The 55,289-nt window shown below is 73.0% G+C and carries 54 protein-coding genes (2 of these 54 cut by a window edge); 29 read left to right on the forward strand and 25 right to left on the reverse strand.

All coding sequences use genetic code 11. The features are described from left to right. The 3 genes from ACZ4UB_RS05870 to ACZ4UB_RS05880 form a co-directional block, all read left to right on the forward strand. Nucleotides 1-379 carry the 3' portion of a S8 family serine peptidase gene (locus ACZ4UB_RS05870; RefSeq protein WP_468068506.1) on the forward strand. Its footprint begins 3,851 nt before the window's first position, so the window shows 379 of its 4,230 coding nt (coding positions 3,852-4,230); the start codon falls outside the window, past its left edge; its stop codon occupies nt 377-379. 228 nt (nt 380-607) lie between these two features. Next, entirely contained in the window at nt 608-1,045 is a 438-nt protein-coding gene (locus ACZ4UB_RS05875) for a hypothetical protein (protein WP_468068507.1), read from the forward strand. Between the two features lie 81 nt (nt 1,046-1,126). Continuing rightward, on the forward strand, nt 1,127-1,570 hold the full coding sequence (locus tag ACZ4UB_RS05880) for an RICIN domain-containing protein (RefSeq protein WP_468068508.1): 444 nt from the start codon (nt 1,127-1,129) through the stop codon (nt 1,568-1,570). Nucleotides 1,571-1,633: 63 nt separating this feature from the next. On the opposite strand, the gene ACZ4UB_RS05885 is transcribed toward ACZ4UB_RS05880, so the two are convergent. Both ACZ4UB_RS05885 and ACZ4UB_RS05890 read right to left on the reverse strand, forming a co-directional pair. Then, nucleotides 1,634-1,813 (reverse strand): hypothetical protein, encoded by a 180-nt coding sequence (locus tag ACZ4UB_RS05885; RefSeq protein ID WP_468068509.1) that lies wholly within the window; start codon nt 1,811-1,813, stop codon nt 1,634-1,636. 302 nt (nt 1,814-2,115) lie between these two features. Then, complete coding sequence (locus ACZ4UB_RS05890; protein ID WP_468068510.1) at nt 2,116-2,835, reverse strand: TetR/AcrR family transcriptional regulator; 720 nt, start codon at nt 2,833-2,835, stop codon at nt 2,116-2,118. A gap of 114 nt (nt 2,836-2,949) precedes the next feature. On the opposite strand from ACZ4UB_RS05890, the gene ACZ4UB_RS05895 reads away from it, so the two are divergent. After that, complete coding sequence (locus tag ACZ4UB_RS05895; protein ID WP_468068512.1) at nt 2,950-3,651, forward strand: NAD(P)-dependent oxidoreductase; 702 nt, start codon at nt 2,950-2,952, stop codon at nt 3,649-3,651. Nucleotides 3,652-3,762: 111 nt separating this feature from the next. Here the strand turns inward: ACZ4UB_RS05895 and ACZ4UB_RS05900 are convergent, their stop codons facing one another. The 7 genes from ACZ4UB_RS05900 to ACZ4UB_RS05930 form a co-directional block, all read right to left on the reverse strand. Further along, entirely contained in the window at nt 3,763-4,359 is a 597-nt protein-coding gene (locus ACZ4UB_RS05900; protein WP_468068513.1) for a dihydrofolate reductase family protein, read from the reverse strand. Nucleotides 4,360-4,645: 286 nt separating this feature from the next. Further along, nucleotides 4,646-4,855 carry a DUF4287 domain-containing protein gene (locus ACZ4UB_RS05905; RefSeq protein WP_453599523.1) on the reverse strand — a complete coding sequence of 70 codons (210 nt, stop codon included), beginning with the start codon at nt 4,853-4,855 and terminating at the stop codon, nt 4,646-4,648. Nucleotides 4,856-4,935: 80 nt separating this feature from the next. Further along, the gene (locus tag ACZ4UB_RS05910; protein WP_468068515.1) at nt 4,936-5,619 is read right to left on the reverse strand and encodes a DUF998 domain-containing protein; all 684 of its coding nucleotides are present in this window, start codon (nt 5,617-5,619) and stop codon (nt 4,936-4,938) included. Between the two features lie 156 nt (nt 5,620-5,775). Further along, nucleotides 5,776-8,052: a S9 family peptidase gene (locus ACZ4UB_RS05915; RefSeq protein ID WP_468068516.1), complete on the reverse strand. Its 2,277-nt coding sequence runs from the start codon at nt 8,050-8,052 to the stop codon at nt 5,776-5,778. 272 nt (nt 8,053-8,324) lie between these two features. Further along, on the reverse strand, nt 8,325-8,996 hold the full coding sequence (locus tag ACZ4UB_RS05920) for a DUF4097 family beta strand repeat-containing protein (protein ID WP_468068517.1): 672 nt from the start codon (nt 8,994-8,996) through the stop codon (nt 8,325-8,327). A 114-nt stretch (nt 8,997-9,110) separates the two neighbouring features. After that, nucleotides 9,111-9,857: a hypothetical protein gene (locus tag ACZ4UB_RS05925; protein WP_468068518.1), complete on the reverse strand. Its 747-nt coding sequence runs from the start codon at nt 9,855-9,857 to the stop codon at nt 9,111-9,113. 199 nt (nt 9,858-10,056) lie between these two features. Continuing rightward, on the reverse strand, nt 10,057-10,458 hold the full coding sequence (locus ACZ4UB_RS05930; protein WP_468068519.1) for a VOC family protein: 402 nt from the start codon (nt 10,456-10,458) through the stop codon (nt 10,057-10,059). Nucleotides 10,459-10,555: 97 nt separating this feature from the next. On the opposite strand from ACZ4UB_RS05930, the gene ACZ4UB_RS05935 reads away from it, so the two are divergent. From ACZ4UB_RS05935 to ACZ4UB_RS05955, 5 genes are all read left to right on the forward strand, one after another. Beyond that, complete coding sequence (locus tag ACZ4UB_RS05935) at nt 10,556-11,446, forward strand: LysR family transcriptional regulator (protein WP_468068521.1); 891 nt, start codon at nt 10,556-10,558, stop codon at nt 11,444-11,446. 84 nt (nt 11,447-11,530) lie between these two features. After that, nucleotides 11,531-12,424 (forward strand): LysR family transcriptional regulator, encoded by an 894-nt coding sequence (locus ACZ4UB_RS05940; RefSeq protein ID WP_468068522.1) that lies wholly within the window; start codon nt 11,531-11,533, stop codon nt 12,422-12,424. A gap of 308 nt (nt 12,425-12,732) precedes the next feature. Further along, nucleotides 12,733-13,737 (forward strand): dihydroxyacetone kinase subunit DhaK, encoded by a 1,005-nt coding sequence (dhaK, locus tag ACZ4UB_RS05945; RefSeq protein ID WP_468068523.1) that lies wholly within the window; start codon nt 12,733-12,735, stop codon nt 13,735-13,737. A gap of 72 nt (nt 13,738-13,809) precedes the next feature. Continuing rightward, entirely contained in the window at nt 13,810-14,436 is a 627-nt protein-coding gene (gene dhaL, locus ACZ4UB_RS05950) for a dihydroxyacetone kinase subunit DhaL (protein WP_468068602.1), read from the forward strand. After that, a complete protein-coding gene (locus ACZ4UB_RS05955) occupies nt 14,433-14,861 on the forward strand; it encodes a PTS-dependent dihydroxyacetone kinase phosphotransferase subunit DhaM (RefSeq protein ID WP_468068524.1) in 429 nt (142 codons plus the stop codon). The genes dhaL and ACZ4UB_RS05955 overlap by 4 nt, the downstream gene beginning before the upstream one ends. 49 nt (nt 14,862-14,910) lie before the next feature. Here ACZ4UB_RS05955 and ACZ4UB_RS05960 read toward each other — a convergent pair whose 3' ends face one another. After that, a complete protein-coding gene (locus tag ACZ4UB_RS05960; RefSeq protein WP_385775649.1) occupies nt 14,911-15,294 on the reverse strand; it encodes an RNA-binding S4 domain-containing protein in 384 nt (127 codons plus the stop codon). Between the two features lie 128 nt (nt 15,295-15,422). On the opposite strand from ACZ4UB_RS05960, the gene ACZ4UB_RS05965 reads away from it, so the two are divergent. From ACZ4UB_RS05965 to ACZ4UB_RS05975, 3 genes are all read left to right on the forward strand, one after another. After that, nucleotides 15,423-15,818: a TOBE domain-containing protein gene (locus ACZ4UB_RS05965; RefSeq protein ID WP_354379466.1), complete on the forward strand. Its 396-nt coding sequence runs from the start codon at nt 15,423-15,425 to the stop codon at nt 15,816-15,818. A gap of 154 nt (nt 15,819-15,972) precedes the next feature. After that, nucleotides 15,973-16,800, forward strand: coding sequence for a molybdate ABC transporter substrate-binding protein (modA, locus tag ACZ4UB_RS05970; protein ID WP_468068525.1), 828 nt, complete (start codon nt 15,973-15,975; stop codon nt 16,798-16,800). A gap of 166 nt (nt 16,801-16,966) precedes the next feature. Next, on the forward strand, nt 16,967-19,042 hold the full coding sequence (locus tag ACZ4UB_RS05975; RefSeq protein WP_468068526.1) for an ABC transporter permease: 2,076 nt from the start codon (nt 16,967-16,969) through the stop codon (nt 19,040-19,042). Here ACZ4UB_RS05975 and ACZ4UB_RS05980 read toward each other — a convergent pair. Then, nucleotides 19,023-21,893: a phosphodiester glycosidase family protein gene (locus tag ACZ4UB_RS05980; RefSeq protein WP_468068527.1), complete on the reverse strand. Its 2,871-nt coding sequence runs from the start codon at nt 21,891-21,893 to the stop codon at nt 19,023-19,025. The two genes, ACZ4UB_RS05975 and ACZ4UB_RS05980, sit on opposite strands and share 20 nt — an antisense overlap. A gap of 191 nt (nt 21,894-22,084) precedes the next feature. Between ACZ4UB_RS05980 and ACZ4UB_RS05985 the strand changes: the two genes are divergently transcribed. Both ACZ4UB_RS05985 and ACZ4UB_RS05990 read left to right on the forward strand, forming a co-directional pair. Then, nucleotides 22,085-22,726, forward strand: a complete 642-nt coding sequence (locus ACZ4UB_RS05985; protein WP_468068528.1) for a DUF4328 domain-containing protein — start codon at nt 22,085-22,087, stop codon at nt 22,724-22,726. A gap of 46 nt (nt 22,727-22,772) precedes the next feature. After that, a complete protein-coding gene (locus tag ACZ4UB_RS05990) occupies nt 22,773-23,564 on the forward strand; it encodes a DUF4328 domain-containing protein (protein ID WP_468068529.1) in 792 nt (263 codons plus the stop codon). 71 nt (nt 23,565-23,635) lie between these two features. Here the strand turns inward: ACZ4UB_RS05990 and ACZ4UB_RS05995 are convergent, their stop codons facing one another. Beyond that, on the reverse strand, nt 23,636-25,744 hold the full coding sequence (locus ACZ4UB_RS05995) for a SpoIIE family protein phosphatase (protein WP_468068530.1): 2,109 nt from the start codon (nt 25,742-25,744) through the stop codon (nt 23,636-23,638). A 129-nt stretch (nt 25,745-25,873) separates the two neighbouring features. Further along, nucleotides 25,874-26,242 carry a peptidase inhibitor family I36 protein gene (locus ACZ4UB_RS06000; RefSeq protein ID WP_468068531.1) on the reverse strand — a complete coding sequence of 123 codons (369 nt, stop codon included), beginning with the start codon at nt 26,240-26,242 and terminating at the stop codon, nt 25,874-25,876. Nucleotides 26,243-26,499: 257 nt separating this feature from the next. Here ACZ4UB_RS06000 and ACZ4UB_RS06005 point away from each other — a divergent pair, with 257 nt between their 5' ends. Then, on the forward strand, nt 26,500-27,252 hold the full coding sequence (locus ACZ4UB_RS06005; protein ID WP_468068532.1) for an ASCH domain-containing protein: 753 nt from the start codon (nt 26,500-26,502) through the stop codon (nt 27,250-27,252). Between the two features lie 120 nt (nt 27,253-27,372). Here the strand turns inward: ACZ4UB_RS06005 and ACZ4UB_RS06010 are convergent, their stop codons facing one another. From ACZ4UB_RS06010 to ACZ4UB_RS06020, 3 genes are all read right to left on the reverse strand, one after another. Then, entirely contained in the window at nt 27,373-27,726 is a 354-nt protein-coding gene (locus ACZ4UB_RS06010; RefSeq protein ID WP_468068533.1) for an MmyB family transcriptional regulator, read from the reverse strand. After that, nucleotides 27,686-28,180 carry a hypothetical protein gene (locus ACZ4UB_RS06015; protein WP_468068534.1) on the reverse strand — a complete coding sequence of 165 codons (495 nt, stop codon included), beginning with the start codon at nt 28,178-28,180 and terminating at the stop codon, nt 27,686-27,688. Before ACZ4UB_RS06015 ends, ACZ4UB_RS06010 begins: the two co-directional genes overlap by 41 nt. 253 nt (nt 28,181-28,433) lie before the next feature. Further along, nucleotides 28,434-29,897, reverse strand: a complete 1,464-nt coding sequence (locus tag ACZ4UB_RS06020) for a DUF6777 domain-containing protein (protein ID WP_468068535.1) — start codon at nt 29,895-29,897, stop codon at nt 28,434-28,436. Nucleotides 29,898-30,306: 409 nt separating this feature from the next. On the opposite strand from ACZ4UB_RS06020, the gene ACZ4UB_RS06025 reads away from it, so the two are divergent. Next, nucleotides 30,307-31,587, forward strand: a complete 1,281-nt coding sequence (locus ACZ4UB_RS06025; RefSeq protein ID WP_468068537.1) for a streptophobe family protein — start codon at nt 30,307-30,309, stop codon at nt 31,585-31,587. A 39-nt stretch (nt 31,588-31,626) separates the two neighbouring features. Here ACZ4UB_RS06025 and ACZ4UB_RS06030 read toward each other — a convergent pair whose 3' ends face one another. Genes ACZ4UB_RS06030 through ACZ4UB_RS06040 form a run of 3 tightly spaced genes read right to left on the reverse strand, consistent with a single transcriptional unit; the run spans nt 31,627 to nt 35,800 of the window. Beyond that, complete coding sequence (locus tag ACZ4UB_RS06030; protein ID WP_468068538.1) at nt 31,627-32,682, reverse strand: serine/threonine-protein kinase; 1,056 nt, start codon at nt 32,680-32,682, stop codon at nt 31,627-31,629. After that, nucleotides 32,679-33,377, reverse strand: coding sequence for a hypothetical protein (locus tag ACZ4UB_RS06035; protein WP_468068539.1), 699 nt, complete (start codon nt 33,375-33,377; stop codon nt 32,679-32,681). Before ACZ4UB_RS06035 ends, ACZ4UB_RS06030 begins: the two co-directional genes overlap by 4 nt. 14 nt (nt 33,378-33,391) lie before the next feature. After that, nucleotides 33,392-35,800 (reverse strand): ABC transporter ATP-binding protein/permease, encoded by a 2,409-nt coding sequence (locus tag ACZ4UB_RS06040; RefSeq protein WP_468068541.1) that lies wholly within the window; start codon nt 35,798-35,800, stop codon nt 33,392-33,394. 231 nt (nt 35,801-36,031) lie between these two features. Between ACZ4UB_RS06040 and ACZ4UB_RS06045 the strand changes: the two genes are divergently transcribed. From ACZ4UB_RS06045 to ACZ4UB_RS06065, 5 genes are all read left to right on the forward strand, one after another. Next, entirely contained in the window at nt 36,032-37,072 is a 1,041-nt protein-coding gene (locus tag ACZ4UB_RS06045) for a cation diffusion facilitator family transporter (RefSeq protein ID WP_468068543.1), read from the forward strand. Between the two features lie 29 nt (nt 37,073-37,101). Then, nucleotides 37,102-37,587: an NUDIX hydrolase gene (locus ACZ4UB_RS06050; protein WP_468068544.1), complete on the forward strand. Its 486-nt coding sequence runs from the start codon at nt 37,102-37,104 to the stop codon at nt 37,585-37,587. Nucleotides 37,588-37,635: 48 nt separating this feature from the next. Then, nucleotides 37,636-38,889: a Tm-1-like ATP-binding domain-containing protein gene (locus ACZ4UB_RS06055; protein ID WP_468068546.1), complete on the forward strand. Its 1,254-nt coding sequence runs from the start codon at nt 37,636-37,638 to the stop codon at nt 38,887-38,889. Between the two features lie 216 nt (nt 38,890-39,105). Beyond that, nucleotides 39,106-40,704: a serine/threonine-protein kinase gene (locus ACZ4UB_RS06060; protein ID WP_468068547.1), complete on the forward strand. Its 1,599-nt coding sequence runs from the start codon at nt 39,106-39,108 to the stop codon at nt 40,702-40,704. Continuing rightward, nucleotides 40,701-41,342, forward strand: coding sequence for a hypothetical protein (locus ACZ4UB_RS06065; RefSeq protein ID WP_468068549.1), 642 nt, complete (start codon nt 40,701-40,703; stop codon nt 41,340-41,342). The genes ACZ4UB_RS06060 and ACZ4UB_RS06065 overlap by 4 nt, the downstream gene beginning before the upstream one ends. On the opposite strand, the gene ACZ4UB_RS06070 is transcribed toward ACZ4UB_RS06065, so the two are convergent. Both ACZ4UB_RS06070 and ACZ4UB_RS06075 read right to left on the reverse strand, forming a co-directional pair. Further along, complete coding sequence (locus ACZ4UB_RS06070) at nt 41,320-41,676, reverse strand: DUF6191 domain-containing protein (RefSeq protein ID WP_468068550.1); 357 nt, start codon at nt 41,674-41,676, stop codon at nt 41,320-41,322. The two genes, ACZ4UB_RS06065 and ACZ4UB_RS06070, sit on opposite strands and share 23 nt — an antisense overlap. 381 nt (nt 41,677-42,057) lie before the next feature. Then, nucleotides 42,058-43,347, reverse strand: coding sequence for an ATP-binding protein (locus ACZ4UB_RS06075; RefSeq protein ID WP_354379442.1), 1,290 nt, complete (start codon nt 43,345-43,347; stop codon nt 42,058-42,060). A gap of 175 nt (nt 43,348-43,522) precedes the next feature. On the opposite strand from ACZ4UB_RS06075, the gene ACZ4UB_RS06080 reads away from it, so the two are divergent. Together ACZ4UB_RS06080 and ACZ4UB_RS06085 are read left to right on the forward strand one after the other, a co-directional pair. Further along, nucleotides 43,523-45,073, forward strand: coding sequence for a glycosyltransferase family 39 protein (locus ACZ4UB_RS06080; protein WP_468068551.1), 1,551 nt, complete (start codon nt 43,523-43,525; stop codon nt 45,071-45,073). Between the two features lie 93 nt (nt 45,074-45,166). Then, nucleotides 45,167-45,973 (forward strand): trypsin-like serine peptidase, encoded by an 807-nt coding sequence (locus tag ACZ4UB_RS06085; protein WP_468068552.1) that lies wholly within the window; start codon nt 45,167-45,169, stop codon nt 45,971-45,973. A gap of 43 nt (nt 45,974-46,016) precedes the next feature. Here the strand turns inward: ACZ4UB_RS06085 and ACZ4UB_RS06090 are convergent, their stop codons facing one another. The 3 genes from ACZ4UB_RS06090 to ACZ4UB_RS06100 all read right to left on the reverse strand — a co-directional run bounded on the left by ACZ4UB_RS06090 (nt 46,017) and on the right by ACZ4UB_RS06100 (nt 48,938). Beyond that, complete coding sequence (locus tag ACZ4UB_RS06090) at nt 46,017-46,517, reverse strand: NUDIX hydrolase (protein ID WP_468068553.1); 501 nt, start codon at nt 46,515-46,517, stop codon at nt 46,017-46,019. Between the two features lie 9 nt (nt 46,518-46,526). Further along, a complete protein-coding gene (gene lnt, locus ACZ4UB_RS06095; protein WP_468068555.1) occupies nt 46,527-48,347 on the reverse strand; it encodes an apolipoprotein N-acyltransferase in 1,821 nt (606 codons plus the stop codon). Nucleotides 48,348-48,422: 75 nt separating this feature from the next. Continuing rightward, nucleotides 48,423-48,938, reverse strand: coding sequence for a hypothetical protein (locus tag ACZ4UB_RS06100; protein ID WP_468068556.1), 516 nt, complete (start codon nt 48,936-48,938; stop codon nt 48,423-48,425). A 195-nt stretch (nt 48,939-49,133) separates the two neighbouring features. Between ACZ4UB_RS06100 and ACZ4UB_RS06105 the strand changes: the two genes are divergently transcribed. Together ACZ4UB_RS06105 and ACZ4UB_RS06110 are read left to right on the forward strand one after the other, a co-directional pair. Continuing rightward, the gene (locus tag ACZ4UB_RS06105; RefSeq protein WP_468068557.1) at nt 49,134-49,730 is read left to right on the forward strand and encodes a TetR/AcrR family transcriptional regulator; all 597 of its coding nucleotides are present in this window, start codon (nt 49,134-49,136) and stop codon (nt 49,728-49,730) included. Then, nucleotides 49,727-50,683 carry an ADP-ribosylglycohydrolase family protein gene (locus ACZ4UB_RS06110; RefSeq protein WP_468068558.1) on the forward strand — a complete coding sequence of 319 codons (957 nt, stop codon included), beginning with the start codon at nt 49,727-49,729 and terminating at the stop codon, nt 50,681-50,683. Before ACZ4UB_RS06105 ends, ACZ4UB_RS06110 begins: the two co-directional genes overlap by 4 nt. Here ACZ4UB_RS06110 and ACZ4UB_RS06115 read toward each other — a convergent pair. Next, nucleotides 50,680-51,471, reverse strand: a complete 792-nt coding sequence (locus ACZ4UB_RS06115) for a glutamate racemase (protein WP_468068560.1) — start codon at nt 51,469-51,471, stop codon at nt 50,680-50,682. The two genes, ACZ4UB_RS06110 and ACZ4UB_RS06115, sit on opposite strands and share 4 nt — an antisense overlap. A 141-nt stretch (nt 51,472-51,612) precedes the next feature. Here ACZ4UB_RS06115 and ACZ4UB_RS06120 point away from each other — a divergent pair, with 141 nt between their 5' ends. The 4 genes from ACZ4UB_RS06120 to ACZ4UB_RS06135 form a co-directional block, all read left to right on the forward strand. After that, nucleotides 51,613-52,785 carry a glycosyltransferase gene (locus ACZ4UB_RS06120; protein ID WP_468068561.1) on the forward strand — a complete coding sequence of 391 codons (1,173 nt, stop codon included), beginning with the start codon at nt 51,613-51,615 and terminating at the stop codon, nt 52,783-52,785. Nucleotides 52,786-53,022: 237 nt separating this feature from the next. Then, the gene (locus tag ACZ4UB_RS06125; protein ID WP_354379432.1) at nt 53,023-53,565 is read left to right on the forward strand and encodes a DUF6643 family protein; all 543 of its coding nucleotides are present in this window, start codon (nt 53,023-53,025) and stop codon (nt 53,563-53,565) included. A 59-nt stretch (nt 53,566-53,624) separates the two neighbouring features. Further along, nucleotides 53,625-54,449 carry an MOSC domain-containing protein gene (locus ACZ4UB_RS06130; RefSeq protein WP_468068562.1) on the forward strand — a complete coding sequence of 275 codons (825 nt, stop codon included), beginning with the start codon at nt 53,625-53,627 and terminating at the stop codon, nt 54,447-54,449. 316 nt (nt 54,450-54,765) lie between these two features. Then, nucleotides 54,766-55,289, forward strand: partial view of an Rv1733c family protein gene (locus tag ACZ4UB_RS06135; RefSeq protein WP_468068563.1) — the 5' portion only. The gene runs 76 nt beyond the window's last position; only the first 524 of its 600 coding nucleotides appear in the window; it begins with the start codon at nt 54,766-54,768; its stop codon lies off the right edge, out of view.

Consider the following 55,289-nt stretch of genomic DNA (forward strand, 5'->3'; position numbering starts at 1 on the left):
CAAGGTCGCCGAGGGCCCCGTCTCCGCGATCGAGATGGACGGCCGACGCCTGCTCGTCGGCGGCTCGTCCGTCCGGATCAGCACCGATGACGGCAGGACCTTCCGCACCGCCGACACCGGCCCGCTCGCGGTCCACGTCTCGGACCTGCTGCGGGTCGGCGGAGCGCTCTACGCGGCCACCACCGGCTCGACCGCTTCCGGACTCGTCCAGGGCGGCCGGGGCGTCCTGCGCAGCACCGACAACGGCCTCACCTGGGAGAACGTATCGAACGGCCTCCAGAACACCGACACCACCAAGCTGGCCGCCGCCCCCGACGGCCGCACGCTGTACGTCGGCACGGTCGACGGCGGGGTCCACCGCCTGACCCTGCGCCGCTGACCCGTCCCGCGCGTGGCCGGCGGGAGACCCTCCCGCCGGCCACGGCGGCCGTTGACCTTCCGTCGCGTGCGCTGAGCGTCAACGAGTCCCGCACCGCGCGTTCAGGGTGGCGATCGATCCCGGTCTAGATTTCGTGACGTCCAAGTGGACGAGGCAGCCCGATCAACTCGAGCACCGACAACGGGGGAAATGATGTCAAGCAGGCATGTACGCACGACAGTTGGGACCATGCTCGTCTCCGCGGCCCTGGTCCTCGCGAGTGCGACCGGCGCGCAGGCCGACGGCAAGCACATGTGGCGGCACAAGACGAGCGATGACTGCCTGTTCTTCGCCTACGACGGCAACCCGGCGCCCGTCGACGTGGGCATCCACGGGTGTGGCTTCAACGACCTCTGGGACGAGCAGTACAACGCCAACGACGACACCTATCTGATGCACCCGGGAAACAAGTCGGGCAGCTGCCTGGCGGCGTACTCCAACGATGACGTCTATGTGGAGCCCTGCACCCCGAACAACGACTGGCAGCGCTGGTACCAGCGCTGGACCGGAACGCATTGGAAGCTCCAGCACAAGCAGACCGGCCGCTACCTCGACAGCAACGACTCCAGCGTCTACCTCGGCCCCGGCGGCTGGAACAACGACAACAAGTACCAGCTCTGGTACTGAGGCTCCCTGACCCGGGGCCGACCGGGTCTCCCTCCGCTTTCCGACCGAACAGACGGGGAATCAGACGTGAACATCAAGCGCATGGCACAGGTGGCAGGAACGGCGGCGCTCGCCCCGCTCCTCGTCCTCGCGATGAGCCCCGTGGCCCACGCCGACGGATTCGTCCACTGGAACCACAAACCGACGAACAAGTGCCTGCAAGTCCACCGGGACTGGAAGGGCAACCCGGACGACGTCTACGTCCAGGAATGCTCCTACGAGCCCTTCTACGACGTGCACCTGGGCGACGGGAGCTGGTTGGAGAAGGACCGGTCCAAGCAGGACTACTGCATGACGGCCTACACCGACCACGACGTCTACATGGAGCCGTGCAGCGGCAACAATTACCAGCGCTGGGACGAGATCGACACTGGCGCGGGCTGGAAGCTGCGCAACCGTCAGACACAGGAATGCCTCGACAGCAACGGAACCTCCGTCTACATGCACGAGTGCAATGACGGCAACCAGTGGCAGCTCTGGGTCTGACCCGCTCCCCCCTCGCACCACGCCTCCGCCCGTAGGCGAGTACTGCTCGGCGTGGCTCCCCCGTCAGCGCCGCTTCGCGCCGGGCACGATCCGTACCGTGATCCGGCTGCTCGACAACCACCTGTCGCCCAGCCTGGAGTCCCGCCGGGTCAACGCCTTCTCACCGACCGTGGTCGACGACTTCATCCGGGCCGTGGAGGAGCGGAGCACGGGCCTCGCCACACAGCAGAACGCCTTCGACACGCTCAAGAAGGTGCCTCCGGCACATCCTGGCAACACCCGTCTACGCGGCTGGAGGCGGCGACGGGCCCGTCCCAGGCGAGCGCACCCGGTGGGTGCGGCACCACAGCTAAGGCGGTCGAGGCCCTCATGACCCCGAGCTCCTTGGAGCACGTTGCGGGCCTGACCGGCAAACCGGCCTTCGACAACCTCCCGGAGCCGCTGCAGGGACGGGCTCTCGCCGTGCGGTGATCCGTTTCACCAGTTCGGGATCCAGTATCCGCTGGATCGTAGAAGCCGTTCAGCCGACTGCTCGCGCAGGGCCGTCAGCTCGATGACGTGATACCCAAGGACCGGATCAGCTGAGCGAGTTCTTCACGGAAGAGCTTTTCCGGGCTGAGGGTCTGACTCCGCAGATGGCCGTAAATCTCCAGTGACACCAGGCCGTGCAGGTGGCTCCAGATGCGCAGGGCAAGGGCCACGCCGGCCGGGGGCAGGTCGGGGAAGGCCGGGCGGACTTTGTCCAGCAGACCGGGGTCGAAGTCGGACCACTCAAAGTCACTGTGCGAGTAATCGAACTCGGCGTGCGGCCAGGCCGCGGCGGCGAGTGCCGCGATGCCGGTGCAGACACGGTGGGCGGCTTCGGGCGCGGCGCCGCCCTCGGGGGGCAGGTAGCCGGGGACGGGGTCGCCGTAGATGAGGCGGAAACCCTCGGGGTTGGCCAGTGCCCAGTCCCTGAAGGCGCGGGCCCATGCCCGGATCCGGACGGCGGGGTCCTGGGCAGGGGCGGCGCCCCAGGCGGCGTCCACGGTGTCGGCCAGTGAGGTGTAGACCTTGTCGATCAGCGTGGTGACCAGGTCGTCGCGCGTAGCGAAGTAGCCGTAGATGGCGTTGGCCGTCATGCCCATCTCGCGAGCGATGGCCCGAAGCGTGATCGCGTCTGGCCCCCCCGAGGCCATCAGCCCCAGTGCGACCTTCTTGATCTCGGCGGTCGTCTCAGCCCTCAGCCGCTCACGGCGCCCGCTGGTGTTTCCCACGGTTCCCATGGCCACCCACTCTACAGCGTCACAATATTGAGCCCCATATCTAAACTTCACGCCGTATAGTTTCTGCGTGCCGTGAAAAACGGTGGCGGTGCACACGACTACCCAGGGAGAGCCATGCACATCGGAGTCATCGGGGCCACGGGCGGAATCGGCAGTCGCGTCGTCGCCGAGGCCCTCGACCGGGGGCATCACGTCACGGCATTCAGCCGCGACGCCACGCGGATCGACGAGGACCGGAAGAACATCACCTGGAACAGCGTCGACGTCCTCGACGCCGACGGCATCGCCGCCGTCATACCCGGCCTCGACGTACTGATCAGCGGATTCCAGCCCGGAAACGCCGCCAGGGACACCGCCGACACCGTGGCCCGCTCGATCGCCGACCCCACGGTGTACGCCAGGGCCGCGCGAGCACTCCTCAAGGCGCTGGAGAGTCATCCGCGGATCAGGCTCATCGTCATCGGCGGCGCCGGCAGTCTGGAGATCGCGCCCGGAGTCGTACGGGCCGACTCCGACGCACTCCTACACGAGACCCTCGACGCGATCGGCCTGCCGAGGGAGTACTCCGCCGCGGTGCGCGGCCACCGCGATGCCCTGAACGTCCTGCGCACCTCCAACCGGCTGTGGACCTACTTCAGCCCTGCCGAGGACATCGCACCCGGCGAACGTACGGGCCGGTTCCGGATCGGCGGCGACCAGGCAGTTCGCGACTCGGACGGGCGCAGCCGCATCTCCATGGAGGACGCCGCCGTCGCCCTCGTCGACGAGGCGGAGCTGCCGCGCTTCGTCCAACGCCGCTTCACCATCGGCTACTGACCCGGCTGCCGGATGGCCCTGACAGTGCGCCACCGCGCCGGCGGGACCGGATGCCCACGGAGGCGAGGGCCCGAACGTCTCCCGCCTGGTCGGCCTTGGCCCACTTGCCGACTACGCCCCGACCTTCGGCCGGTAGGTGCACACATGCACTCCGGTGCCGCTGACGACCGAGGAGACCAGTTCGAACGTGCGGAGGTGACCGTCGGCCGGGTAGATCGTCTTACCGCCGCCGACGAGCACCGGCAGGATCATGAGCCGAAGCTCGTCGACCAGCCCCTCGGCCAGCAGGGTTCGGGTGAGGGACGCGCTGCCCATGACCACCAGGTCACGGCCTTCGGCTTCGCGCAGCTTCTTGATCTGGTCCAGCGCTTGGCCGCCGGGGATGCGTGTGGTGTTGTTCCACGTCAGCTCGTCTTCGCCGAGGGTGCTGGACACGACGTACTTGGTGACGCTGTTCATGTGGTCGGCGAACGGGTCGCCGGCCCGGCCCGGCCACGCCGCCGCCATCGTCTGCCAGGTGCGGCGTCCGAACAGCAGGGCCTCGGTGCTGGTCTGCCACTCGGTCAGAGCGCCACCCATCACCTCCGGGTCGAAGAACGGGTGGCTCCAGCCACCGTGGGCGAAGCCGCCGTCGGTGTCCTCGTCCGGGTGCCCCGGGGCCTGAACGACGCCGTCCAAGCTGATGAATTCACCAATCGCAATGCGCATGGGGGTGTCTCGCTTCCTGATTTGTTGGGTTCAGATGGGATGGACCGCGGCGGTACCGACGGCTTGGAGGCGCATGTCGGGCTCCGTACCGCTGGAATCCTTGTCGTCGCGACAGAACAGAAGCTAGGTTGCGTTCAGCGATTCAGCAACCGATGGAGCCATCAACTCCTGCATCGATGCAGGCCACTTGACCAATATCATTGCAATGGGCTTGCCGCTAAATGCAACATGACCGTCGGCCATTGCAATGGCATGAGCGTGAACGCTCAGTGGCGGCCTGTGTGGACTACTTCGCGCTGTCCTCCGCGAGGGTGTGGGCGACCAGGGCGTTGGCGTGGCCGTGGCCCAGGCCGTGCTCGGACTTGAGCCACGAGACGAGTTCCATGTGCTTCGTCAGGGGGGAGGTCCGGATCAGGTCCTTCCATTCCGCGATCGGACGGCCGTACTTCTTCTCGATCGAGGGGAAGTACGCGGCACCCTGCAGCGAGTCCGACATGTCGTCCGTGCCTTTCGTTCGTTCCGATGTGCGTGAGTGTTCGAGTGCGTGAGTGATCGAGTGCGCGAGTGCCGGTACGGCTAGAGGCGCGCCAACCGGGCTGTCACTGCGGCGAGTCCGGCCAGGCCGAGTGCCGCCCCCGCCGTGAAGGACAGTACGGAGGCGCCGGATCCGACGAACCCGGCGAGGACGCCCACCGGGAGCAGGCGGCAGGCGAACGCCCAGCCCGGCCGCCCCTCGGCGGTGAAGCGGCGGGACAGGATCAGGAAGGCGGCGCACAGCGCGAGGTAGCCGACCATGCCGCCCACCATGTGGACCGCGCCGTACACGCTCAGCGCGGCGGTCGCGGAGTCCGGCGTACCGGCCGGGAAACCGGCCCCGGGGTCGGCCGAGAACACGCCGCTGACCAGGAAGGACGCCCCGAACACCCCGACCAGCCACGGCGCCGCGCGGCGGCCGGGCCCCTCGGACACCGACCGCCGCATCCCGACCGCACCGACGATCAACAGGGCGCCGGCGACGAAGAAGTTGGCGATCTGGATCCAGCCCAGGTCGCCGAGGCTCAGCTGGCTGATGGCGTTGCGGGTGAAGTCGAAGCCCTCACGCGTCAGGCCCTGGGCGATCCCCGCGCCCAGGAACAGCGGCCCCGCCACCACTGCGCCCTTCAGCAGCACCCGCGCCCAGGAGCCGGACCCCGCAGTGGTGGAAGCGGAGGCGGAAGCGCGGGCGGAAGCGGGGGCGGAGGCGCTGATCGTTTCGGTCATGGCATGCCTTCCTCGTGTGCCGCACCCACCCGGGGGCCGGGCCTGCGGCGTTGGAATCTCGTTGCATGTAAGACCGTGACGGAGACCCGGACCCATCGGCCCCGATCGTGTGACTCGCGTCACACGAGGGCCGATGTCGCCGACGCAGGCTCAGGCTCAGGCGAACAGCTCGGCGAGCAGCTCGGGGCCGATGGCGATGGGAGCGGGGCGGTAGGCAGGAGGCTGGGTGCCCAGCAGCTCGCGGACCAGGAAGTCCCAGCAGCGTGTACGGACATAGGCCAAGTGGTCGATGAACGTGTGCTCGGCGCCGGGCACGATGAGCAGCTCGAAGTCCTTGCCGGCGGCGATGAGCCGGTCGGCCAGGCGGAGGGTCTGGTCCGGGTGGACCTGGTCGTCCATGTCGCCGTGGATCAGGAGCAGCTTGCCGGCCAGGCGGTCGGCGAGGTCGAGGCTGGAAGTGCGGCCCCAGGCCTCGGGGTTGTCCGCGCCGTCGTAGGTCTCCACGAAGCCGGCGTTGAAGTGGCGGGCGTCGTGCGAGCCTGAGAGTGCGGCTCCCACCTTGTACGTCTCGGGGAAGTCCAGCATCGCGCGGGCCGCGGCGAACCCGCCTCCGGAGTGGCCGAACACGCCCACCCGGTCCAGGTCCATCCACGGCCGGGTCTCGGCCAGTTGACGCAGCGCCGCGACGTGGTCGGCCAGGTTGCCCGCGTCGGCCAGGTGGCCGTACGAGGCGTCGTGGAAGGCCTTGTCCCGGCCCGGGGTGCCGCGTCCGTCCAGTGCTACCGCTATGAAGCCCAATGCCGCGAGGGGTTCCGCGTCCAGGCCCAGTCCGCCGGGGTCGAAGGACGGGGAGACCCGGTTGAGATGCGGGCCGGGGTAGACGTTGTCGACCACCGGGTAGGAGCGGGCGGGGTCGAACTCCCGCGGCCGGTACAGCACTCCGTAGATGTCCGTCATCCCGTCGGCCGCCTTGACGCAGAAGCGTTCCGGCGGCGTCCAGCCGGTGGCGGTGAGCTTGCCGATGTCCGCGCGCTCCAGCTCGACCAGCACGCGGCCAGTCCAGTCGCGGACCGTCGTCACCGGCGGGGTGTCGACCGTGGACGCGGAGTCGACGAAGTAGTCCTGGTGGTCGGGGAGGGCGGCGACGTGGTCCTGGTCGTCGTGGGTGACCTTGGCGAAGCCGGAGCCGTCCAGGCCGGCCCGGCAGACCGTGCGCCGGTACGGGTCCTCGTCGACCAGCCCGGAGGCGGTGAAGTACACCACCCGCTCGGCCTCGTCGACACGCAGGATCTGCCGTACCGCCCACTGCCCGGAGGTGACCTGCCCAAGCAGCGCGCCGGTGCGCAGGTCGTACCGGTACAGGTGTCCCCAGCCGTCACGCTGCGAGTACCAGAGCACCTCGTCGGCGAGCACCCGCACGTTCGGCGGCTCGTACGCCCACTGGTTGGGCTCGACACGGGTCGCCCCGGTCTCGCTGAGCACCGTGGTGACCTCGCCGGTGGCCGCGTCCAGCCGGTACAGGGTGAGCGTGCGCAGGTCGCGCGGCCGGCCGAGGTAGTACACCGCCGAGCTGTCGGGGGCCCACCAGGCCCACTTGATCATGATCGGCGACAGTGTCGGCATGAGCAGCGGCTCGGCCTGGGCGCGGACCACCGTGCCCGCGGCGACGTCCAGTACGACCAGCTCGGCCAGCGGTACGTGCTCGTCCCCGGGGTAGGCGAACCGCTGGGTGTGCAGCACCGGGGCACCACCGTCGACGGGCCTGGCCTCCAGCAGGTGGGTCTCCCGGACCTCGCGCTCGTCGGTCCGGTGCGCCAGCACCTTCGTCGAGTCCGGCGACCAGGCCACCGCCGGCGGCAGGTACGGCAGGCCGATCTTGCGCAGCAGGGTGCTGTTCGCCGTGCACTCCGGGACGGCGCCGTACTGGTGGCCGGGCGCGCCATCGGCGGTCAGTGCCCACTCGCGGCCGTCGGACAGCGAGCGCGCCCACAGGTCGTGGCCCCGCCGGGACACCGCGAACTTCCCGTCGGGTGACGGCACGTCGAGGGGGCTGCCCGGCGGCGTGAACTCGGCCCGCTCACAAGCGTAGTCGTCCAGGCGGCACCGCCAGTATTCGCCGAACGCATCGAACGCGACGGTGTTCCCGGCCAGTTCTATCGCCGAGGCTGGCAGGAACTCGGGGTCGACCTGCTGTCCGGAGGCGGCGGCCAGCGCGGCGGCGAGCCGGGGGTGGTCGAAGGCCGGCTCACGGGTTCCGGCCGCAGGGTCGACCAGCACGAACCGCTTACCGACACCGTTGCTCACGGCGTACCAGAAGCGGGCCCCTCCGTCGATCCACTGCGGCCGGACCTTGTCGCCGACGACGAGCTCTCCGGGGCGGGCGGGCCGGCGCAGAAGCTGTTCCGCGGCCTGGTAGTCCTGAGTGGTGCTCATTCTTCTCATCCTTCTTCGGTGTCGGTTCGGGCATGGTGATGCCACGGTGGCGCCATCACGGCAGGGGTGATGCGGTCAAGGAGGGCTGAAGCACGGGCGTCGGCCGTGTCGCGACCCAGGCTGAGGTGAGGTGGGCTCGGTGAGCGCCGTGTCGGCGTCCGGAATCGCTTGCCGAGCGCGTCCCGCAAGGGGGCGCGACGGATTCATCCTGCGGCTACGAGCCTCTGCGTCGCCCTCTGGAAGCACCTCGGCCAGGGATGTTTCTACGGGGGTCAGAGGCTGCGGGCGGTGATGTCGCCGTAGGAGGTGGTCGCGTGGATGTTCAGGCCGGAGGCGGCACCGTCGGCGTTGTTGAGCGAGTTGTGGATCCGGCCGTAGCTGGTGCCGGCGTCCAGAGAGGCGGAGACCCCGCGGGCGGCGCCGACCGAGATCTCGCCGTGCTCGGTGCTGAGGGTGACCGTGCCTGTCATGGCCTCCGCGATGCGGATGGCGCCCTTCTGGGTGCTGATCTGGGCCGGACCGCCCAGGCGGCCGACCGAGACGTCGCCGGCCTGGAGGGTGAGGCGGGCGCTCGCGGTCTCGTCGAGCTCGACCGTGCCCTGCGCACCCTCGAAGGCGACATCGCCAAGCCGTCCGACGCCCTGGAACTCGGCGCTGGCCGTCTTCGCCTCAATGCGGGAGTCGGCGGGCAGGTGGACGGTCACCTCGACGGATCCGGAGTTGCCGAGGATCTGGTTCTTCGCCTTCGGGGCCGCGATCCGCAGGACGCCGTCGCCGTACTCGACCGTGGTCTCCTTCGCCGCCTGCGCGTCGCGGCCCTTCGAGGCGTCCGCGGGCAGGACCTCGACGGTGGTGTCGGCGCGGTCGGCGGCGATGAACCGAACGCGTCCCGCGGGGATGTCGAGGACGGCGGCGATCGGAGCAGGGGTGTCGAACTTCTGCATTGTTCTGCCCTTCGAGTGATTGTTTCCTGTGAGAGAAAAGCTACGTTGCGTTCAAGGATTCCTCAACATATCTACTGCGAGAAATCACCATCACTGCAGGTCAAAGTCGGGAAATCATTGCAACGATCTCCAAGGTGAACGCAACGACGGACGCTCAATCGTTGCAATGAATTGAACGTGAACGCTCATGGCCTCAGCCAGTGGTGGCCGGGACGCGCGGCGGCCGTACCTCAGGGTCCGGCGACCGTGGCGAACCGGCCCTGGGTCCGGGCGGCCTCGGGCGCACCGACGGGCATCTCGGAGGTGTACGTGCTCGAGAGGACTGCGCCCAGCACGGCCACCGAGGGCGGCGCCGGCCTGCTGGATGGTGTCGTTGATCATCGCGGTGGTCAGCGGTCCCCAACCGTCACCCGCGGAGAGGCCGGCGAGGACACCGGACCCGGCCGCGATCAGCAGCGGGCCGAGGACCACCATGGTCCGGGTGCCGGTGTTCGCCAGCAGCGCGGCGCCGATGCCGTTGAAGACGAGCGCGGCGACAGCGAGCGGGGTGAAGGCCAGGCCGGTCTCGGTGGGCGTGTGACCGAGGACGAACTGCAGGTACTGGGTCAGTACCAGCAGCAGGCCGCCGTTGGCGATGGTCAGCAGCACCAGCGACAGGCTGGAGCCGGTGAAGACCCGGTCGCGGAACAGCGACAGCGGGACCATCGGGTGTGCGGTACGGGTCTCCCAGGCCGCGAATCCTGCCAGGCTCAGCGCCGCCACGGCGAGCGCGACCTGGGTACTCGTACGCTCCGGGCCCTCCTTGGGCAGCTCGGTGATCGTCCACACCAGCGCGGTCATCCCGGCCACGGACAGCACCATGCCCAGCGGGTCGGCCTTGCGCCAGGGCCACGATCGGGACGTCGATCAGGAAGACCGCACCCCACCAGTACGCTGCGATCAGCCAGCCCCCGAGCAGCGGGCCGCCCACCACGCCGAGCATGGACACCGAACCCCAGGCGGCGCGGATCGGGCCGGTGCGACTCTCGTACTTCGTCCACGAAAAACTGAAACCCTTCGACTAACTGCGTTCGCAGGCACCGGCCGGCGGCACCCATTCGGTGAGCCGGACCACAACGCCATTGGGATCGGTGAGCTGGAACAGCCGCTCACCCCACGGCTCTTGGCGGATCGGGCCGGTGACGGGGGCGTCTTCCCGGCGCAGGCGTTCGTACTCGGCCGCGACGTCCGTGACGGTCAAGGTCACGGCCAGATCCGCCAGCCCCTGGCCCCGCCAAGCCTGCGGCGGCAGTTCGGGGTCACGCTCGGACAGGGCGATCTCGGCAGAGCTGTCGTCCCGGCGGAGACAGACGTAACCCTCCGCCGACTCGACCTCGCGAAAGCCCAGATGGGTGGTGAAGAACCGGCTGGAAGCGCCTATGTCCTCCACGGTCAACGACACCTTCGTAGTGACGACGTTCATGCACTGAGCATCCGGTGTGGACAAGTCGATCATCAACGGTCGATCATGCAACGTCGATTAAGCCAGGGGTTAACGAACAAGCGGGACGTGGGGGCGCGTGGAGCTGCGCGACATCGAGATCTTTCTGACGTTGTCGGAGGAGCTGCACTTCGGACGGACGGCCGAGCGACTGCACGTGTCAGCGGCGCGGGTCAGTCAGGCGATCAAGAAGCAGGAACGCTCGATCGGGGCGCAACTCTTCGAGCGGACCAGCCGCCACGTACGGCTCACACCGGTGGGCGAACAGTTGCTCGGTGATCTACGGCCGGTGTTCCAGAGCCTGAAGGCGAGCGTGGCGAGGGCACGGCTCGCCGCCCAGGGCAAGACGGACATCCTGCGGATCGGCCTGATGGTCACGAACGGCCACGAACTGCGGCCCTTCTGGGACGCCTTCCGTTCGCAGCACCCGCAGTGGGGTCTGAGACTGAGCCACAACGGCTACATGGACCCGTTCGCCCCACTGCGCAACGGCGAGATCGACCTGCTCCTGTCATGGCTCCCGGTCGAAGAGCCCGATCTGACCGTGGGGCCAGTGCTCTTCGACGAGCCCAGGGTCGCACTGGTGGCCGCCGACCACCGGCTGGCCGGCCGCTCGTCGGTCACCTTGGAAGCGTTCGCGGACCACGGTGTCGTGGGGCCGGACGGACCCCAGCCCGAGTACTTCGAGAACGCCTTCGTCCCGTTCTCCGCGCCCAGCCGTCGTGACATCGAACGGAAGTTCCTGGTCACGACGCTGGACCAGCTGTACACGTACGTTGCCGGCGGGGAGGTCATCCACCTCCTTGGCAAGCAGGTCACCCGCTTCTATGCCCGCCCCGACGTCACGTACATCCCCGTTCGTGACACGCCCCTCCTGCGGTGGGGCCTGGTCTGGCGCTCGGACAACGACAGCCCGATGGTCCGGGCGTTCGTACGCATCGCCCGGGAACTCGGGACGATGTCGCTGTGAGTGACATGCGAATTGATGATCAACGGCCCACCGTGTACAGCCGGTTGAGGCCAGAGTCGGCGAACAGATGGGGCGTGGGGGCGCGTGGAACTGCGCGATATCGAGATCTTCCTGACGTTGTCGGAGGAGTTGCACTTCGGGAGGACGGCCGAGCGGCTGCACGTGTCGCCGGCACGGGTCAGTCAGGCCATCAAGAAGCAGGAACGGTCCATCGGGGCGGAGCTCTTCGAGCGGACCAGCCGCCAGGTCCGGCTCACGCTCCTCGGTCAACAGCTGCGCGACGACCTACTCCCCGTCTACCAGGGGTTGAAGGCGAGCATGGACCGGGCGCGGCTCACCGCCCAGGGCAAGACGGACATCCTGCGGATCAACCTGTTGGTCTCCAACGCACACGAACTACGGCCCTTCTGGGATGCCTTCCGCTCCCTGAATCCGACGTGCGGGATCCGACTCCGCTACAACGGCTTCACCGATCCGTTCGGGCCGCTGCGCAGGGGCGAAGCGGACCTGCTTCTCGCCTGGCTCCCCGTCGAGGAACCGGATCTCACCGTGGGCCCGGTGCTGTTCGAGGAGCCCCGGGTCGCAGCCGTGGCCTCCGACCACCGACTGGCGGTCCGGCCGTCGGTGTCCCTGGAGGTGTTCGCCGACCACGGCGTGATCGGCGGGGACTCGCTCCAGCCCGACTACTGGGAGGACGCGTTCATGCCCTTCTACACCCCCAGTGGCCGGACGATCGAGCGGAACATTTGCGGCGCCACTGATCTGGAATCGCTGTTCATGATCACCTCCTCGGGTGAAGCCGTCCACTCCTTCGCCGCCCAGGTCACCCGCTTCCACGTCCGCCCGGACATTACGTACCTGCACCTCCACGACGCCCCGATGCTGCGCTGGGGCCTGGTCTGGCGCTCGGACAACGACAACCCGATGGTCCGGTCGTTCGTAGCCGTTGCCCGCGAGCTCGGCACGATGTCCTTGTAAGGGGCTTTCGGTCAGATTCTGCCTGTCGCCAGCAGCTCTACCCTGAGCCCCCTGCCACGCCCGGGACCCCGTCTGCCTGTCGCTGCGGGGCGGGCTCCCCTACCGTCTCAGTGAGCGGCGCGCAGTCGGCATGTTGCCTGACTGGGCGTCACCGAAGCCAGCAAGAGGCCAGCGAGAGGTCAGCGTCAGGACCGCCGAAATCCGCTTGCAGGCACCAAGGACCGCCAAGATCGATAACCAAGAGTATCCAGTCTGACCTGCGAAGACACTGCTCAGAGAGTCACCGTTAACCTCACCGGGAGATACGCATGAGGATGCTGATCAACAGTCCGGAGACCGTCGTCGCCGACGCGCTGCGCGGGATGGCCGCCGCCCATCCCGAGCTGGAGGTGGACGTGGAGCGGCGGATCGTCGTGCGTCGGGACGTGCGCGGGGGCGGGCGGGTCGGGGTGGTCTCGGGCGGCGGGTCCGGGCACGAGCCGCTGCACGCCGGGTTCGTGGGGTACGGCATGCTGTCGGCGGCCTGCCCCGGGGAGGTGTTCACCTCGCCCGTGCCCGACCAGATGCTGCGGGCCGCGACCGCCGTGGACAGCGGGCAGGGGGTGCTGTTCATCGTCAAGAACTACACGGGGGACGTCCTCAACTTCGAGATGGCCGCCGAGCTGGCCGAGGAGGACGGGCTCCGGATCGAGCAGGTCCTGGTCAACGACGACGTCGCGGTCACCGACAGCCTGCACACGGCCGGTCGGCGCGGCACCGGCGCCACCCTCTTCGTCGAGAAGATCGCCGGGGCGGCGGCCGAGGAGGGTGCGCCGCTGGACCGGGTCGCGGCGCTCGCCCGGCGCGTGAACGCGTCCTCGCGCAGCTTCGGGGTGGCACTGGGCCCGTGCAGCACCCCCGCCAAGGGCGGCCCGACCTTCACCCTGCCGGAGGGCGAGCTGGAGCTGGGCATCGGCATCCACGGCGAGCCCGGGCGGGAGCGGCGCCCGATGATGAGCGCGCGGGAGATCGCGGAGGTGGCGCTGGAGGCCGTGCTGCGGGAGCTGGACGAGGTGGGCCCGCCCGGCGGGCCGGTGCTCGCGCTGGTCAACGGGATGGGCGCGACCCCGCTGTTGGAGCTGTACGGCTTCCACGCCGAGGTGGCGCGGGTACTGGCGGAGCGCGGCGTGCCCGTGGCCCGCGCCCTGGTCGGCAACTACGTCACGGCCCTGGACATGGCGGGGTGCTCGGTCACCCTGTGCCGCGCCGACGAGGAGTTGCTGCGGCTGTGGGACGCGCCCGTGCAGACCACCGCGCTGCGCTGGGGCCGTTGACCCGGCGAAGTAGGCTGCGGGGAAGGCGGGCTGACGGGCGATCGACTGCGAGGAGATCCGGTGCGTGACGTGGTGCGGGACGCGGAGTTCTTCGGGCGCTGGATGGCCGCGACGGCCGTCTCGGTGGAGCGCGAGGCGGACCGGTTGACGGAGCTGGACTCCCCCATCGGCGACGCCGACCACGGGAGCAATCTGCTGCGCGGTTTCCTGGCGGTACGCGCCGAGATCGACGCCCAGCGGCCGCCCTCGCCCGGAGCCGTGCTCCAGCTGGCCGGGCGGACCCTGATCGGTGTGGTGGGCGGCGCCTCGGGCCCGCTCTACGGCACCCTGCTGCGGCGCACCGGCAAGGAACTCGGCGACGCCGTCGAGGTCTCGGACGAGCAGGTGCGCAAGGCCCTGTACGCGGGGGTGGGCGCGGTCGCGCAGCTGGGCGGGGCCGCCCCGGGCGACAAGACGATGCTGGACGCGCTGGTACCGGGGGTCGCGGAGCTGAGTACGTCGTACCGCGCGGCGGCGGTGGCCGCGGAGGGCGGCGCGCTGGCGACCGTACCGCTCCAGGCCCGCAAGGGCCGGGCGAGCTACCTGGGCGAGCGGAGCATCGGGCACCAGGATCCGGGTGCCACCTCGGCCGCCCTGCTGCTCCGCGCGCTCGCGGATACGGCGGATGCGACGGACGGTCCGGCGGAGGAGGGGCGGTGAGCGGGGAAGGGGACGCGGCGCTCGTCGGGATCGTGCTGGTGTCGCACAGCGCGGCGGTCGCCCGGTCGGTGGCGGAGCTGGCCCGCGGCCTGGCCGCGGGAGGCTCCGCCGCCCCGGTGGCCGCCGCGGGCGGCATGCCCGACGGCACGTCCGACGGCGCGCTGGGCACGAGCGCCGAGCTGATCGTGGCGGCGGCCCGATCGGTGGACCGGGGCGCCGGGGTGGCGCTGATCGCGGACCTCGGCAGTTCGGTGCTGACCGTCAAGGCGCTGCTGCTGGACGAGGAGCTGCCACCGGGCTCGCGGCTGCTGGACGCGCCGTTCCTGGAGGGCGCGGTGGCCGCGGTGGTGACCGCGTCGACCGGGGCCCCGCTGGAGGCCGTGGCCGCGGCGGCGGGCGAGGCGTACGACTACCGCAAGGCGTGATCCCCGGCCCCGCCGCCCAGCCCTGACGGTCCGCCGCGCCGCCCGCGCCTCAGCGGCCCCGCAGGCCTTCGATCTCGCGGCGCTCGCGCTTGGTGGGACGGCCCGCGCCCCGGTCGCGGATGCCCACGACGGCCGCCTCGACGGGGGTGGGCGGGGGCGGGCTGTTGTCCGTCAGGCACTCGGCGGCGACGGGCGCGCCGACCCGCTTCGTGACGGCGCGCCGGACCACGACGATCCGCTCGCGCCCGGCGTGGAAGAGCCGCACCTCGTCGCCCGGGCCGACCGCCTGGGCCGGCTTGGCGCGTTCGCCGTTGACCTTCACGTGTCCCGCCCGGCAGGCGGCGGCCGCGAGCGAGCGGGTCTTGGTCAGCCGTACCGACCAGATCCAGCTGTCCACCCGTGCCGTTCCCGTTGCCGTTCCCTCATCAGCCATGCGGCGACTCTATCGACCCGGCCGCCCCGCCCGGAGTTCGTCGGATGCGACAACCCGCATGGCATCTGCCATGTAGGTCATCCCAACAAAGTTGCAAACGCGGCGGATACGCCCCTACCTTGTCGCACATGCAGTCCTACACCATCGGGCAGGCGGCACGCTTGCTCGGCGTCAGTCCCGACACCGCTCGTCGCTGGGCCGATGCCGGCAGGGTCGCGACCCATCGCGACGAGGGCGGCCGGCGACTCATCGACGGCCGCGACCTCGCGGCCTTCTCCGTGGAGGTGGGCCAAGGCGCCCACTTGGAGGACGGCGAGCCGTACACCTCCGCCCGCAACGCCTTCCCGGGGATCGTGACCGCCGTCAAGCTCGGCGACGTCGCGGCCCAGGTCGAGATCCAGGCCGGTCCCCACCGCTTGGTCTCGCTGCTCACCCGGGAGGCCGTCGAGGAGCTGGGGCTGGAGGTCGGCATGCGGGCCACCGCCCGCGTGAAGTCCACCAGCGTCCACATCGACCGCACCTGACGGCCGGCGCACGGCACCGCACCCCGTACCGCTCGTACGCACGGCGCCATCGCACCACGGGCGCCACGGCGCCACCGCACGTCCCACGTCCCCGCCTCCACCCGCTCCGCCCGTCACCGGCGCGGGTCCTTGCCAGACCCGAGGAGCTGTCTCCATGTTCTCCACCCGCACCAACCGCCGCCGCGCAGCCGCCGCCGTACTGGGCGCCGCCCTGCTCGTCCCGCTGACCGCCTGCGGCAAGGACGACGCGAAGGAGCCCGCCGCCGACGGTGCGAGCGCGAGCGCCTCCGGCTCCCCCTCGGCCGCCGCGCCGAAGGCCGCCAACCTGACGGTCCTGGCCGCTTCCTCGCTGACCGACGTCTTCAAGACGGCCGGCGCTGCGTACGAGAAGGCCCACCCCGGCACGAAGATCACCTTCTCCTTCGCCGGTTCGCAGGAACTGGCCGCCCAGGTGAAGCAGGGCGCGCCGGCCGACGCGCTGGTGACCGCCGACACCAAGACCATGGACGGCCTCAAGGCCGAGGTCAACGACCCGACGGTGATCGCGAAGAACCGCCTTGTCATCGCCGCCGGCAAGGGCAACCCCTTCAAGATCGCGGCCCTCAAGGACCTCGCCGACAGCAAGATCAAGGTGGTCCTCGCGGCCCCCGAGGTCCCGGTCGGCCGCTACAGCAAGCAGATCCTCGACGCGCAGAAGGTCGAGGTGAAGCCGGTCTCGCAGGAGCCGAACGTCCGCGCCGTGCTGAGCAAGGTCGAGCTGGGCGAGGCCGACGCCGGTCTCGTCTACAAGACGGACTCCATCAAGTCCGGTGACAAGATCACGACCGTCGACATCCCGGACGAGCAGAACGCCGTCGCGTCCTACCCGGCCGCCAGCCTCAAGGGTTCCAAGAACGCCGAGGCCGCGGCCGCCTTCGTGGCGTGGCTGAGCACCCCGGAGGCGCGGAAGATCCTCCAGGACGCCGGCTTCCAGCAGGCGTAGCCGCCGGCGCCCCGCTCCGGCGGGGCGTCCGACGGGGCGAGCGGGGGGAGGTACTGCCTGGTCCGGGGGGACAGGCAGTACCTCCCCCTTCGCCTTCCACATCGGCATGCGCATCCCGTCCACTCCCCGTCGCCGGCGGGCACACCAGGCAGAGCAGGCACCGCAGATGGCCAGATTCCGCAGCCGCCACGACGACCCCACCGGTCGCACCCGCACCCGGGCCGGCACCCGCAGCCGCAGCCGCACCCGGCCGCCGCTCGCCCTCGCGGTGCCGGCGCTGCTCGCCGTCGCCTTCCTGCTCCTCCCCCTCCTCGGCATCCTCGCGCGCACGCAGTGGTCCCGACTGGGCACGCACCTCACCACGCCCGGCGTCGTGGAGGCCCTCAAGCTCTCCCTCCTCGTATCGCTGTGGGCGCTCGGGCTCTCGCTCCTCCTCGGCGTGCCCCTGGCCTGGCTGCTGGCCCGGGTGCCGTTCCCCGGAAAGGCGCTCGTCCGCTCGCTGGTGCTGCTGCCGATGGTGCTCCCGCCGACCGTGGGCGGCGTCGCCCTCCTGCTCGGCTTCGGGCGCCGCGGACTGCTCGGTCCCTGGCTGGAGGGCACCTTCGGCATCACCCTCCCCTTCCACACCTCGGGTGCGGTGGTCGCCGCGACCTTCGTCGCGATGCCGTTCCTGGTCATCAGCCTGGAAGGGGCGCTCGGCGGTCTCAAGCAGAGCTACGAGGAGACCGCGTCCTCCCTCGGCGCCTCGCCGGTCCGGGTCTTCTTCACGGTCACCCTGCCCATGGTGGCCCCGGGGCTGATCGCCGGAGCCGCCCTGACCTGGGCCCGGGCCCTCGGTGAATTCGGCGCCACCATCACCTTCGCCGGCAACCTTCCCGGCACCACCCAGACCCTGCCGCTCCAGGTGTACCTGCTCCTCCAGGACCAACCCGAAGCGGCCACCTCGCTGTCGCTGCTGCTGCTCGCCATCGCCATGACCGTCCTGATCGGGCTGCGCGGGCGGTGGACCGGAACCCCGCTCGCCGGCGCCCGCTCACCGGCGGCCGCTGCCGCGGACTCCGCCTCCTCTTCCCTTCCCGATTCCCCTTCCGTTTCCCCTTCCGTTTCCTCCCCCGCTTCTGGATCCGCTTCTGGTTCCGCTTCTGGATCCGATTCTGGATCCGCCTCTGCTTCCGCCGGCAGCACCACCGGGGCGCCGGCCACCGAGCGCTGGCCGCTGCACGCCGAGGTGAGCGGCTTCAACGAACTGACCCTGGACGCCGAGCCCGGCACCACCATCGCCGTGGTCGGCGAGAACGGCGCCGGCAAGACCACCCTGCTACGGGCCCTGCTCGGCCTGACCCCGCGCGCCCACGCCGAACTCAGGCTCGGCGACCTCGACGTCACCGCCCTGCCCCCGCACAAGCGGCAGGTCGCCTGGGTCCCCCAGGACGGCGCCCTCTTCCCCCACCTGAACGCCCTCGCCAACACCGCGTACGGCCTGCGCGCCCACGGCGTCCCGCGGGCCGCGGCACGCGCCGAGGCGCGGGCCTGGCTCGACCGCCTCGGTGTCGGCCACCTCGCCCACCGCAAGCCCGCCGAGCTCTCCGGCGGTCAGGCCCAGCGCGTCGCCCTCGCCCGCGCCCTCGCGGCCCGCCCCCGCCTGCTCCTCCTCGACGAACCCCTCGCCGCCCTCGACCAGACCACCCGCGCCCACGTCCGGCACACCCTGCGCCGCCACCTCGCCGGCTTCGGCGGAGTCTGCCTCATCGTCACCCACGACCCGGTCGAAGCCGTGTCGCTGGCCGACCGGGTCCTCGTGCTCTCCGACGGCCGCACCCTCCAGGACGCCCCGCCCACCGAGGTCACCCGCCACCCCCGCTCCCCCTGGGTGGCCCGCATGCTCGGGCGCAACGCCTGGCCCGGCAGCGCCACCGCGGAGGGTCTCGAACTGCCCGGCGGCGGCCGGCTGGTGGCCGCGGAGGCCCTGCCGGCCGGGGCCCCCGCACTCGCGATCATCGCCCCCGAAGCGGTCTCGATCCACCGGGACCGGCCGGGTGGCAGCCCCCGCAACGTGTGGCCGGGCACCATCCGCGAGATCACGGCGGTCGGCGGCAGGCTCCGCATCCTGGTCGCTTCGGTCGAGGCCCCGGACCTGGTGGCCGAGATCACCCCGGACGCGGCCGCCGAACTGGGGCTGGCGGACGGCGCCGCGGTGTGGACCAGCGTCAAGGCGACCGAGGTCACCCTCGTCGCCCTCTGAGCCCCGCCCCCGGTACCGGAGCCGGTCCCCCCGGATGCGGCTCCACGGAGAGCCACTCGCGCCCCCGGCCGACGCCCGCTCCCCCGCCCGCGGCGCCGTCGGCTCCCACCAGCAGCCACCCGGAGCGCCCCGCCGTCACCGACAGCACGCCCTCGGCCCGGCTCACCGCGGCCGCGGGACCCCCGAGGGTCACCACCGCGGCGCCCTTGCCCGTCGCCCACCGGAATTGCGCGAGCAGCCGGTCCCGCAGCTCCGCCTCCTTCCGGTCCACGGGTGACGGTCCGGCGCCGTTGTCCTGTACGACGACCAGCGCTCCGGTGCCGGCCTCCCGGCCCGCGGCGGCGATCCCCTCGCGCAGCGCCCGAAGCCGCTCCAGCCCGCCCCCGTCGAGGGTCCGGTGCCCTCCGTCGAGGCGCAGGAACCGCACGCCCCGGTGCACGGCGGAGGAGGGCGCGTCGCCGGAGGCCACGATCAGCTCGGGGCGTTCGGCGCGGATCTCGGCCCGGGCCCGTCGTAGCTCCGCCGCCGACTGACCACCGGGGAGCACCGCGAACCGCCAGGGCCGGGCCCGGACTTCGGCGGCCGTGGCCGCCAGGGCCGGGTCCCGTACCACCGGGGCCGACGGCGCCGCCGCGACCTGCGGACCCTGGGCGGTCAGGGTGTCCAGGACCAGCGCGCCGGGACGCGGTCCGGCGCTCGCCGAGAGCCGGTCGAGCGCGAGCGGGCGCTCGGCCGACGCCGGCACGGGCAGCGTGATCCGGCGCCAGCCGGTCCAGTCGACGGCGGGCCCGCGCAGCGGGACCTGCGCTCCGTCCCCCTGCCGCAGCCGGGCCGTGATCCGGCCCCCGGAGCCGTCACCCTCGACCCAGAGGCCGAGGGACCGTGCCGACTCCGGCAGCGGCAAGGGGTGCGGCGCGTCCGCCGCGGCAACGGCCTCGCCCCGCGCCCCGGAGGTGAGGTCCAGGCGCAACCCGCCCCCGGTGCGGCCCGGGGCCGCGCCGGCGCCGGGTCCCCGCCACCGCTCCGCGTCGTCCAGATCCGCCAGGCCCTCCTCCACCAGGCCCACCCCGACGGCGAGTTCGGTGGTCAGCGCCGGGGTGCCCGGTGGCGCGACGGTCGCCCGGAGCCGTCCGGTGGCCCGCGGCACGAGGGCGGTCAGCGTGAACCCGCCGCGCCCGTCCTCGCCGACCCGCCAGCGCGTACGGTCGTACTCCCACCGCACGTCACGCCCCTCGACCGGGGCGGTTCGGCCCTGCGCGTCGAGGCCGGTGAGCCCGAAGGCCCCCGTCTCGGCGGGATCCGCGAGACCGAGGCGTCGCGTGCTCGGCCGGATGCCGGCGAGCGGGCCGAGCACGTCCAGGTGGACCGCTCCGCCGGCCTCCGCGCAGCGGGCCCGTACCGCCGCGCCCCCGGGACGCAGGGCGTGGAAGACCCCGCCGGCGGCGACCCGGCCGGATCCACCCGGGTCCGCCGACCAGCGGGGCCGGTCCGTGGCGGGGCCGGGAGCCACCGGGCCGAGCGTGGCGTCGTAGCCGGTGGCGGTGAGGGTCCGGGTCAGGCCGGGGAAGACCCGGGTGGCGCCGCCCAGGGCTTCGACGCGGCAGCCGGTGGCCGGGCCGGCGCCGGTGGGGACGGTGAGCACCAACCCGTTGGCGACCTTGCGGAGGGTGCCGTCGGACGGGGAGTTCTCCAGGTCGAGATCGAGGGTCCCGCTGCGGCCCGCGACCAGGGTGGTGGAGCCGCCGCCGTCGAGGTTGAGGGCGGAGTGCGCCCCGAGGCCGTGCATCAGCCGCCCGAGGCCGGTGAGGGTGAGGCCCCCGCTGTCGCGCTGGCGGCCGTCGACGGTGACGACGCGGAGCGTGCGGCCGTCCCGGGCCAGGCCCACGGCGGTGCGCGGGGCGGCGGTGTCGTTCGGCTCGCCGTCGTGGCCCTGCGGCACGCCGTCCACCACCAGGGCCGCGCGCCCGCCCAGGGCGGCCGCCAGCGGGTCCGCGCCGCCGTCGCCGCGCCGGAGCGCCGCGGTGACGGTCACCGGGTCCCCCGGGCGCAGGGCGGCGACCCGGGCGGCCGCCCGGCCGCGGCCGACCAGCACGGTGACGCCGGGGGCGGGTGGCGTGCCGCGCGCGGGCGAACGTACCGCCGTGACCCGTCCCTCCCGCACCTCGGCCTCGGCGACCGGCACCGCGCCCGGGCCGGCGGGCGGGAGCGGGCCCCAGGCCCAGTCGGCGGTGTAGGCGAGGAATCCGTCGGCGGGCGGCCGGGCCGTGTTGTACCCGAGGAGCGGCCGGGAGTCGCCCGCCGGATCCCCGGGCCGCGCCCGGGCGGGGTCGGCCGGGAGGGTCACGCTGCCGGTCAGTGCGAGGTCCAGGATCCGCCCCGTACCGTCGGCGCCGAATCCGATGGCGGCCCCCGCACCCGGCGCGGGGGCGTGCAGGAGTCGACCGTCGCGGATGCCCGGGCCCAGCGGCGCACCCGTGGCCCCGATGTCGAAGAAATCGCCGTTGACGGCCGCGGCCACCCGGCGGCCCGGTCCGGCGCGGTGATGGGCCGCCAGGTCGGCGACGGTGGCCGGGCCGTTCCCGCCCAGGTACTCGGCGCGTACGCCGGGGGTGCCCAGGTCGACCGTGAGTTCGTCGACGCGCAGCCAGCGGTCGCGCTCCAGTCGGTCGTAGGAGTCGAGGCGGAGGCCGGGTGCGAGGGGCCGGCTGGAGCGGGCGGTCTCGACACCGGCATCCGGGCTGCCGGTGTCGCCGCCCCTGGTCGCGGCGGTGGCGGTCGGACCGCCCGGGGCGGGGCCCGCCAGAACGGCCGTGGCGAGCAGGAACGTCAGCAGCGGGCGGAATGTGGGCACTGAGGCAGGATGAGGCGGTCGATCACGGGATGATCTGCCGAAACGACCACCATTTCGTCGATTCAGCCATTCGCCGCGCGCCCCGCGAAATCCTTGGACAGCCAATGATCATCTGACGTATGTTCGCGCAGGCCCCGCCCTCGGCGGGTTTCTTTATGCGCATCATATGTACCCGTGGGGGGTCCTTCGTCATGTCCTGTGACGCCACCAGTCCGTCCGTACCCGTCTTTCCGCCCGTACCCGCCTCCTCGACGCTCCGCTCGCCGAAGGGGCTGGCCACCGCCCTCACGATCCTGCTCGCCGTCGCGGGCGCGGTCGACCTCGCGGCGGCCGTCATCGGCTTCGGCACGGACGCCGCCGCCGACATCGAGGGCGACGGTCCGCTGACCGGGGCCGCGCTCATGTACGCCGCCGTCGGAATCACCCAGCTCGTCCTGCTGCTGGGCACCGGAGCCGTCTTCATCGTCTGGTTCCACCGGACCCGGGTGAACGGCGGAGTGTTCCGTCCCGACCTCTTCGACCAGGGGCCCGGCTGGGCCATCGGATCGTGGTTCATCCCGATCGTGAACCTCTTCTTCCCCTTCCGCATCGCCCAGGAGATCTGGCGGGCCAGCGCCCAGGCCGCACCCGACGGCTCCGCCCGCGCGGTCTCCGTCACGCCCGTCACCGTCTGGTGGGTGACCTTCATCGCCGCCAACCTCATCAGCCGCGCCAGCGACTCGGTCGGCAGCCTGCTGTCCGCCGTATCGGCCGTGTTCGCCGTCCTCTTCGTCCGCAAACTGACGGCGATGCAGCACACCAAGGCGGTCCAGGGCCCGAACGCCGCGTTCTGAGGCCGCGCTCGTCCGCATCATCCGTACCCGTGGGGGGTCCTTCAGCATGTCCGTCATTGCGTCCGCACCATCCGGTGCACCCCGCTCACCCGAGCCGACCGCGGCGCCGGAGCCGATCGAGGCGCCGGAGTCGTGCGGGCCCGCGGACGACTCCGCCGCCGTGGAGCCCGCCGGGCCCGTGCTGCGCTCGCCCGTCGGCATGGCGACCGCGTCGAGCGTGCTCCTCGTCCTGGCCACGGTCGTCGCCCTGCCCCAACTCCTCGCCGATTACCGGCTGTACGCCTCGCTGACCGCCTTCATCGACGACGGCCCGACGTCGGCGACGATGAGCGGGTACGCCGCTGCCGCCCAGTTCGCCAGCATGGCCTCCAGCCTGGCGCTGTTCGCGCAGCTGCCGACCGCCGTCCTCTTCCTCGTCTGGTTCCACCGGGTGCGGGTCAACGCCGGGGTCTTCGCCCCCGAGGGCTTCGGTCGGGGAACGCGGTGGGCGGTGGGCTGCTGGTTCATCCCGATCGGCCATCTGTGGCTGCCGTTCAAGACGGCCACGGAGATCTGGGGAGCGAGCGCGCAGGCGGCGCCCGACGGCTCGTGGCGGCGCGTCTCCTACGGGCCGGTGGTGGCCTGGTGGGCCACCTGGGCCGGCTCCCACCTGCTACAGGCCGTCGCGAACCGGCTGGGCGCCTCCGACAGCGCGACGGTCCTGCGCACCTCGATGACGGTCTCGTTCGCCGGGGACCTGCTGTTCCTCGCCTCGGGCGTGCTGGCCGTCCGCTTCGTCCGCCGGCTGACGGCGATGCAGCACGCGAAGGCCACCCAGGGCCCGAACGCCCTCGTCTGACGCCCGTACCGCGTGACGCCCCTACCGGCTGACGCCCGTTCCGTCTGACGCCCGTTCCGTCTGACGCCCGTTCACCCCGGCGGGACGGGTACGGCCGGTGGCAGGTCGGCGGTGGCGACGACCGAGGCGACGGGAAGGGAGAACTCGCACCAGACGCACTTCCCCGCCCCCTTCGGCTCGACCCCCCACTCGTCGGCCAGCCGGTCCACTAGCATCAGCCCGCGCCCCGACACGGCCCAGTCACCCGCCTCGCGCTTGCGCGGCAGGGCGCTGGAGGAGTCCTCGACCTCGATCCTGATCCGGCCCTCGATCGTGAGGCGCAGGTTCACCTGGCCGCCCCCTTCGGTGTGCACGAGGGCGTTGGTCATCAGCTCGTCGGCGGCCAGCTCGATCTCGTCCGCCAGGTCCCGGGCGCCCCAGGCCGCCACCGCCGCCCGGATCAGGTGCCGGGCCAGCGTCGGCCCCTCGGTGTCACCGGGGTCGAGCCGCTGGCGCAGCGGGCCGCCGCCGCGCGGGGCGGCGGTACCGCGGCGGCGCAGCACGAGGAGGGCCATGTCGTCGCCCGTACCGGAGTCGCCGACCAGGTCGCACAGCGCGTCGGCCAGCTCCTCCACGTCGGTCGGCCCGTCGCGGACCGCCTCCATGAACTCCCGCATCCCGGTGTCCGCGTCGGCTCCGGGCCGCTCGATCAGCCCGTCCGTGCAGAGCAGCAGGGCGTCTCCCGGATGCAGCTCCATGGTGGTGACCGGGTATCCGGAGCCGGTCCCGGACCGGTCGCGGGGCGGCAGGCCCAGCGGCAGGCCGCCGGCCGCGGACACCCGGTGGCAGCTGCCGTCGCCGCGCCGCACGACCGGGTCCAGGTGCCCGGCCCGGACGATCTGCACCATCCCGCTGCTCAGGTCGATCTCCGCGTACGTACAGGTGGCGAAGCGCTCCGTCTCCAGCTCGCGCAGGAAGGTGGAGGCCCGGGCCATCGCGGTCCCCGGGGTGTGCCCTTCCACGATGTAGGCGCGCAGGACGATCCGCAGCTGCCCCATGACGGCCGCCGCGTCCGTGTCGTGGCCCTCGACGTCGCCGATCATCACGCCGACCCGGCCCTCGCCCAGGGGGATCACGTCGTACCAGTCCCCGCCGATGTCCCGCCCCATCCGCGCCGAGCGGTAGCGGACGGCGATCCGCGCGCCCGGGACCGGGGGGATGCTGCGGGGCAACATGGCCCGTTGGAGCCCTTCGGCGAGGTCGTGCTCCTGCTCGAAGAGGATGGCCCGCTGGAGGCTCTGCGCGATGCCGCTGCCCAGCGCGACCAGCAGGTTGCTCTCCTCGGCGGTGAAGTCGCCCTCCCGCGCGTAGAGCAGCCCGATCGCACCGATCGGGCGGCCCTGGGCGATGAGCGGGAGGTAGACCCCGCTGCGCACGGAGAGCGGCGAGATGTAGCGCCAGAGCAGCGGGTAGCGGCGCTCGAACTCGTCGCGGGAGGTGACGTAGACGGGCTGCAGCGTGCGTACGGCCTCGCTCATCGGGAGGTCCGCGTCGACGCGCGTGTACTCGATCTCGGGGACGTACGTGCCCAGCTGCCCCTCCGCCACCAGGTGGACGCGGCCGCCGTCGACCACCCCGAGCATGATGCTGACCGCACCGAGGTGACCGAGCGCGGCGGGGTCCTTGAGGATGTCGGTGACGTCGTTGACGGTCCGGGCGTGGGCCAGGATGGCCGTGGTCCGCTCGACCACGCCCGTCATGCGGCGCCGTCCCTCGTCGCGCTCGCTGCCCGCCCCCGGCTCTCCCGGGTCGAGGTCCGCGTCCCGGACGATCCCGATGATCCGGTACGGGCGCCCGCTCGGGCCGCGCAGGATGTGGCCCTGGATGTGGGTCCAGCTCAGGGCGCCGTCGCGACGGCGGATCCGGAAGTAGGCGCCGTAGTGGCTGCGGCCGTCCTTGAGCGCCTGGGCGACCCGCGCGTCCAGCCGGGCCTCCTCACCCGGCGGGATCCGCACCCGGAGCCCGCCGGGGGTGCCCGTGAACTCCTCCGGGCGCAGTTCGAAGACCTCGAGCGCGGTCGGGTCCAGGTGCATCTGCCCGCTGTCGAGGTCCCAGTCGAAGGTGCCCATCCGGTTGAGCGCGAGGCTCAGGTCCGGGCGGGCAGGCCAGTCGACCGTGGGGGATTTACCCCTTTCGGCCATGCAGCCAGGGTCTCACCCATCGGCCCGCCGCGCGGCGGGAAGCCGCGGCACCCCTCCCCAGCGTCACCCTGCGCGACCATCCTTCACCCGCGCGTACACAGTCAGTGGCCAGCGGTCGCGGGTGGGCGGTCAACAGGTCGACTGCACGGCGTCGATGCGACCACCGAAGTCACCTCGGTAGCTGCGCCGCCAGTCACCGTCGCGGACCTGGCGGGTCTCCTTCGGCTTCCAGTCGATGAAGCACGCGTCCACATTGGCCACGAAGGAGCCCACGTGGTCGTGCAGCTGCGGCGGCATGTCCCGGTACCCGCTGCGCGGCGACCACTGCCAGCTCTGCCCGCCGAAGTCCGCATCGGTGTAGAAGCACACCGACCCGCCGGGACAGGGCGCCACCGCCCCCACCGCCCCCACCGCGGCGACCGCGGAGGTCGGGTAGATCAGCGGCAGGGCGACGAGGGCGAGCGCGGCGCAGGCGCGCGTCAGGCTATTGATCATCATGCCCAGGTTCTAGCGGACCGCTCCGATCCACAGCCAGCCCCACCCCGCGGACTCACCCTCCCGGGGGCCCACGTTCACCGAAGCGGGTTGCGGCAGGTGACGGACCACCGCGGGGACCCGGTCAAGGCAGCCGAAATCCCGTGGAGCCCGCCCACATCGCGTGGAATGATCTTCGACGACCGTTGACGGAAGAGGAGGCCGAAACCGTGTACGTACCGCCCTCTGCACGAGCTCTCGATGATGACGAGCGTGCGCTCGTGGAGCTGGCCCGGCGCACCATAGACGCGCATACCGACGCAGGGCCCGACGAGGACGGGATCCACACGATGGGCGCCGCGGTCATGGCCGCCGACTACCGGATGTTCGCCGGCGTGAACCTCTACCACTTCACCGGCGGGCCCTGCGCCGAGCTCGTGGCTCTGGGAGCCGCACGAGCCCAGGGCGCCCGCCAGATGCGCTGCATCGTCGCCGTGGGAAACCACGGGCGGGGGATCGTCGGCCCGTGCGGGCGCGATCGGCAGGTCTTCGTGGACCACTACCCCACCATGCGCGTCATCGTGCCCACGCCCGCGGGGCCCCGGTCCGTTCTCGCCGCCGACCTGCTGCCGCTGACCCAGCGATGGACCCCGGAAGGCATGGCCGGTCTCGACCCATCGCTCTACCAAGACCCCGAGACGACGGGCCCCCCGATCATCCGGTTCAACCCCCGCTACCTCGAAGCCGTCCGCTCCGGCGCCAAGACCAAGACCACCCGCTTCCGGGACCCGGCCCAAAGAGGGCCGGCACGGCTGGTGTTCGAGAGCGACCCCGAAGTCGTCCTGCTGGCAGAAGTGACCGACATCAGGCACTGCCTGGTCCGCGACCTCACCGACCAGGACGCCCGAGCCGAAGCGCTGACGACCGCAACCGAACTCCGGGAAGGCCTCAAGGGCCACTACCCGGACCTGGCGGCGACCGACGAAGTCGACGTCATCACCTTCCAGATCAACGACACGACAGGCGCCGCTTAGACCGCGGAGACACCAGCGAAGAAGGGGCCGCGAGCTGACGAGGAACTGCCCGTCGAGTGGGCCACCACGTGGTCACGCTTCTTGCGACCAACCGTGGATTGTCAGTCTTCCCGTTACCCGTCACCGCCGCACAGCCGGTGCAGGGACGCGCGGCTTTCCTCGTCCGCGGCCGCGGTAGACCAGCAGGCGCAGTTCCGGGTCCTGGAGCGGCAGCAGGACTTCGAAGTCGACGGTGATCGCACCTGCGACCGGATGCCGCAGCACCTTGCGGCCGCGCCCGTTGACGCTGACCTCCCGCTCGGCCCACAAGCGGGCGAAGTCCTCGTCCTGCGCGGCGAACTCGGCGATGAGGCCGGCCCACCACCCCGCCGACGGGCCAGTGGGCCGGCGCGTGTATCGCGCATACGGCCGGGGCCGGACGCTCAGCCGCGAGTCAGTGGAACCACACGACGAGGCGTACGTTCTCGGCGCCATGGATTTCGCTGAGGATGCGCATCACCTTCCAGACTGGGCCCCATTGGGTGTCTATCCCCGCGGCTGAGGCGCGGGTTCGCGTGCCCGAGGCGTCGGTCCCCTGCCAGTCCGTGGCCTCCAACTCGGACCAGGTCAGCCAGGTCGTCCCGTGCACATCGCGAAGACCGCCGCAGTCGGCGAACTCACGTCGCAGCCCCTCCGAGGCGTCATCCGGAAAGCCGCGCCCCTCCGCGAGGGGCCGGAAACCGAAGTAGTTCCGGATTCCGAAAAGACAGGCCAGGCCGTCGTAGCCGTTGCCCATGTTGAGGAGGAGGAGATCGATACCGGCCTCCCATCCGGAGTCCTCGTCGTCAGCGCCCCACAGACGACCCCCCGGCCGGCACTCGATCATCCCGCTGACATCTGTCGACATGAGGAGATCCTGCCTGCGCATGCCAGGGAACAGCACCTCCATTTCGAGGACTCCCCCGATACCGGTCGAGCCCGCGTGAACCGAGGCCCAAAAGTCGCCACCGGCCGAGCGGGCTCACCTGGCAAATACCCAGGTCGGCACGCGCTTCCGCGGCCGACGACCCGGCGGCGCCCTGGGCGGGATCCGTCGGGCAGGGTGAGAAGGCCAGCGTCCGGACGTCGGACCGCGGACGGGACCGGCCTCCCCGGGTGGGGGAGGCCGGTCCCGTCGCATGCTCTTGCGGTGCGCTCCTGCGCTACCCGGCTCCTCCGTTGCCGTTGTCGTTGCCGTTCCCGTTGCCGTTGCCGTTGCCGTTGTCAGTGGTCGGCGTCGGGGGCGGGGGCGGGGCCGGTACGGAGGGGGTCGGTCGGATGGGGGGCGGCGTCGGCAAGGAGGGCCGGGTGGGGGCCGGCGGTACGGATGCCACGGGGGGCGGCTCAACTGCCGTGGGGGGCAGTACCGGTGAGGGCTCCGGAGCGGTAGGGGTCGGCCGCGCCGGAGGGGTTGGTTCCGCCGGGGACACCGGGGCCGGGGGCTGCGCGGAACGCTTCGCCGAATGGGACGGCGAAGGCGAATGCGTGCGGGAGGGCGAAGGCGAGGGCGAGGGCGAACGGCTCTCGCTCGGGGACGCGGACTCGGACTCCTCGCGCGACGGCGAGACCGACACCGAGTCGGACGGGGACGGGGACGGCGACGTCGTTGCCGATTCCGACTCCGTCGCCGAGGGTGACTCCGATGACGACGGGGACGCGGACGGGGACGACGAGCCGGAGTCGGACGGCGACACCAGCGGGGAGAACGACCGCGAGTCCGTCGGCGTCGGCGTCACCGTGACGGTCGGCGTGGGCGTCGGCGTCGGCGTCGGCGTCGGCGTCGGCGTCGGCGTGAAGGTCGGCGTCGGCGTCACCGTGGGGGTCGGCAGGAGCGTGAACGTCGGGGTCGGGATCACCGGCGGCGGCACCGGCTTGTCGTGCCTCGGCTTGTCACCGCGGTCCCGCTCGTACCAGCGCCGGTCCTGGTGGTCGTAGATCACGAACTTGTTGATGACCGTCACCGACGGCGCGATCACCACGACGTTCGCCGGGTGGTACGTGGTCCACGGCTGCCCGTACCGCTTCGGGTTCGCCTGCAGCGCCACCGGCGGCCCCAGGGGATTGCCGCAGGCGCAGCGCACCCGCGGCACGCCGCGGTCGTCCACGAGGACGGCCGTCCCCGCCTGGAGGACCGCCTGGTAGCTGGTGATCCTGCCGTCCCGGTAGCCGTGGTTGGTGACCCGGGTGTCCGCGCGCAGTTGCACGGGGGTGAGCGAGCGCAGGAAGCCCGGTACCGCGACCGGCTGGATGCCGAGGCCCGAGGCGAAGGCGCTGTTCTTGACCGGGTCGGCGGAGAGCACCTTGATCTGCTTCTCCACGTCACAGCTGGCGATGTCCTTGGTGCCGCCGTACAGGCCGGGCGCCGAGCCGCTGACGCTGCGGGTGACCGTGGCTCCCTGGGTGGCATCCGTCGGGGCGACCGTCGGCGTCCTGCCCGGCACCGGCGTGGTGGGCACGGTGGCCGTGGTCGTCGGCTGGATCTCCTCCGCCGCGGTCTGCGCGACCGTCGACTCCGTGAAGGGGTCGGGGCCCGATGCGGAGGTGGTCTGGAGGAAGACCTCGCCCTCGTTGTGCGCGGGTCCGGAGGGCCGGGTGAGGACGACCGTCAGCGCGATCGCGGCGGCCACCGCGACGAGGGCGGTGACGAGCCGCGGTACGGACTTCCACCACGGGCCCTGGGGCGGCGGTCCGGCCGATCCGGGCGGGCCACCACCGGGGGGCGCACCCGGCGGGGGCGGCGGCGGGCCGTGCCGCCCGCCCGAGAGCGGGCCGGAGGGCGGACCTGACGGCGCCCCCGAGGGAGATCCCGAAGGAGGTCCCGAGGGGGGCTCGGGCGGCGACTGGCCGGAAGGTTGCGTTGTCACGGGCTCTTCTTCCCAGACGGAGGAGTTCCGGTACCCGGGTGGATGTTCCGCATGTCACCAAAGGCTCGTTCCTGCGGAAACCACCGGATCCCGTGGATTTCGTGCACTCCTGCCGACCATTGTGTGCGCCGTTCAGGTGGTGCCCGCAAGCCGAGAGTGCCTACCGTTGCGTGTGAGCCGTACATCTCGGAGCTCCGAGCGGGTGTGGCTGGACGCGCTGATCGCGGTCCTGGCCGGCTTCGCCGCGATGACCGTCGTCGCGGCGGCGGGCCTGCTCTGCGCGGGCGCGGACGAGCTGCCCGGCGGGGCCTTCCCGCACGTGGTGGCCGCCGTGGTCGTGATGGCCGCGGGCGGCACGGTGGACGTGACGGGCGGGGCCGGTTTCCTCGCGGGGGCCCAGGGCGGGCTCTCGGTCATGCCGCTGTCCGTCAGCCTGGCCGGGGCGCTGACCACGGCCCTCTGCTTCCTGCGCCCGATGCGCCACCACGCGGTCGCCCGACCGCGTGAACTCCTTTCCCGGGCCGCCCCGTTGGTGCTGCTCTGGCTGCTCGCCCTGACGGCCTTCGCCCTCTACGCCCGGCACACCTTCGGCCTCTCCACCGGAAGTTCGCCGATCGGGGAGATCAGTGAACTGCTCGACTCCGCACCGACGGTGGGCTTCGAGAGCACCCTGCCCGGCACCCTGTTCTTCGGACTGCTGTGGATCCTGGGCCTGTTGCTGATCTCGTTGCTGGTGTCGCGGCGCGCGCCGCTGCCGGCCCGGCTGGTCCGCTTCCACGGGGCCGTGCGCCCGGCCGCGTCCGCCGTCGTCGCGCTGCTCCTTTCGTACGTCGCGCTCGGCGTGGTCGTCGGCGTCGTGGTCGCCGCCACCGGCGGGCACGGTCGGGAGACCCTGGCCGTGGTCCTCCTCGGGCTGCCGAACCTCGCCTGGCTCGCGCTCACCCTGGGGTTCGGCGGGGCCTGGCAGGGCCACGTCGAGGGTCCCTTCGGGCTGCCGATGCCCAAGGTCCTGGACGAGGTGCTGCGCACGCCCGACCTCTCCACCGTGGACGTCGGCTCACTGGCCCGGCAGGACTCCAGGGCCTGGTGGCTGGTGGCCGTCGCCGCGGTATTGCTGCTCGGTGCGGGCTTCGTGATGGCGGCGCGCTCCTCCGCGCGGGTGCGCCCCTGGCAGCACGCCCTGCACCTGGGCGTCGCCCTGGCCGTGGGCACCCTCGTGGTCTGTCTCCTGGCCGGGGTCGAGGCCCGGTTCGGCCTGTCGCTGCTCGGCATCGGTGACGTGGACGGACTCGGCGGGAAGGTGCGGCTGGTCCCCGTCCTGTGGCGTACGGTCGCCCTCGCCCTGGTGTGCGGCGCGGTCGCCGGGTTCCTGGGCGCCCTCCTGGCCACCCCGGTCCGCCGCCGCGGCCGGGTCGAAGCGAGCCCGCCCCCTGACTCCCCTCCCGCCCCCTGACTCCCTCACACCCCGTGACGCCCGCCCCCGGGACCGCACTCAGCCCGACCGCCGCCGGAAGACCGGCAGGGCCCAACCCGGCGGGGGCGGGGCCGGGGCGGAGGGGGACGGGGGCAGGGCCGGGACGCGCGGGGCGGCCTTGCCGGCGCCCGCGGTGCGCAGCGCCGAGGTGAAGGCCAGGCAGCTGGGCCAGCGCTCCTCCGGGGACTTCGCCAGGGCGCGGGCGAGCACGTCGTCCACGGCGGGCGGGAGTTCCGGACGCAGGGAGGACGGCGGGGGCGGGGGATCGTACTGGTGGGCCCAGAGCAGGGCCATGTCGTCGTCGCGCTGGAAGGGCGGGCCGCCCGTCAGCATCTCGTGGACCACGCAGCCCAGGCTGTAGACGTCGCAGCGGCCGTCCACCGGTTTGCCGGAGATCTGCTCGGGGGCCACGTAGTCGAGGGTGCCGACGAACTGGCCGACGCTGGTGAAGCCGGTCAGCGACAGGGACTTCTTCGTCAGGCCGAAGTCGGTCAGGTAGACGTGCTCGGGGTGCTCGCTGTCCGTACCCCCCGCGACCAGGATGTTGCCGGGCTTCACGTCGCGGTGGACGAGGTCGTGGTCGTGAGCGGCGTCCAGGGCGGAGGCGACCTGGCCCGCGATCCGGGCGACGGCCTCCACCGGGAGGGGGCCGGTGCGGTCCAGCATCGCCCGCAGGTCCTGCCCGGCGACGTAGCGCATGGCGATGTACAGCAGCCCGTCGGTCTCGCCCGCCTCGAAGACGGGCACGATGTGCGGGTGGTCGATGGCGGCCGCGACCTTCGACTCGTGGGCGAAGCGGCGCCGGAAGGTGTCGTTGCGCGCGAGTTCGGGGGCCAGCAGCTTCAACGCGACCGTTCGGTCCAGGCGCAGGTCGAGGGCGCGGTAGACCACGGCCATGCCGCCGCGGCCCAGTTCGCTCTCGACCTGGTAGCCCGCGATGCGTTTGCCCCGGAGGTCGGAGGGGCGCCCGCGGACCGGCTCCGCGTCGGATCCGGGACCGGACGCGCCACCGGACCCGGACGCCTCCCCGGCCGCCTCCCCTCCGCCGGACCCGGACGCCTCCCCGGCGGTCATCGTGTCTCCGGGCCCGGTCCCGCGCCCGGTTCCTGGTCCTCGTCCGGGAGGCCCACGAGCCTGGTCGGTGCGTGGGAGGCCGATCCGCCGCCGGGTCCGTCGGGCTGGGGCGGCGCTTGCCGCGCGCCGGCGCCCGCCCCGTCGTCCCCCGCCCCGCCGGCGCCCGTCGGCGGGCCAGGGCGGGCGCCCGGCGCGGCCGGGACCGCGTACGTCGTCAGCCGGGTGCCGTCTCCGTACATCCAGCGTCCGTCGCTCTCGTCGTAGATCCAGACGGACTCGCCGTCCACGACCACCCCGGCGCGCAGCCCGCGGGTCCCCCGCCGGAACGCCTCGGTGTCCGCGCGCCCGGCGGCGAGGTCCTCCACGGCCCGCCGGTAGCGCTCCAGCGCGTCGCACGAGCGCGCCAGCAGCGGGCGCGGGTCCTCCGTACGGCTCAGCGGCCGGCCGGCGGTGGGGGGCGGTTGCGGGACCGCGACCAGCAGCCGGCCGTCCACCCAGGCGGACCATCCGTTGGAGCAGAGGATCTCGCCCCACTCCCCGCGCCGGGACAGCAGTTGTACGGGGAGGAACGGGTCCAGCGGGGTGGTGGCCAGCGAGAGGTCGGGGGCCTCCCATGCGGGCAGCCCCTCCTGCGGGACGACATGCGTGGGCCGGAAGTCCGCGATCCCGTCCGGGCCTCCCGTCGGCAGCGTCATCGGGTCAGTTCCCCCTACTTCCGCATGATCGCGGGCTCGTGGCGCCGCAGCAGGCGGCTGACCAGCAGCCCGAACAGCAGGGACAGGGCGACCAGCATGCCGAGGTCGAGCAGCCAGATCCGGGTGGAGTGGGCGAAGAGCGGATCGTCGGTGATCTTCCCGGGGACGAGCGCGCCGAGGTCGATCGTGCTGGCCATGGCTCCGAGCGCCCACCGCGAGGGTACGAACCAGGCCAGTTGCCCGATCACCGGCACGCCGTTCAGCTGGAGCAGGGCGCCGCAGAAGACGACCTGGACGATGGCGAGGAGGACCAGCAAGGGCATGGTGACCTCCTCCTTCTTGACCAGGGCGGAGACCAGCAGGCCGAGCATCATCGCGGTGAAGGACAGCAGCGCCACGGCGAGGGTGATCTCGATCAGCGGCGGCAGGAGGACGCCCTTGCCGTCGGGTGCGTTGTGTTTCACGCCGAAGAGGCCGACGAGGGTGAGGACCACGGCCTGGGCGACGGTGATCGCGCCCAGGACCACCACCTTGGACATCAGGTAGGCGGATCGGGACAGCCCGACGGCGCGTTCCCGCTGGTAGATGACGCGTTCCTTGACGAGTTCGCGCACGGCGTTGGCGGCGCCGGTCAGCACCCCGCCCACGTTCAGGATGAGCAGGGCGTTGATGGCGGTCTCGGGGGTCAGCTCGCTGCCGGCCAGGGCTCGGGCCATCGCTCCCATGACGAAGGGCAGCGCGACCATGATGGCCAGGAACGTGCGGTCGGCGCCGAGGGCGGCGGCGTAGCGCCGGACCAGGGTCCGGAGCTGAGCTCCCCAGCTCTGCGGCTTGGGCGGTGGCACGCGCAGGCCCGCGGCGGAGGCGGAGGGGGCGCCGTCGGTGCGGGCGCGCACGGGCGAGGCGGCGCTGGTGGCGTAGCGGCGCTGGTAGGGCGAGGCCCGGTACTCCCCTGCCCAGTCGCGGCCCTGGTCGTTCTCGAAGGCTTCGAAGGCCTCGGGCCACTGGTCGTAGCCGAAGAAGCCGAGGGTCTCGTCCGGGGGGCCGTAGTACGCGATCCGGCCACCGGGGGCGAGGACGAGCAGCCGGTCGCAGACGTCGAGGCTGAGCACGCTGTGGGTGACGACGATCACGGTGCGTCCGTCGTCGGCGAGCCCGCGCAGCATGTGCATCACGGACCGGTCCATCCCGGGGTCGAGGCCGGAGGTCGGCTCGTCGAGGAAGAGCAGGGAGGGTTTGGTGAGCAGTTCCAGGGCCACCGAGACGCGTTTGCGCTGGCCGCCGGAGAGGCTGTGGATCGGCTGGTCCGCCCGCTGGTCGAGGCCGAGTTCCCGGATCACCTCGGTGACCCGGGCCTCGCGTTCCGCCTTCGCGGTGTCCTGCGGGAAGCGGAGTTCGGCGGCGTAGCCGAGGGCGCGGCGGACGGTGAGCTGGGCGTGCAGGATGTCGTCCTGCGGGACGAGGCCGATGCGGCTGCGGAGTTCGGCGTAGTCGCGGTAGAGGTCGCGGCCGTCGTAGAGGACGGTGCCGTGGTCGGCGGGGCGCAGCCCGGTGAGGGCGCCGAGGAGGGTGGACTTGCCCGCGCCGCTGGGGCCGACGACGGCGAGCAGGCATTTGGCGCCGACCGGGAAGGAGACGTGGTCGAGGAGGACCTTGCGGCCGTGGTCGACGGCGACGGTGAGGTCCTGGACCTCCAGGGACACCTCGCCCGTGTCGACGTACTCCTGGAGCTGTCCGGAGACGAGGCAGAAGGCGCGGTGGCCGATGCCGACGATGTCGCCCTCGGTGAGGCGGGCGGCCCGGTCCACGGGGTAGCCGTTGAGGTAGGTGCCGTTGTGGCTGCCGAGGTCGGCGATCTCGTAGCCGCCGTCGGGGAGGGCGCGCAGTTCGGCGTGGCGCCGCGAGACCACGAGGTCGTCGAGGACGAGGTCGTTGTCGGGGTCGCGGCCGATGGCCAGTGCGGTGCGCGGTGCGCCCGCGCCGCGGGCCGGGAGCGCGCGGACCGAGGTGGGCCGCCGGAAGGTGCCCGTGAAGGCCGGGTTGGTGACGGAGGAGGGGCGCGGGGACGCGGCGGGGCGGCCGGGCGGGGCGGGCTGGGGGCGGCCGGGGGCGGCGAAGACGGCCCGCGGGCCGTTGAGGGAGTGGCCGAAGCGCAGCTCGCTGCCGGGGCCGACGCTCCACGCCCGGACCCGGTGGCCCTCGGCCCAGGTGCCGTTCGTACTGCCCTCGTCCTCGACGGTCCAGTGGTCGCCGTCGGGGCGCAGTACGGCGTGGTGCCAGGAGACCCGGGCGTCGTCGAAGCAGATCTCGCACTGGGGGTCGCGGCCGACGTGGTAGGTCCGGCCCGGGCTCATCACGGTGGACCCCCGGTCGGTCTCCATGACCAGTTCGGGGGCGGTCGGCACACCGTGGCGCTGGACCATGAGGCGATTTTCCCACGGGACGGCCGATCGGGCCCGTTCGGCCACTGCCTGGCATCGCCGCAGGTCAGAGCGGTCTTATGGGTAATGACAACGGTCCCCGTTGCAGCCTTTGCCGATCCCGTGCGGGTGCGCTTCACTTCACGCGTCGGATCCGAACAGACCGTCGGATCCGAGCGGACCGACGGGCGGATCCGGGCGGGCCGACGGGATCGAAGGGACGGGGGACCAGCGATGAGTGCGCACGACCACGCACACGACCACGCGCCGGGCGGGACCGAGGGGGCGGGCGGGCACGGCGGCCATGGCGGGCACGCGCACGGGGTCGTGGAGAACGCCGACCGCCGCTGGCTGGGGATCGCGCTCGGCCTGATCGGCGCGTTCATGGCGGTCGAGGTCGTCATCGGTGTCGTGGCCCGGTCGCTGGCCCTGATCTCCGACGCCGCCCACATGCTGACCGACGCCGTCTCGATCGTCCTGGCGCTCATAGCCATGCGGCTGGCCGCCCGGCCGGCGCGCGGCGGGTTCACCTACGGGCTCAAGCGTGCGGAGATCCTCTCCGCGCAGGCCAACGGCCTCACCCTGTTGCTGCTGGCGCTCTGGCTGGCGTACGAGGCGGTCCGCCGGCTGATCGATCCGCCCGAGGTCCACGGTGGGCTGGTCCTGGTCACCGCGCTGGCGGGCATCGTGGTCAACGTGGTCTGCGCGTGGTGCATCTCCAAGGCCAACCGGTCCTCGCTGGCCGTCGAGGGCGCCTACCAGCACATCCTCAACGACCTGTTCGCCTTCATCGGGACGGCGGTGGCCGGTCTCATCGTGCTCACCACCGGCTTCGTCCAGGCGGACGCGATCGCCACGCTGATCGTGGTGGTGCTGATGGTCAAGGCGGGGTACGGGCTGATCCGCGAGTCCGGACGGATCCTGCTGGAGGCCGCTCCCGCCCACGTGGATCCGGACTCGGTCGGCGACCGGCTGGTGGCGCACGGTCCGGTGACCGAGGTGCACGACCTGCACATCTGGACGATCACCTCCGGTCAGGCGGCGCTCTCGGCGCACGTGCTGGTGGAACCGGCGGGCGACTGCCACGCCGTGCGCCGCGACCTGGAGAAGATGCTGCGCGCGGACTACGGGATCACCCACACCACCTTGCAGGTGGACCACGTGCAGGACGCGCTGCTGTCGGTCGGCCGGGCGGGCGAGCAACCTCCGGACGCGGACGGGCACTGCGCGGACGCCCACGGACCGGTGCACCGCGAGGGCCCACACCAGCACTGATCGGTGCCCGCACGGGGCATGGATGGGACATGACGCAGAAGCGCAGTGCGGGCCTCTTCCTCTTCCGCCGCGCCGCCGGGGACGGAGCCGCGGCGGCCGGGGTCGAGGTGTTGCTCGGGCACATGGGCGGTCCGTTCTGGGAGCGGCGCGACGCCGGTGCCTGGTCGATCCCCAAGGGCGAGTACCTGGCGGACGAGGCCCCGCGGGACGCGGCCCGCCGGGAGTTCACCGAGGAGATCGGGCTGCCGCCGCCGGAGGGCCCCTACCTCCCCCTGGGCGAGGTCCGCCAGTCGAACGGGAAGCTGGTCACCGTCTGGGCGGTCGAAGCGGACCTCGACCCCGCGCTGATGCGGCCCGGGACCTTCTCGATGGAGTGGCCGCCGGGGTCCGGGCGGGTGCGGGACTTCCCCGAGCTGGACCGTGTGGCCTGGTTCGCTCCCCCGCTGGCGCGCAGCAGCATGGTCGTGTCCCAAGTCCCTTTCCTCGAAAGGCTATTGATGCTATTGAACGATTGACTCGACCTTGACTTGCCAGCGGGCTCGACTGCGTGGACATTACAACTCATGACGAGCGTCGTGCTGGTGGGAACCCTGGACACCAAGGGTGTCGAGTACGGCTGGCTGCGCGAGCGGATCGCGCGCGCCGGCGTCGAGGTGGTCCTGGTCGACACAGGAATCATGGGCGATCCCCGGGTGCCCGCCGACGTCCCGCGGGAAGCGGTGGCCCGGGCAGCGGGAACGGAACTGACGGAACTGCGCACGGCCGCCGACCGGGGCGCGGCCGTGACCACGATGGCCAGGGGCGCCGAGGCGACGCTCTTACGGCTGCACGCCGAGGGGCGGCTCGACGGCGTGCTGGCGATAGGCGGTAGCGGGGGCACCTCCATCGCCACCCGGGCGATGCGGGCCCTGCCCCTCGGGGTGCCGAAACTGATGGTGTCCTCCATGGCGTCCGGCGACGTGGCCCCGTACGTCGGATCGTCGGACATCACGATGATGTACAGCGTGGTGGACATCGCGGGGATCAACAGCGTCTCCGCGCCCGTCCTGGCGAATGCCGCCGAGGCCGTCGCCGCGATGGCGAAGGCCTACGCGCGCACCTCCCACGAGGCGCGCGCGACCCGGCTCGGCGAGGGCGGCCGACCGCTGATCGCCGCCAGCATGGCGGGGGTGACCACGCCCGGTGTGGACGCGGCCCGCGAGCGGCTGACCGAACTCGGCTACGAGGTCCTCGTCTTCCACACCAGTGGCGCGGGCGGCCGCACCTTGGAGACCCTCGCCGGCCAGGGGCTCTTCGCGGGCGTGCTCGACCTCACCCTCAGCGAACTCGCCGACGACCTGTGCGGCGGGATCCTGACCGCCGGCCCGGACCGGCTCAGCGCGGCCGGGCGGGCCGGGATCCCCCAGGTGGTGAGCCTGGGCGCGCTGGACATGGTCAAGTTCGGGCCGCTGGAGAGCCTGCCCGAGCACGCCCGCTACCGGCGGGTCCGGGTGCACAACCCGTCGATCACGGTGATCCGCACGACCCAGGCCGAGTGCGCCGAGCTGGGCCGCAGGGTCGCGGCCAAACTGCGGGTGGCGACCGGGCCGACCGCCGTGTGCCTGCCGCTGCGCGGGCTCTCCACCCTGGGCGCGCCGGGGGGCCCGTACCACGACGCGGTCGCGGACCGGGCGCTGTTCACGGCCCTGCGCGAGGGGCTGCGGGGCAGCGCCACCCGGCTCTACGACTACGACACCCACATCAACGACCCGGCCTTCGGGCGCGCGGCGGCCGAGCGGCTGCACGACATGATCGCGGTGCGGCAGGCCGCGGCCTGACCGCGCACCCCGCCACCCGCCCCACCACCCGTCCCACCCACCGCCCCACCGCCCCGCCGATGCGGCCGGGAACGACCGGCCGGAAACCGGTGGGTGAGACGGGTGTACGGCCGGGAACCGGCCACGGCACAATCCGTGTCCCAGGAGATGGTCCGGCACCGCCGGGCCGTCGGACGACAGCACAGGACGCGGCGACGCCATGGCAGGGGGCGCAGGATGAACACGTGGACCGTCCCCGGTTACACGCAGAGCAGGGAGCTCGGATCGGGCGGCAGCGGGCGGGTGGTGCTCGCCGTGCACGACGCGACGGGTACGGCGGTCGCGATCAAGTACCTCGCCGACCGGCTGCGCCACGACCCGGCCTTCGTCCGGGAGTTCCGGGCGGAGGCCCGGCTGCTGGGCGGGCTGCACTCGCCCTACGTGGTGGGGCTGTACGAGTACGTGGAGGCGCCCGGCGGCGCCGCCATCGTGATGGAGCTGGTGGACGGGATATCCCTGCGCGCGGTCCTCAAGGGCTCCGGCGCCACCGACGCGGAGGCCGCGCTGGTGGTGCTCAAGGGATCACTGCTCGGGCTGGCGGAGGCGCACCGCGCCGGGGTCGTCCACCGCGACTACAAGCCGGAGAACGTCCTGGTCGCCCAGGACGGTTCGTCCAAGCTCGTGGACTTCGGGATCGCGACGGGTCGCGGCACCAAGCCGGGGGTGGCCGGCACCCCCGCCTACATGGCCCCCGAGCAGTGGCAGGGCGAGCCCGCCTCCCCGGCGGCCGACGTGTACGCGGCGACGGCGACCTTCTTCGAGTGCCTGACCGGGCGCAAGCCCTTCGCCGGGGAGAACTTCGCCGAGCTGGCGGTGCAGCACATCGAGGCGCCGGTACCCGAGTCCGAGGCCCCCGAGCCGGTGCGGCCGCTGATCCGCCGCGGCATGGCGAAGCAGCCGGAGCAGCGCCCGGAGAACGCGGACGCCTTCGTCACGGAGCTGGAGGACGTGGCCCGCGCGGCCTACGGGCCCGACTGGGAGGAGCGCGGGCAGCGCAAGCTGGCGGCGCTGGCCGCGCTGCTGCCGCTGCTGTTCCCCTCGGCGGGTGCGCCGGGCGCCGGGACGACCGCGCTGGCCACCACCGTGCTCCCGCCGCCCCCCGCCTCCTGGTGGCCGGGCCGGCGGGGCTGGGTGGCGGCCGGGACGGCACTGGTGCTGGGGACCGTGCTCCTGTTCGCGACGGAGGCGGTCGGGGCCTCCCCGGACTCCACCTCCGCGGTGAGCGCCTTCGCGACGACCAGCGCGGGCCCGCCCGGGTCCGCCGCGCCGAGCTCCGGGCCGTCCCCCTCGGCCTCCGGCTCCGCCTCCCCTTCGGCCTCCGTGTCCCCCTCGGCGTCCGTCTCGCCGAGCCCGACCACGAGCGCGAGCGCCGGTACGAGCCCGAGCCCGAGCACGTCGGTGACCCCGAAGCCGACCGCCACGCCGACCCCGACCCCCACCCCCAGGCCGACCGTGGTCGTCGGCTCCGTGTCGGTCACGCTGCGCGCCGGGACGCGGTCCGGGCAGGCGACGGTCTCCCTCGGCGTCAAGGGCGGCGAGGCGACCGTGACCCTGGAGTGGTTCCTCGGCACCTCCCCAGGGGACATGCGGGTGGCGGACGGTACGACCAGCGCCATGACCCAAGGGGGCTCCCTGCCCCCGCAGACGCACACCTTCACCCAGGGCCGCGGCTGCTACCTGAGCGTGCGCGTCACCACGGTGCCGACCGCGGGGAACACGTCGGACACCGCCACGGCCGCCATCCCGCGCTGCTCGGTCGTGGAGGTCCCGCGATGAGCGATCCCCGCGCGCCCCAGGACGACGACTACAGCGCGACCGTGCTCGGCAGCCACTGGATCAGCGGCCCGCCGGAGCGGCCCGACGACCTCGCGGCGACCCGCCGGTTCGACGGTCCCGAGGCGGTGCCCGACCGGGTCGAGGGCTCCGTGCTGCGCTTCGGGCCCGGGGTGACGGCCGCGCTGGCCGCGCCCTTCCCGGTGGCCGCGGCGGGGCCCGCCGCACCGCGGCGACGGCGCCGGGGCGCGGGGCTGCGCCGCTACGCGCTGGCGCTGGTGGTGCTGGCGGCCGTGGTCGCGTACCTGGCCTGGCAGCGGTACGGGCCGGCCCTGGCGGTGCGGGACGTCACCGTGAGCACCGACGCGCAGGGGCCGGCGTGCGACTCGGCGGCCGACGTGGTGGCCGTCGTACGGACCGACGGGCGGCCGGGGACGATCACCTACCGGTGGGTGCGCAGCGACGGCAGCAGCTCCGACCGGCTGACCGAGCGGGTGCCTCGCGGTCAGCACGAGGCGCGGCTGCACCTGCTGTGGACCTTCCACGGCACGGGCGGTTACCCGGCACGGGCCGAGGTGCGGATCGAGGAGCCGAGCCGGCACACGGCGGCCGTGGAGTTCAGCTACCGCTGTCCCCGCTGATCGGGGCGGCGCCCGAGGCGGGCGGGGCCGCGGGGAGTCGGATCACCGCGCGCCCGCCGTCGAGGTCGACGCGGGTGCGCGGCGGGGCGCCGTCCTCTTCGTCGTCCCGCATGACGAGGGCGCTCTGCCGCTCCTTCAGTTCGTTCTGCTTGCCCGGGGAGAAGCTCGCGTGGAGCTGCTCGAAGCCCGTGGAGGAGATCTGGCCCTGACGGCCGCTCCAGCGCCAGGGCAGCACCCCGGCGCGGCCCGCCCGTTCGAGCGCGAGGTCGAGGAACGCCATGGCCGTGAGCAGCAGGGCGAGGCCGGGCAGGGTCATGAAGATCACGAAGCCCATGGCGGCCTCCGGCGTCGTAGCGGATCGGATCGCGTCCCGGTCGGACGGTATGACAGTAACCCGATCGGTGTCCCGCCCGACCCCGCGCGACGTCCGCCCGCCCTTCCCCCGTTCGGCCCATCCGGCCGTGGCCGTCCGGCCGAAGCCCTGGGGGTGTGCCCGCTGGTTGACTCGTAGACGTTGACGGAGGTGTGCAGGACGCCTCCCGGCACCCCTGCGTGCCACGTTCCAGCCGGCGAACACCCCAACCGGAACGTGGCCGTCCCGCACGGATGCCAAGTCCGCGCGGGGAGGCCCGTAGCTGCTTTGGGGAGCGGCTGCGGGCCGCTTCGCATCCCGGCAGCGGGCCCCGGGCTCCGGACTCCGGGGCCGCGGGATCGTTCAGAACCGGGCGTGCGCCGTGATGTCCGCCTCGAACTGTCCCGTCAGCGCCGGGGTCACGGTCGGCCGGCACTGGGCGACGGCGGCCAGGTAGTCCTCGGTGCTCGCGCCCGGCGGCCCGGCCAACGCCCCGCGGATCCCCGTCCCCTCCAGGTCCCGCTCGAAGGACACCTGGGCCGCGATCCGCGCCGCGTGCTCGATGTCCGCGGGGGTGAACAGCTCGCTCGCCGCGACCAGCGCCGCCACGTCGACGTCGGCGCGGCCCGCCGTGTAGCGGGCCCAGATCGCGGCGCGCGCACCGGCGTCCGGCGTTCCGATCGGGATGAGGTAGTCGAAGCGGCCGGGCCTGAGGAAGGCCGGGTCGAGCGAGCGGATCGAATTGGTCGCGCAGACCAGCAGCCGCTCCCCGCCCTCGCGGAACCCGGGTATCAGCTTGAGCAGCTCGTTGGTGACCCCGTGGATCCCGCCGGGCTGCGCGGGCTCGGTGCGCACGGGCGCGATCTCCTCGACCTCGTCGATGAAGACCAGGACCCGCTCCAGTTCGGCGATGCGCGCGAAGGCCCCGCGCAGGGCGGTGGCCAGGTTCCCCTCGTCGGCGAGCCGGGAGGGCAGGAGTTCCACGAAGGGCCAGCCGAGGCGGGAGGCGATCGCGCGGGCGAAGGTGGTCTTGCCGGTGCCGGGCGGTCCGAAGAGCGTGATGGCGCGCGGCGGTCGCACCCCGTGCTGGGCGGCCCGTTCCGGTTCGGCGAGCGGCAGCACCACGCGCCGCTCGATCAGGTCCTTCTCCGTCTCCATGCCGGCGACGGCGTCCCAGAGGTCCGACGGCAGGAAGCGGCCGCCCAGCTCGTCGAGGAGCCCGGCCGCCGGTCCGTGCAGCGGCTCGGTCTTCTCGAAGTAGGCGACGGCGGGCTGGCGCGTGTACCCGGCGTTCAGGAGCCCCTCGCCGAGCAGGTCCTCCTCGGGCAGGACGTAGGCGATCCGCCCGACCCGGGCCGCGATCAGCCGCCGCTCCAGCTCCACGAGCAGCGCACTGGCCAGGCCGCGGCCCCGCCACCCCGCCGAGATCGCGATCCGCATCACCCAGGCCCGCTCCCCCGCGACGCAGGCCAGGGCCGCGCCGATCGGGACCCCCTGGTGGACGGCGACCACGGCGGGCTGGCGCCCGGTGAGGGCGCTGATGCACTCCGCGAGGGAGAAGACGGACTCCTGGCCCAGCTCGGCGGTGGTGTCGATCAGGTGGACGACCGCGGCGAGATCGTTCTCGCGGTAGTCGTGGATGAGCCAGTTCACCGGGTTGCCGCCCCTCGTACGTACTGCTCCTGCGTGCTCCTTGCGGCGAGGCTAGGGGCGGGGACCGCGGGCGATCACGTACCGCGGTGCACAACAAGCGGTCGGGAACCCTCCGCCACGTCCATAGACTGGGCGCACACCTCCCGAACAATCGACCGAGAACCCGAGCACTCCCATGACTTCCGGCACGTCCAGCCCCGCCCGCGCCTCCCGGGCCGGGAGCACTCCGGCCGAGGTCCCGCAGGAGGGGCACCGGTACGCCGCGCGGCTGGTCGTGCTGGTCCCCGTCCTGTGGACCTTGGGGCTCGGCTCGTGGGGCCTCTCCCGACAGGACAGCGTCTGGCGCGACGAGGCCGCGACCTGGCAGGTGGCCCTGCGCTCCACCGGTGAGATCTGGCACATGCTCGGCAACGTCGACGCCGTGCACGGCCTGTACTACCTGCTGATGCACGGCCTCTTCGAGGTGTTCGGGGCGAGCACGACCACCCTGCGGCTGCCCTCGGTGCTGGCCGTCGCGGTGGCGGCGGGCTGCGTGGCGACCGTCGCGCGCAGGCTGACCCCGGGGCGGGCCGGCTCCTGGGCGGGGATCGGCGCCGGCACGGCCCTCGGGCTGCTCCCGGCCGTGCAGTTCCAGCTCCAGGAGGGGCGGCCGTACGCCCTGGTCGCGGCCGGGGCCGGGCTCTCGACCCTGCTGCTGGTGGGCCGGCTGGAGGCCGGAGCGGACGGGCGGCGCCGCCGGGCGCGCTGGTGGGCGTACGGCCTCACCGTGCTGGTGTGCGCCCTGCTGAACTGGCTCTCGCTGCTGATCCTGCCCGCCCACGCGGCCACCCTGTGGTGGGTGCGGGCAGGGCGACCGGTCCTGCTGCGGTGGGCGCTGGCCTCGGCGGGGGCGACGGCGGGGGCGCTGCCGCTGATCCTGTTCAGCCGGACCCAGTCCGGTCAGGTGTCCTGGATACCGCCGCTGACCTGGTCGATGCTGGTCGGCCCGGCGATCTTGCTGGCCATCGGCGTCGTCGGGGCCCTGCTGGACCGGCCGCACGCCCGGCGGCGCGACCGGCGGCCGTCGGTGGCCGCCGTCGGGCTGCCGCTGCTGGTGGTGCCCTTCGTGGCGTTGGCCGGACTGTCGTTGGTGCAGCCCCTGTTCCTCGACCGGTACGTGCTCTTCTCCATGCTCGGGTCGGCCCTGCTGATCGGCGCCGCCCTGGGCGCGGGCGTACGGGCCGCCGAGCGCCGCTCCCCCCGGGCCGCCGCCCTGGTCGTACCGGTGGCCGTCACGGGGGCCGTGCTCGCGATGCTGCCCCTGGAGCTGGGCAAGCGGGCCCCCGCGAGCCGGGTGGACGACGTGCTCGCCGTGGCGGACGAGGTGGCCCGGCTCAAGGGCGCGGGGGACGCGGTGCTCTTCGTGCCGGCCGCGCGCCGGGACACCGCGCTCGTCTCGCCCCGGCGCTTCGCGGGGCTGGCCGACATCGCGCTCGTCCGGTCCCCGGCCGCGTCCGGGACCCTGAAGGGCGTCGAGGGCGAGGACCCGGCCCGGCTGCGGGCCGCGATGCTCGCGCACCGCCGGATCCTGCTGGTCACGGACGCGGCGAAGGTGGCGAAGCCGTCGGGGGCGGAGCGGGACCGGGTGAAGGCCGCGGTGCTCGGGGAGCACTTCGTGGCGGTGGCCGACCGGCAGGTGCGGGGGCGCAGGGTGACGGTGTACGAGCAGAGGCCGGACGCGCGTTAGGTCGTCGGGGTTCCACGTCCAGGTCACGAATTCACAGCGGATTCTTATGGAATCCGAGGCTCCGGGCAAAGGTTCTCGTTAGAGGCTCTGAGCATGATCCAGCGCATGCTTCCCCGACACGCCCACCGCGCCCGCCGCGCGGCCCGTGCCGTGCTGGCCATCGGCGCGATGTCCGCACTGCTCACGGTGAACATCCCGGACGCTTCGGCGGCGCCGCCCCTGGGGGTGACCGTCCTGGCCCCGGCGGACGGCTCGGCGCAGCGGGTGGGCGCCCTCTTCGCGGGCGGACTGGACGGCGGGCACTACTGCACCGCCTCCGTGGTCCGCAGCGACGGGCACGACGTGATCGCGACCGCCGCGCACTGTCTGGGCGACGTACGGAACGCCGTGTTCGTGCCGGGCTACCGCGACGGCACCGCGCCGTACGGCGTGTGGCAGCTCACCGGCCAGTACGTCGATCCCAGCTGGCAGAGCGGGCAGGACCCGGACGCGGACATCTCCTTCGCGACCGTCGCCCCGCTGGACGGCCGCCGGATCGAGGACGTGGTCGGCGGCTTCCCGGTGATCGCCGAGCAGCCCGACGACGTCACGGTGACGGTCGTCGGCTACCCGGCGAGCGAGGAGACCCCGCTGGTCTGCTCCAACGACACCACCCTGCAGAGCGACACCCAGCGCCGGATCGGCTGCCCCGACCTGACGGGCGGCACCAGCGGCAGCCCCTGGCTGGCGGACGGTGCCCTGGTGGGCGTACTGGGCGGGTACCAGGGCGGCGGCGAGGTCCCGGAGATCTCCTACAGCGCGGTCATGGGCGACGGCGCGCAGGAGCTGTACCGGGAGGCCGCGGGCCGCGCCGCCGACCCGGGGGTGCACCACTGGACGCGGGACACCTGGTGGTCCTGATGCCCCCGGCGCCCTCACCGGAGCCGGTGCCCCGGCACACCCCCTAGGACGAGGGGAAGGCCCGCGCCTCGTCGGGGGCCTCGAACCAGGCCCGTTCCTCGTCCGAGAGCGCCCGGTGGATGCGGTCGAGGGCGAAGGGCTCCAGCGGCGGCAGGGCGTCGACGGCGAACCAGGCCACCTCCAGCGACTCCGCGTCGTTCACCCGGGCCTCGCCGCCGATCGCCCGGCAGCGGAAGGTGATGTCGGTGAACTGGCACTCGTCCCCGTTGGGGTAGACCATCCGCGAGAGCTGCTGGACCAGGACGACCCGCTCCGGCACGCACCGCACCGCGGTCTCCTCGTACACCTCGCGCACGGCGGTCAGCGCGGGCTGCTCCCCCGGCTCGCAGATGCCGCCGATCACGGACCAGTCGCCGGTGTCGGCGCGCCGCCCGAGCAGCACCCGCCCCAGATCGTCGACGACGATGGCGGTCACGCCGGGCAGCAGGAGCAGTTGGTGCCCTGCGTGCTCACGGATCCTGCGGATGAACTCGGGGGTGCTCATCCCCCGACCCTACGACGCCTGGTCGCGGGCTCCGGCCCGGCGCAGCAGGACCCAGCCGAAACCGCCCGCCGCGAGCGCGAGCAGGGCGTACTCGGGGAGCGGGCCGAAGCGGGTGGCCGGGGTCTGCGAGGAACGCAGCGGGATGGTGGCGACGAGCGCGTCCGGGGTGAACATCCTCGTCTGCTGGACGACCTCGCCGTCGGGGTGGATGACGGCGCTCACCCCGCTGGTGACGGGGACGAGGACGGTCCGGCTGTGCTCGACGGCGCGCACCCGGTCCATGGCGAGCTGCTGGTAGGTCATCTCGCTGCGGCCGAAGGTGGCGTTGTTGCTCGGGACGGCGATCACCTGCGCGCCGGCCCGGACGGTGGAGAGCACGGCGTCGTCGAAGGCGGCCTCGTAGCAGGTGACCATGCCGACGTGGCTGCCCGCCATGTCGAAGACCCCCGGCTCCTTGCCGGGACCGAAGTCGCGCCGGACCCGGTCCACGTCCGAGCTGAAGATCCGTACGAAGGAGCGCATCGGCATGCGTTCGCCGAACGGCTGGATCTTGCGCTTGTCGTAGGTGGACGTGGGCCCCTTGACCGGATCCCAGAGGATCATGGTGTTGCGCAGCGGTCCGGTCTCCGGGGCGATCACCGAGCCGATGGCCACGGGCACCCCGATGGCCTTCACGGCCCGGTCGATCACCGCGTAGGCGTCGGGCTGCGCGAAGGGGTCGAGGTCGGAGGAGTTCTCCGGCCAGACCACGAAGTCGGGCTGCGGCGCACGGCCCGCCTTGACGTCGGCGGCGAGCTGGAGCGTGCGCTTGGCGTGGTTGTCGAGGACCGCGCGGCGCTGGGAGTTGAAGTCGAGCCCTATGGTCGGGACGTTGCCCTGGATGACGGCGGCCACGGCCGTGCCGTCCTCGGCCGCGTCGGAGACCAACGGGCGAGCGGCGAGGGCGGCCACGAGCGGTACGACGACGCTGAGCGCGGCGACGGCGGCCGCGAGGGCGGTGGCCCGCGTGACGCCAGCGGGCCGGGTGGTGCCAGGGGTTCGCGTGGCGCCGGGGGTCCGCGGGGTGCTGGAGGTTCCTGCTGCGTCGGAGGTTCGTGTGGTGTCGGATGCGCCTGTGACGTCAGGTGCTCCTGTGCCGTCGGCGCCGGCCGTGGCCGTGGTGCCCACGGGGCTCGCGGGGCTCGCGGCTCCGGAGCCGTCGGGGGTCGCCCTGCCGAGGGCGCGCCGGGCGAGAGCGACGCTCAGGGCTTCGTACAGCCCGAATCCGAACAGGGCCACGGCGAAGCCGACCAGCGGGGTGCCGCCGAGCGCGGCCAGCGGCAGGAAGAACCCGTCGGCCTGACCGAAGGCGATCTTGCCCCAGGGGAAGCCGCCGAAGGGGATCCGGGCCCGGACCGCCTCGCCCGCCACCCAGACGGCCGCGGCCCACAAGGGCCAGCCCGGCAACCGCCGGACCAGCGTGATCCCGAGCCCGGTGAGTCCGACGAAGAGCGCCTCCAGCACCGCGAGGGCCAGCCACGGCACCGGGCCGACCTCCTCGCCGGTCCAGACGAGCAGCGGCAGCATGAAGCCGAGCCCGGCCAGCAGCCCGAAGCCGAATCCGGCGCGCGCCCGGCGCACCTGGAGGCACCAGCCGAGCAGCGCGAAGGCGACGGGGGCCAGCCACCACAGGGGCCGGGGCGGGAAGCTCAGGTACAGCAGCACCCCGGCCGCCACCGAGCCGCCGGCCCGCAGCAGCCAGGCGATCCGGCGCGCCCATGGGGACACCGGTTCGCCCGGGGGCACGACGGGGGGCTCGTTCTCGACCGCACGGGTGGCGCTGCTGCTCATCTGGCGGAGTGTACGTCGCCGACCTGGGCCCCGACCCGTGAGGGCGCGCGCGGGGCCCGGGTGGGCGCGCCGGCGTCAGCGCGTCAGCGCGCGCAGGTGCGTACGGATGACGCGCACCGCGTTCTCGGCGTCGTCGACCGTGACGGTGAAGAGCTTGCCGTCGCCGAGCCTCAGCTCGAGGCCCTCGCCGCGCCGGACGACGACGGCCGTGCCCTTCTCGGGCCGCCAGCGGTAGCCCCAGCCGCCCCACTGCTGCGGGGTGATCCGGGGGACGAACTCGGCCGCGGTGATCTCGGAGAGCCGGATCCGGCGGCGCGGCAGCCCTATGTGCCCGCAGCGCACTTCCATGTTCTCGGAGTCGACGGTGACGGCGACGTGGACGAAGGCGAGGGTGCCGTAGAGGATCAGCAGGCCGACCGCGAGGCAGCCGACGACCGACATCACCAGCGGGATGATCCCGGCCGTCCACGCGGAGTCGACGGCGAGTTCGACGCCGAGCGCCAGGCAGGCCGCACCGGCGGCGGCGATCAGCCACTGCACGCGGTTGGAGGCCCGGCCGCTCCAGAGCGGGCCCGGAGGGTGGTCCGTCATGTGTAGCAGCGTACTCACGTTCCGCACGTGCGCCACCGCCTCTCGACCCTTTGGCGGACGGGCCGCGCGGCGGTCCGCGCCCGACCCCCGCCTCCGCTGTCCGCGCCTGCCCGCCGCGCCGCGGGGGCAAACGCGGGACGGGAGCCCGTCGGAAGCGGCCGGACGCCGCCGGGGCGGTGTCGTTAGGCTGCCCCGGTGAATCCGGAGCGCAGAGGACTACTGCGGGACGCGGCCGTCGACGTACTGGCGGAGGCGGGTGGCCGCGGGCTGACCCACCGGGCCGTCGACGCGGTCGCCGGGGTGCCGCTCGGCACGGCCAAGAACTACTTCCCCACCCGGGACGCCCTGCTGCGCGCCGTGGCCGAACGGTGCCTGGAGCGCTGCCGGGAGCGGGCGGACGCGCTGGCGGAAGCCGGGCCGACCGACCGGGCCGGGGTGGCCGCGCTGCTCGCCGCACTGCTGCGCGAGCTCGCGGGGCCGGGGCGCCCGCGCGTACTGGCCTACCTGGAGCTGCTGACCGAGGGCGCCCGGCGGCCCTGGCTGGCCGCGCTGCTGGACCCGATCGCCGCCGCCGACTTCGCGGCCCACGCCCACCTGTTGCGCGCGCTGGGGGCGGGCGCGACCGCGGAACGGGCCCGCGCGCTGACCCTCGCCCTGCACGGGGCCGTCCCGCACCTGCTGGTCGGAGGGCCGGGGACGCTGGCCGCGGCCGGGCTGGACGACCTGGACGGCTTCGCCCGGGGCGTGCTGGACGCCGTGTGCCCGGGCGCGCCGACGGAGCACGCCCCGTGAGCCCGGACCGCACCGACCGCGCCGTGGGAGCCGTCCTCGGCTCGGCGGTCGGGGACGCGCTGGGCGCCCCCTTCGAGTTCGGCCCCGCGGGCGCCTTCTCCGCGCGCTTCCCGACGCCGGGCGGGGGCGGCGAGATGTGCGGGGGCGGCGGCTGGGATCCGGGTGAGGCGACCGACGACACGCAGATGGCCGTCCTCGTCGGCGCATCGCTGCTGGAGCACGGCGGGCTCCAACTGCCGGACATTTTCGGCCGGTTCCAACGGTGGGCGGCGGGCGAACCGAAGGACATCGGACTACAGACCGAGGACGTGCTGACGAACGGCGCGTCCTGGGAACGCGCCGCGGCGCTGCACTTCCAGATCAACGCCCGGGCCGCGGGCAATGGTTCCCTGATGCGGGCGTCGACCTCCGCGGTGTACTTCGCCGCGGACGGACGGGCCGCGACGATGGACGCCGCCCGGCGGATCGCGGCGCTCACGCACGGCGATGCGGCGGCCTGGGAGGGCACGGCGGTGCTGCACGAACTGGTGCGGACGGCCCTTGCGGGCGAGGACCCGCTGGCCGCCCTGCCCGGGGCGCTCGGCGAGGTGCGTGCCGACCAGCGGGAGCGCTATGCGCGGGTGCTCGCGCCGGACTGGCATCCCGGGCTGGCGACCGAGTTCAACGGCGCGGTGTGGCCGTGCCTGGGTACGGCGGTGTGGGCGTTGCGGACGACGACCGGATTCGAGGAGGCGCTGCGGGCGGCCGTGGACGTCGGCGGCGACACGGACACGGTGGCCGCGGTGACGGGCGTCCTGGCGGGCGCGACGTACGGGTCCGGGTCGGTCCCCGAGCGGTGGACCGACCCCCTGCACGTCCCCCTGCCCGGCTTCGGCGACCAGGTCCTGGACGCCGACGCACTGCGGGAGCTGGCCGAAGCCCTCGTCCACGCGCCCCGCCGGCCGGCCAGCTAGGCCGGGGCGGCCTGGGCGGTGGTGAGGAGGCGGCCTTCGGCGTAGCCGAGGGCGGCGGGGGGCAGGTGGCCCGGGCGGCCGCTGTGCAGCACGGTCAGGGTGCCGGTGCGCGGCAGGCCCGGCTCGGGGCCGGCGCCGATGCGGCGCAGCGCCTGGGTGGCGACGGCTTCCGCCGAGCCGTGGTAGACGAGGGCGGCGCCGCCGGTGCGCTCGGCCAGCGCGGCCCGGATGGGGGCCTCGACGAGTTCGTAGTGCGTGCAGCCGAGGACCACGTCGGTGACGTCCGGCGGGGTCAGTGCGGCGGCCGCGGCGACGGCTCGCACGACGGCTTCCGCGTCCCCGTACTCCACGGCGTCGGCCAGACCGGGGCAGGGGACCTCGGTGACCGGGACTCCCGCGGCGAAGTCGCGGATCAACCCGCGCTGGTAGGGGCTGCCGGTGGTGGCCGGGGTGGCCCAGATGGCGACCCGGCCGCCGCGGGCCGCGGCGGGCTTGATCGCGGGGACCGTGCCGACGACGGGGATCCCCGGCTCCAGCTCGGCCCGCAGGGTGGGCAGGGAGTGCACGGAGGCGGTGTTGCAGGCGACGATCAGGGCCTGCGGTCGCAGCCCGGCCGCGGCGCGCGCGACCTCCAGCGCCCGCCCCGTGAGGTCCTCGGGGGTACGCGGTCCCCAGGGCATGCCGTCGGGGTCGGAGGAGATGACCAGGTCGGCGTCCGGCCGCAGCCGTCGCATCGCGGCGGCCGCCGCGAGGAGGCCGATGCCGGAGTCCATGAGCGCGATCTTCACTTGGTCACCTTAATCGACCCCCGCCCCCGACCGGCCCGCCACACCCCTTTCCGGACGCCGGACCGCCCGCGCGCCGGAGCCGGTCGAAGCGGGCCTGCGTCGGTACGCGACACGCGCGGCCGGTTTCGGCACACTGCGGGGATGGGCCCCCTCAGCATCGCCGCCTGCGTGTCGCTCGCCGTCTGGCTCTGGCTCACCTTCGGCCAGGGCATGTTCTGGCGCACCGACGTCCGGCTCCCGCCGCGCACCCCGCCCGCGCGGTGGCCCTCCGTCGCCATCGTGGTGCCCGCCCGGGACGAGGCCGGGGTGCTGCCCCTGAGCCTTCCCTCGCTGCTCGCCCAGGACTATCCCGGCGAGGCGGAGGTGTTCCTCGTCGACGACGGGAGCACCGACGGCACGGGCGCGCTCGCGCTGGCGCTCGCCAGGGAGCACCCGGGGCTGCCGCTCACCGTCTGCTCCCCGGGCGAGCCGGAGGCCGGGTGGACGGGAAAGCTGTGGGCGGTGCGGCACGGCATCGCCCTCGCGCGGGCCGCGGAGGCCGGGGAGCCGGAGTACCTGCTGCTCACCGACGCCGACATCGCGCACGAGCCGGACAGCCTGCGCGAGCTGGTCGCGGCCGCGGTCTCGGCCGACCTCGACCTCGTGTCGCTGATGGCCCGGCTGCGGGTGGTCACCGTCTGGGAGCGCCTGGTCGTACCGGCCTTCGTGTACTTCTTCGCCCAGCTCTACCCCTTCCGCTGGATCAACCGTCCGGCGGGACGGACCGCCGCCGCGGCGGGCGGGTGCGTGCTGCTGCGCACGGAGGCGGCCGTGCGGGCGGGCGTACCGGAGTCGATCCGTCAGGCGGTGATCGACGACGTCTCCCTCGCCCGCGCGGTGCGGCGCAGTGGTGGCCGGATCTGGCTGGGGCTGGCGGAGCGGGTGGACAGCGTGCGCCCGTACGCGGGGCTCGGTGACCTGTGGCGGATGGTCTCGCGCAGCGCCTACGCGCAGCTGCGGCACCAGCCGTCGCTCCTGGTGGGGACGGTGGCGGGGCTGGCGCTCGTCTACCTGGTCCCGCCGGTGACCTGCCTGGTGGGCCTGTTGACCGGGCGGCCCGTGGCCGCGTGGGCGGGCGCCGCGGCCTGGCTGCTGATGGCCGGTACGTACCTGCCGATGCTGCGCTACTACCGGCAGTCGGCGGTGCTCGCACCGCTGTTGCCGCTGACCGCGCTGCTCTACCTGCTGATGACGGTCGACTCGGCCGTCCAGCACTACCGCGGGCGCGGCGCGGCGTGGAAGGGGCGCACCTATGCCCGCCCCAGCGATGCCTGAAGCGCCTCGCCGTCCGGCCTGAACACGCGTCATGCGAGGTCACAGCGGTGTGCGGGGCGTTCGCCCAACTCCCCTCCAGGGATGCACGAGTAGGAACAAGAGCGCTTTAAAGCGACGAATCGTGCACGTGAACGTCAAGTGAAAGCTGTGGCGCTGACCTGCGAATATGCAGGTCAGCGCGGTGTTGACGGGACCTCGCTATGGACCCCGTGAAGTCGTGGGCTTAACTTATGTGCCATGACCTCCCCCCGCTCCACTTATGGCGGCGGTTACTACTCCGCGCCCTCCTTCCCGGACACCCCCATCTACGACTCCCTCGTCGCCGAACGCGGCACCCCTCAGATCGCGCCCATCCGCGTGCCGGCCGCCTACGACTCCATGGGCGGCGGCTACCAGGGGCAGAGCGCCCCCCAGGGCAACAACGGCTACGGGGGCGGTTACCTGCCCGCCCTGCCGTCGGCCCTGCCCGCGCTGCCCGCGGCCCCCTCGCCGCAGCAGCAGCCCGCCTACGGCTACCCGTACCAGCAGCAGGGCGCTCCGCAGCCCATGCCGTTGCAGCACGCGCCCGCGCCGTACATCCCGCAGCAGCAGCCGGCCGGATCCCGTTCCGGATACGCGCCCCAGCCGCAGCAGCCCCGACCGGTGGCCGCGGCTTCCGGTTACGAGGCCATGCGCCCGGCCGCGCCCCGGCCGATGCAGGCCGCGGCTCCGGTTCCCTCCGGCATGCCCTCCGGTTACGAGGACCAGTACGGCCGCCCGTACCAGGGGCGCGGCTACTGACGGCGCCCGCGGCGGATACCCGCTGGTAAGCCCCCGGGGGCGGCTGGAATGATGCCCCCATGACCAACATGCGTGTCCAGGAACTCCACGTCCATCCCGTCAAATCGGTAGCGGGGACCTCTCCCGACGAGGTGGCCGTGGAGCCCTGGGGCCTCGCCGGGGACCGGCGCTGGGCGGTGATCGACACCGAGGGCAACGTCATCACCCAACGCCAGCAGCCGCGCCTCGCGTTGGCCTCGGCCCGCCCGCTGGGGAGCGGCGGGGTCGCACTGTCGGCTCCCGGGCTGGCGCCCGTGGTGGTGGAACCGCCCGCGCCGGGTCCGCTGGAGCCCGTCGTGCTGTTCGGCAAGAAGATCGACACCGTCGTCGCGGACCCGGCCGGCCACGCGTGGTTCACCGAGTACCTCGGTTTCCCGGCCCGGTTGGTGCACCTCGACGACCCGGCCGTACGACGGCCCGTGGACCCGGACTACGCGCTGCCGGGCGAGACGGTGAGCCTGGCCGACGCCTACCCGCTGTTGGTGGCCACCGTCGCCTCGCTGGACGCGCTCAACGCGCTGATCGCCCGGGGGGACCACGCCGATGAGGGTCCGCTGCCGATGAATCGTTTCCGCCCCAACCTGGTGGTGTCCGGCGCCGAGGCGTGGGCCGAGGACGGCTGGAAGCGCGTCGCGATCGGGGACGCCGTCTTCCGCGGGGTCCGCGAGTGCGGCCGGTGCGTGATCACCACCACCGACCAGCGGACCGCCGAGCGCGGCAAGGAACCGCTCAAGACCCTCGCCGTGCACCGACGGATCGGCAAGTCGCTGGCCTTCGGCCGGATGCTGGTCCCGGTGCGGCTCGGGACCGTCCGGGTCGGCGACGAGGTCCGGATCCTCGAGTGACCACCCGGCGCGAGCGGCGTTTGAGAGCGGCCCTAGCCTGCGCCACGAGGCTTTGGCGACCCGCCCGGATGTGGTCCGAGCCCATCTGACCGCATCCGGACTGACACCTTCGGGCGGCTCCCCACAGGAACGGGAACCGGGCGGCCCCGCGGTGCCGTTGTGCCGAATGAGACGTGTGCCGACCCCTCGTCCGACTGACCACCGGATCGGGTGACACACCTCTCGCGAGTCCCGAAATGCACGTCCTCGGGACATGGGCGAGGCTTGGACGTGCAGGCAGACGGAGGCAAGGGGGTGCCCGACCGTGTGGACGGCAATGGGAGTCTGGCGTTGGCGGCACAACCCGCTGCGCCGGCAGACGGATCTGATCGAGGCGTGGGTGGCCTTCGCCGCCCTGGTCTGCGTGTTGGTGGTGGTGCCGGCCGTCGGCTGGACGGCCGGTCTGCGCGTGGACGTGACGTTGCAGCGCGCCGCGCGCGAGCAGCGCCAGGAGCGGTACCTCGTCCCGGCGGTCGTGGTGCGGCCCGCCGGTGATTCGCTCGGCGGATCGGCCACCGACCCGGCCGCGCAACGGCAGTCGCCGCAGCGGACGCAGGTCGTCGCCGCGTGGACCGCGCCCGACGGGACCAACCATCAGGGCACGGTCCCGGCAGCGCAGGAACCACCGCGCCAGGGCGATCACTTCCGGATATGGACCGACCACCACGGCCGGCTCGTGGGCCACCCGCTGGATCCCTCCACCGCCGCCGTGCACGCCGCTCTGGCGGGCCTGGCCGCCGCGATCGGCGCGGCCGCGCTCGTGGAGACGCTCCGGCGCATGGTCGTACGCCGTCTCATGCA

It is taken from the genome of Streptomyces sp. NPDC028419 (genome assembly GCF_055565515.1).

Coding starts and splice junctions, on each gene's coding strand:
- ACZ4UB_RS06125 (WP_354379432.1), top strand. CDS start 53,023: ATGACCTCCCCCCGCTCCACTTATGGCGGCGGTTACTACTCCGCGCCC.
- ACZ4UB_RS06070 (WP_468068550.1), bottom strand. CDS start 41,676: ATGGGCTTCGTGATCTTCATGACCCTGCCCGGCCTCGCCCTGCTGCTC.
- ACZ4UB_RS06015 (WP_468068534.1), bottom strand. CDS start 28,180: ATGGAGGTGCTGTTCCCTGGCATGCGCAGGCAGGATCTCCTCATGTCG.
- lnt (WP_468068555.1), bottom strand. CDS start 48,347: ATGAGCAGCAGCGCCACCCGTGCGGTCGAGAACGAGCCCCCCGTCGTG.
- ACZ4UB_RS05890 (WP_468068510.1), bottom strand. CDS start 2,835: ATGGGAACCGTGGGAAACACCAGCGGGCGCCGTGAGCGGCTGAGGGCT.
- ACZ4UB_RS05920 (WP_468068517.1), bottom strand. CDS start 8,996: ATGCAGAAGTTCGACACCCCTGCTCCGATCGCCGCCGTCCTCGACATC.
- ACZ4UB_RS05875 (WP_468068507.1), top strand. CDS start 608: ATGCTCGTCTCCGCGGCCCTGGTCCTCGCGAGTGCGACCGGCGCGCAG.
- ACZ4UB_RS05900 (WP_468068513.1), bottom strand. CDS start 4,359: ATGCGCATTGCGATTGGTGAATTCATCAGCTTGGACGGCGTCGTTCAG.
- ACZ4UB_RS06055 (WP_468068546.1), top strand. CDS start 37,636: ATGACGAGCGTCGTGCTGGTGGGAACCCTGGACACCAAGGGTGTCGAG.
- ACZ4UB_RS05975 (WP_468068526.1), top strand. CDS start 16,967: ATGGCCAGATTCCGCAGCCGCCACGACGACCCCACCGGTCGCACCCGC.
- ACZ4UB_RS05965 (WP_354379466.1), top strand. CDS start 15,423: ATGCAGTCCTACACCATCGGGCAGGCGGCACGCTTGCTCGGCGTCAGT.
- ACZ4UB_RS05910 (WP_468068515.1), bottom strand. CDS start 5,619: ATGACCGAAACGATCAGCGCCTCCGCCCCCGCTTCCGCCCGCGCTTCC.
- ACZ4UB_RS06130 (WP_468068562.1), top strand. CDS start 53,625: ATGACCAACATGCGTGTCCAGGAACTCCACGTCCATCCCGTCAAATCG.
- ACZ4UB_RS05930 (WP_468068519.1), bottom strand. CDS start 10,458: ATGAACGTCGTCACTACGAAGGTGTCGTTGACCGTGGAGGACATAGGC.
- ACZ4UB_RS05985 (WP_468068528.1), top strand. CDS start 22,085: ATGTCCTGTGACGCCACCAGTCCGTCCGTACCCGTCTTTCCGCCCGTA.
- ACZ4UB_RS05925 (WP_468068518.1), bottom strand. CDS start 9,857: ATGGTGCTGTCCGTGGCCGGGATGACCGCGCTGGTGTGGACGATCACC.
- ACZ4UB_RS06100 (WP_468068556.1), bottom strand. CDS start 48,938: ATGACGGACCACCCTCCGGGCCCGCTCTGGAGCGGCCGGGCCTCCAAC.
- ACZ4UB_RS06010 (WP_468068533.1), bottom strand. CDS start 27,726: ATGGCGCCGAGAACGTACGCCTCGTCGTGTGGTTCCACTGACTCGCGG.
- ACZ4UB_RS06060 (WP_468068547.1), top strand. CDS start 39,106: ATGAACACGTGGACCGTCCCCGGTTACACGCAGAGCAGGGAGCTCGGA.
- ACZ4UB_RS06120 (WP_468068561.1), top strand. CDS start 51,613: ATGGGCCCCCTCAGCATCGCCGCCTGCGTGTCGCTCGCCGTCTGGCTC.
- ACZ4UB_RS06000 (WP_468068531.1), bottom strand. CDS start 26,242: ATGATGATCAATAGCCTGACGCGCGCCTGCGCCGCGCTCGCCCTCGTC.
- ACZ4UB_RS05990 (WP_468068529.1), top strand. CDS start 22,773: ATGTCCGTCATTGCGTCCGCACCATCCGGTGCACCCCGCTCACCCGAG.
- ACZ4UB_RS05960 (WP_385775649.1), bottom strand. CDS start 15,294: ATGGCTGATGAGGGAACGGCAACGGGAACGGCACGGGTGGACAGCTGG.
- ACZ4UB_RS06050 (WP_468068544.1), top strand. CDS start 37,102: ATGACGCAGAAGCGCAGTGCGGGCCTCTTCCTCTTCCGCCGCGCCGCC.
- dhaK (WP_468068523.1), top strand. CDS start 12,733: ATGAGGATGCTGATCAACAGTCCGGAGACCGTCGTCGCCGACGCGCTG.
- ACZ4UB_RS05880 (WP_468068508.1), top strand. CDS start 1,127: ATGGCACAGGTGGCAGGAACGGCGGCGCTCGCCCCGCTCCTCGTCCTC.
- ACZ4UB_RS06030 (WP_468068538.1), bottom strand. CDS start 32,682: ATGACCGCCGGGGAGGCGTCCGGGTCCGGCGGAGGGGAGGCGGCCGGG.
- ACZ4UB_RS06040 (WP_468068541.1), bottom strand. CDS start 35,800: ATGGTCCAGCGCCACGGTGTGCCGACCGCCCCCGAACTGGTCATGGAG.
- ACZ4UB_RS05915 (WP_468068516.1), bottom strand. CDS start 8,052: ATGAGCACCACTCAGGACTACCAGGCCGCGGAACAGCTTCTGCGCCGG.
- modA (WP_468068525.1), top strand. CDS start 15,973: ATGTTCTCCACCCGCACCAACCGCCGCCGCGCAGCCGCCGCCGTACTG.
- ACZ4UB_RS06090 (WP_468068553.1), bottom strand. CDS start 46,517: ATGAGCACCCCCGAGTTCATCCGCAGGATCCGTGAGCACGCAGGGCAC.
- ACZ4UB_RS06065 (WP_468068549.1), top strand. CDS start 40,701: ATGAGCGATCCCCGCGCGCCCCAGGACGACGACTACAGCGCGACCGTG.
- ACZ4UB_RS05995 (WP_468068530.1), bottom strand. CDS start 25,744: ATGGCCGAAAGGGGTAAATCCCCCACGGTCGACTGGCCTGCCCGCCCG.
- ACZ4UB_RS05905 (WP_453599523.1), bottom strand. CDS start 4,855: ATGTCGGACTCGCTGCAGGGTGCCGCGTACTTCCCCTCGATCGAGAAG.
- ACZ4UB_RS05895 (WP_468068512.1), top strand. CDS start 2,950: ATGCACATCGGAGTCATCGGGGCCACGGGCGGAATCGGCAGTCGCGTC.
- ACZ4UB_RS06045 (WP_468068543.1), top strand. CDS start 36,032: ATGAGTGCGCACGACCACGCACACGACCACGCGCCGGGCGGGACCGAG.
- ACZ4UB_RS06085 (WP_468068552.1), top strand. CDS start 45,167: ATGATCCAGCGCATGCTTCCCCGACACGCCCACCGCGCCCGCCGCGCG.
- ACZ4UB_RS06080 (WP_468068551.1), top strand. CDS start 43,523: ATGACTTCCGGCACGTCCAGCCCCGCCCGCGCCTCCCGGGCCGGGAGC.
- ACZ4UB_RS06035 (WP_468068539.1), bottom strand. CDS start 33,377: ATGACGCTGCCGACGGGAGGCCCGGACGGGATCGCGGACTTCCGGCCC.